Below are 55,594 nucleotides of genomic sequence, written 5' to 3' on the forward strand. Positions count from 1 at the left end.
GACCTCCTCGGCGCCCCGATACCACTGACCCTGACCTGAGGACACCGTCGACAGAACAAAACCACAACCACCCACTAAACCACCTGGTCAAACCACATAAACTGCTGCCAAACCGCCGCAACTTCGGCCTAGGCGGTCAGCCGAGGGACAGGTCGGAACCGATCCGCTCCGCGGTCGCGACGAGTTTCGGCACCACCGACGCCGCGACGTCGTCCCGCGTGTACTGCGTGCCCTGCAGCGAGGAGTTGAGGGCGGCGACCACGGCGCCTGTTCGATCCCGGATGGGAACGGCCGCGCCGCGGATGCCGATCTCGAGCTCGTTCTCCGACATCGACCAGCCGTCGGCGGCGACCTTCCGGACGTCTGCGCGCAGGTGTTCGACGTCGGAGATCGTGTGGGGTGTGAAGGCCTGGAATTCGGTGGTCTTCAGGTAGTCGTCGAGCGCGCCGGCCGAAAGTCCGGCCAGCAGAACCCGTCCCGTGGACGTCGCGTACGCGGGGAACCGCATGCCCACCGTGATGGAGATGCGAATGATCCGGGGCGAGCGGACCCGCGCTACGTATACCACGTCGGGACCGTCGAGAATCGTGACGGAGATGGTCTCGCCCAGTTCCTTCGCGAGAGCCTCGATGTGCGGGTCGGCGACCTGCGGCAGTCGCAGCGCGGCGAGGTACGAGAAGCCGAACCGCAGCACCCGGGGTGTGAGCGAGAAGTTGCGTCCGTCGAGACGCAGGAAACCCTTGTCCACCAGGGTGAGCAGAATACGGCGCGCCGTGGACCGGGTGATCCCGACAGCCTGCGCCACCTCGCTCAGTGTGCGTTCCCGGTGCTGTTCGTCGAAGCATTCGAGAACGGTCAGGCCACGGTCCAGGGACTCGAGAAAATACCGTTCCCCCGACGCCGGTTGCTCGGCCACCTCAGCAGCCACCTGTTTCGCACACGCCGTCATGCTACCGGGCGACTAGGTGCGCCGGAGCCGGCTGAACGCCGTGTCCAGTGTGGCCAATCCGCTCGTGTCGATGAGGAAATCGGTTTCGAGAACGTCGCGCAGTTCGTCGACGGTCGCCAGTTCGCGCCGCTCGGACGTCCCGCCGAGGTGGTGCACCGTCAGCCGCGTACCGGCCAGGGCGTAGCGGCGGTCTTCCGTGGCCCGCGCCGCCATGAGTCCGGTCACGAAATGCGATCCGGGCCAGGTCGACAGGTACCAGTTGGGGGCCTCGTAGTCGACGGGGAACTGCCCGGTGAGGTCGAACCGGTAGATGGTCCGCCACTCGTCACCGACGAGTGCCTGCATCGCGTAGTCGCCCGCGACGTCGACCAGCCGGAACGGTTCCAGCGGAGTGTCCTGCACGGTGTCCAGTTCGAAGCGCAACGTGGTGGTGAGGGTCATGCCGCCGAACCCGACGTCGATGAGCCTTCGCTCGCCGGCGACGTCGACGAGCAACAGCATGTGCGAGCGCGGAGTGACCGCATCGATCGGAGATCCCCACAGAACACGGGCGGCGAGTGGCGTCACGTCGAACCCGAGCTCGAGCAGGACGGCCCGCAGTAGGAGATTCTGCTCGAAGCAGTAACCGCCCCTTCGGGATTCGACCAATTTCTGTTGCAGTGACGGCAGGTCGAGCCGGTTCGGTGTGCCGAGGAACGGGTCGAGGTTCTCGAACGGGATCGACCGGGCGTGATGTGCGGCAAGCTGGTTCAGCGTCGCCGTCGTCGCGGATCGGTCGCCGTCGTACCCGATCCGGTCGAAGTACCGCTCGAGGTTCAGATCGCCCGCAGTGGCCATGGAGCACAGTGTAAGCGCGGCGAATGACCGATCAGGGGCCGTCACTGGGGGAGGATGGACAGGGTGCGGGGTCGCGTGACGGGAGGACACCCATGGGACGGCGACGTTTCTCGGTTGCAGCGTTGCTGGTGGTCGTCACGTGCGCGGCATGCCAGTCCGAGGGGAGTCCGGCGCAGCCGTCGACGACCACCGCGGTCGCCGCGCCGGCCGAAGCCGAGCCCACGGTGATCGCCGCCGACCTCGACGTGCCGTGGGGGATCGCGCTCCTGCCGGACGGGACGGCACTGATCGCGGAACGGGACAGCGGCGCGATCCAGCACCTGCAGGCGAACGGCGACACGACCGTGATCGGCGAAGTGCCCGGTGTGGCGGCGCGGGGCGAATCGGGACTGCTGGGCCTGGCCGTCTCACCGGCCTACGCAACGGATCAGATGATTTACGCGTACCTGACCACCGACGACGACAATCGGGTGGTCGCCCTGCGGTTCGACGGCCGCAGCCTCGGGGAGCCGGCCCCGATCCTGACGGGCATCCCCGCCGGATCGATCCACGACGGCGGCCGGATCGCATTCGGGCCGGACGGCAAACTGTACGTCGCCACCGGTGAAGCCGGTGACCGGCCACGCGCCCAGGACCCGTCCTCACTCGGCGGCAAGATTCTGCGGATCAACCCCGACGGGTCGATCCCGGCCGACAACCCCACCCCCGGTTCACCGGTCTGGTCGTTCGGGCACCGCAACGTGCAGGGCCTCGCGTGGGACGACGCCGACCGGTTGTGGGCCACCGAATTCGGGGCGAACACCTGGGACGAGGTGAACCTCATCGAACCCGGCGGCAACTACGGATGGCCGGAGGTCGAGGGGCGGTCGGGCGAGGCGGGCTTCGTCGATCCGGTGGTCCAATGGTCCACCGGCGAGGCGTCCCCGTCCGGGCTCGCGTTCCAGGACGGCGCGCTGTGGGTCGCGGCGCTGCGCGGCGAACGACTGTGGCGGATTCCCGTGGGCGGTGACGGCTCGCTCGGCGAACCGCAGTCGCTGTTCGAAGGTGAGTACGGCCGACTGCGCACCGTCGTCGCGACACCGGACGGAGCAGTCTGGTTCAGCACCAGCAACCGTGACGGGCGCGGCGATCCGGCGGAGGGCGACGACCGCATCCTCATGCTCCGCCCGTGAGTACTTATCAACCGCGGGCGGTTAATAAGTACTCACGGGTCAGTCGGTCCAGGGGACGATCGGCGGCTTCACCCACATGATCTTCTCGTCCCGGTGCGCCGGGGTGGCGGCGGGATGGTCGGGGTGGCGCTCCGCCCACGCCGACTTCTGGTCGAGCAACTCGACCACGGTCAGCCACGTCTCCATGGTGCTCGGCGGGTTCGACCCGGCCGCCCGGGCGAGTTTCCGCAGCGTGCCGTCGGTGAGGTCGAGGAGTTCCTGACCGCTGATTCCGCGATCCCACACATACCGCGCGAGTCCCATCGCCTTCTCGCGACGTCGCTTCGCAGCGCCTTCGGTGTGCGCGAAGTCGACTTCCTGAGGTTCCATCGTCTTCCCTTCTCGTGCGCGTCACCACGGTAGGTCACCCGTGTCTCGTCCCGGTATCGTGGGAGGACGATTCTCGCAGCAGACGCGAGCGGACGGCGCGAGCAGTAGGGAAGACGGACGATGGGCAGGCAGCGCGGCGGTCGGGCTGCCCGGACAACCGACGGGGGTCCCGTCGCAGGCGTGTACCCGATCGACACGGGCACGTGCGAACTCACCGAAGACCACCTCAACCCGCACGGCTGGGTGCTGAAGGTGAACGGGGTCGAGAGTTCCCACATCGACCTGTCGGATCCCACGCACCTCGATTTCGAGTACATGCGGTGGATCGCCGAACTGGTCGCTTCGCACTGGGGAACGGACCAGCGGGTGCGGTCCCTGCACCTCGGTGGCGGTGCCTGCTCACTCGCGCGGCATCTCGCCGCCCGGTATCCGGACGCCCGGCAGGTGGTGGTCGAACTCGACGGCAGGCTCGCCGAGTTGGTGCGCGAATGGTTCGACCTGCCGCGGGCACCACTGCTGCGACTGCGGGTGGGTGAGGCGCGGGCGGTCACCGAGACGCTGACGGAGTCCAGCCGCGACCTGATCGTGCGCGACGTGTTCGCCGGCAACACGACTCCGACGCCGCTGACGACGACGGAGTTCACCGGGCACGTGCGCCGGGTGCTGGCGCCCGGCGGGATCTACGCGGTCAATTGCGGCGACACCCGCGACCTCGTCCTGGCGCGCCGGGAGGCGGCGACCATCGGCAGCGTGTTTCCGCACACCACGGTCATCGCCGATCCCGCCATGCTCAAGGGCCGCCGCTACGGCAACATCGTGATCGCGGGCAGCGACGTGCCGATCGGCGACGACCCCGCACTCGTCCGCACACTGCTGGGTGGTGGTGTGCCTGCCCATGTCTGGGACGACCGGCAGGTGCGGACGTTCGCCGGTGCGGCGCGGGTGCTGCGCGACGCGGACTCCGGGAGCTAGACCAGCACCCAGATCAGCGAGGCCATCGCGAAGCCCACCACGGACAGGATGGTTTCGAGCACCGTCCACGTCTTCAGAGTGTCTTTCACGGACATGTTGAAATATCGTGACACGATCCAGAATCCGCCGTCGTTGACGTGGCTGGCGATGATGGATCCGGCCGACACGGCGATCACGATCAGGGCGATCTGCGGGGACGAATAATTTCCGGCTGCGATCGACGGTTCGATGACGCCTGCGGTGGTGACGATGGCGACGGTCGCAGAACCCTGGGCGATGCGGAGTGCGCAGCTGATCAGGTATGCGGACAGGATGACCGGGAGGCCGAGTGCGTCCATCGAGTCGGCCAGGGCCTGCCCGACTCCGGTGGCCCGCAGCACCGCGCCGAAGAACGCACCGGCGCCGACGACCAGCAGGATCATGCCGACCGGTTTCAACGCCGCCGCGGACATCGCACCGATCTCCTGCGCCGTGATTCCGCGCCGGGTCCCGAGCAGGTACAGCGCCAGCAGGACGGCGATGGTCAATGCGATCGTGGGTGTGCCGAGGAAGATGAGGACGGACAGTAGTGTCGAGCCTTCTTCGAGGACCACGTTGCCGACCGTCGCACCGAGGATCAGCACCATCGGCACGAGGATGATGAACGAGATCAGCCATAGTGGCGGCGGGTTCTTGTCGGCTTCCTTCTCCTCCGGGATGAACTCGTCCGGGACCTCGATGATCACGCGCTTGCCGATCCAGCTACCCCAGACGACGCCACTGACGAACCAGGCGGGGATACCGCAAGCGAGGCCCATGATGATGATCCAGCCCATGTCGACGTGCAGCAGACCGGCCGCGGCGACGGGTCCCGGGTGCGGGGGCAGGAACGCGTGGGTCATGGACAGGCCGGCGAGCATCGGCATCGCGTACATCACCAGCGACTTGCCGCCGCGCTTCGCCGCCACGTACACGAGCGGGGCGAGGATGAAGATGCCGATGTCGAAGAAGACCGGGATACCGAGGACGAGGCCGGTGACACCCATCGCGAGCGGAGCGCCCTTGGGCCCGAACAACTTCAGTAGCCGTTCGGTCAGGACGTCGGCACCGCCGGAGCGTTCCATCATCGCGCCGAGGACGGTGCCCAGGCCGATGATCGGCGTGATGTGCCCCAGGATACCGCCGAACCCCTTCTCCAGAATCGAGTCGGCCGCCGACGTCGGTGTGCCGACCAGTTCGACCACCGACACTCCCGCGATGAGCGCGACGCCGACGCCGACGACGATCAGCGCGATGAACGGCTCGAGCTTCAGCTTGATGATGAGGATCAACAGCACGGCGATGGAAATCGCCGCGAGAGTGAGTAGTCCGGCTGTGTCGTGCTGCAGCCAGTCGACGAACGACGTCATTGCGTCTCCAGGGGAGGTGGTGGGGTCGGGCGAGAGTGGGACTAGTTCGAGAGCGCGGCGACGAACGATCGTGCGCGGTCGGTGATGTCGGACCAGTTGCCTGCCGCGACGCTGGACGGTGGGACGACGCTGGTGCCCGCGCACACGGCCAGCGCGCCGGCGTCGAGGAACTGGCGGGCGTTGGAATCGTTGATCCCACCCGACGGCAGGAGTTCCACGCCGGGATACGGGCCGTGCAGGTCCGACAGGTAGTCGGGGCCGAGTCGCTTGGCGGGGAAGATCTTGACCGCGGCCGAGCCGAGATCGACGGCCATGGCCACCTCGGTGGGGGTGAACGCACCGAGGAAGACGGGAATCGACCGCCCCGTCGCGACTTTCGCGACGTCGGGTCGGATGCCGGGGGTGACGAGGAAACGGGCGCCGGCGTCGATCGCGGCGGCGGCCTGATCGCCGGTCATCACGGTTCCGACGCCGAGGATGCTGCCTGCCGCGGCTGCGGCGTCGGCGGCGCGACCGAGATGATGGAGCACGTCGGGCGTGGTGAACGTCAGCTCGACCGTCCGGATTCCGCCCTCGGCGAGTGCGTGGCACAGGTCTGCGGCGTCGGGGATGGTTTCCGCTCGCACCACCGTCAGTACCCGGTCGGCACGCAAAATGTCGATCTCGGTCATCGAACTGCTCCTCCTTCTTCGCGGCGCAACGATCTTCCGGCGGTCGCGCCGGTGAGGCGGCCGTCCTCGAGGGCGAGGTGGCCGCGGACGAACACGTGGGAAATACCGGCCGCCGCCTGGCGCGGCTGCGCGTAGGTCGCGGTGTCGCTGACCGTGTCCGGATTGAAGAGTACGAGGTCAGCGGCGTATCCGCGGCGGACGAATCCGCGATCCACGAGCCGCAACCGCATCGCGGCTCGGCCGCTGAGGTGACCGACACACTCCTCGAGGGACATCAGGCCGAGGTCGCGGCTGTAGTGCCCGAGGTAGCGTGCGAACGTTCCCCACCCGCGCGGGTGCGGTTTCGCGCCGACCAGCAGTCCGTCGCTGCCGCCGGTGTGCCGGGGGTGCTGCATGATTGCGCGCACGTTCTCCTCGTGGCCGACGTGTTGCAGGATTCCGCTGCCGAGTTGGTCGCGGATCAGGATGTCGATGCACATGTCGAAGGGGTCGCGGTTCTCGGCGACGGCGATGTCCGCGACGGTCTTCCCGACGTAGTCGTCGAGTTCCGCGTTCTGCACGCCGCTGATCTCGAGCGTGTGCCACTCGGCGATCACCCCGTGGCAGCCGTCGGAGCCGGTGACCTCGAGATGCTCCCGGATGCGTTCGAGGGCAACCGGATCCCGGAGCCGATCGAGCGTCTGTTCCATGCTGCCCGCCGACGCCCAGCTGGGCAGGATCGCCGACAGCGTGGTGGCGCCGGGAAGGTAGGGGTAGGTGTCGAGGCTGATGTCCGCGCCGGCGGATTCGGCCGTGTCGAGCAGGGCCAGCAGTTCCGGGGCGCGGCCCTTGTTGGGTCCGAAGTTCAGCGTGGCGTGAGCCAGATGCAGTGCGCACCCCGCCCGCGACGTCAGGTCGACCATCTCGGCGTAGGCCTCCATGGCGCCGGCGCCGTAGGACCGGTGGTGCGGGGAGAAGTAGCCGCCGTACTCGGCGACGGTCCGGCACAGTGCCAGCAACTCCGCGTTGTCCGCGTACATCCCCGGCGTGTAGGTCAGCCCCGCGGACAATCCGACGGCACCCTCCGCCATGGACTGCGCGACGATCCGCTGCATCTCCTCGATCTCCGACGGTGTCGCCGGCCGGTCTTCCCAGCCGACCACCAGGGCCCGGACCACTCCGTGCGGGACGAGATACGCGACGTTGGTGGCGATACCGCGGTCGAGTCGGTCGAGGTATTCGCCGACGCTCCGCCAGGAGAAGTCGAAATCCGAGGGATCGGTGTTCCACCCCGCGATCTTGCGCCGGACCACCGCGAGCACGTCGTCGGTGACGGGTGCGTAGGACAGCCCGTCCTGCCCGAGTACCTCGGTGGTGACGCCCTGGGTGATCCGCGACGGGTGCTCGGGGTTCAGCAGGATCTGCAGATCCGAGTGGGCGTGCATGTCGATGAAACCGGGCGCGAGCACCAGGCCGTCGGCGTCGATCACTCGATCCGCGCGAGGGCGTCCGGTCTCGGAGTGAACTGCCTCGGGCCAGATTTCGGCGATCCGGTCTCCGTCGACGAGCACGTCGGCGCGGTACCTCGGCGCCTCCGAACCGTCGACGACGGTGGCGGAGCGGATCAGTGTGGTCATGATGTGAGTCCTCGGCCGGGGATCAGAAGAAGGTGCGGATCAGGTCGACGACGACCGGATCGTCGGAGTCGTCGCCGACGACGGGAATCCAGCGCCACTTGTCGAACGCGGTGCACGGGTGCGAGAGACCGAGCCGGACGACGTCCCCGACACGCAGATCGTGTTCGGGCCGTGCGGGATCGAGCCGGAGGAACGCGTGCTGGTCGTTGACGGCGGTCACTTCGGTGCCGACGAGGGGCCGCGGCGTCGCCCCGAGTTGGCCGGCGACGGTCTGCGCGGTGGGGAGTCCTTCGTCGAACGGGACGTCGCGCTTGCCGGCGTCGAGCAGGGCGAGGCCCGGCTCGGGGCGGGACACCACCCGGGCCCACGTGTGCATCGCCGACGTGAGTCGACGTGCCTGCCTGTCTTCGCTGCGGCCGAACGGTGAGATCCCGGTGTAGAAGCCGTCGTCGTGGATGATGTATGCGCCGGCGCGGACCACCACTTTGGTTCTGCCACCGGCAAGTTCGGCGAGCACCTCGGCGACCACGTCGAAGTAGGCGCTGCCGCCCGCGGTCACGTACACGTCCTGACCCTCGGGGTAGCGGCCCTCGGCCTCCAGTCGGCGATGCAGTTCGGCCATCGACCGGAGATACGTGCGGACCCGGGTGAGGGACTCCTCGGACGCGTCGTGTGCGAGGGCGCCCTCGTAACCGGAGACACCGGCCAACCGCAGTGCGGGGCTTTCACCGATACGTTCGGCCACCTCCACTGCCTCGGCCACGGTTCGCGCGCCGGTGCGTCCTCCCTCTCCGCCGAGTTCGACGAGTACGGGCATCGGACGGACCACCGTGACGTGCGCGAGCGCCGCGGTCATCGCGTCGACCGTCTGCGGGGAGTCGGCCCACATCAGGACTTCGAGTTCCGGGTTCGCGTCCATCTGCTCGGCCAGCCACCGCAGCGCGGTCGGGTCGACGAGCGAGTTCGCGATCTGCACCCGGCGCGCGCCGAAGCGTACCGCCACCCGGAGCTGACCGAAGTTCGCGAGCGTGATGCCCCACGCGCCGCTGCGGATCTGCCGGTCCCACAGCACCGGAGACATCGTCGTCTTCCCGTGCGGCGCGAGGTCGACCCCGTGCGCCTCGCACCAGGCCGCCATCGTGTCGAGATTGCCGGCGATGGCCGTCTCGTCGAGGACCATGACGGGCGTGCTGAAGGCGGACAGCCTCGGCTGCGTTCCGAGGAACTCGGTCTTGGTGAGGCCGTTCGCCGCGGAGGGGAGGGCCTTGTCCACGTCGGACAAGCGCAGCTCGTCGAGCTCCGCCAAGGCGCCGGAATCGAGTGTGTCCGGTCCGCTGATCGTCATCGTCGATCCTGTCGTTCGGGTTCTGGGGGGCAGGCCTGCAATCGGAGGGAGGGCCGTGAAGTGCTACGTTGCGCTCTATGCAACGGTGATTGCGTTTTTGAGTCACCTATGTCTAGCATTGGCCTGGGTCATCGTCAACGGTCCGGTGTGGCATGCATCGCCGGGGCGAGGGCTCTCGAAACGCAACCCCAGTGCCGGTCCGAGCAGTCGTAGAGGTAACAAGTGCAGGAATCGACCCCCACCCCCGAGTCCGGTGTCGCGTGCCTCGGTGAGGCGATGGTCCTGGTGGCCCCGGACTCGACACTCCACCTGGCCGGCGCCGAGGCGAACGTCGCCGCCGGACTCGCCGCGCTGGGCGTTCCCGCCGCCTGGGTCGGACGGCTCGGCGACGACGAGTTCGGCACCCTCATCCGCACCGAACTGCAGGCGCGGGGTGTCGACGTCCGCGCGATCGACGTCGATCCCGACAGGCCCACCGGGCACTACTCGAAATCCACCGCCCTCGACGAGCACGGCGAGCCGCGAACCGACAGCCTGTATTCCCGGGCCGGTTCGGCGGCGTCGGCCATGGATCCCGGATTCCTCGACACGCCGGCCGTCGCGGACCTGTTCGGCCGCGCCGCCGTGGTCCACTGCAGCGGAATCACACCGGCCCTGTCCGATTCGTGCCTCGCGCTGATGCGGCGACTGCTCCGCGACCGGCCGGGAATCTCCGGTGTGGTCAGCTTCGACGTCAACTGGCGTGAACAACTGTGGCCGGACGGCGACCCGCGGATGGTCGTGGAACTGGCGAATCTCGCCGATCTGGTTCTCGTCGGCGCGGACGAGGCCTTGCGCGTTCTCGGCACCGCGGATCCGCACGAGTTGCGGCTCATCCTGCCCGCCCCGGCCACCGTCGTCGTCAAGGACGGAGCGCACCGGGCGCTGGCCGTCGACCGACGTGGCCGCAGTGTGGCGGTTCCCGCGCTGCGCGTCGACGTCGTCGAACCCGTCGGAGCGGGCGATGCCTTCGCCGCCGGATATCTCAGCGGGGTGGTGCGCGGCGAGGATCAGGCGCGGTGCCTGCGCCGCGGGCACATCGGTGCCGCCGCCACTCTGACGGTGGCAGCGGACTCGGCACCCCCGCCGCCCGCCGAACTGCTGGACGAGCTGCTCCGGTGCTCCGAATCGGACTGGGCGGCAACGAGCGTCACCGCCGACGGCTTCTCCCCCCGAGGAAGTGGAGTGAACGGATGAGTCAGAGTGTCTCCCGCGCCCTGCACCTGCTGGTGCAACTCGGCAACGGTCCCGCCAATCTCGACCAGCTGGCCGAATCCACCGGGGTCCACAAGACCACCGTGCTCCGGTTGCTGCGAACGCTGTCCGACGAGCGGTTCACGTTCCGCGACAACAGCAACCAGTATCACCTCGGTTCCCGCATCTTCGAGCTCGCCGCGCAGGCCACCGATCAACGGGAAGTGCGGCGCATCGCGTCGCCGCACCTCGTCGCGTTCAACCGCGAATACGGGCGCACCACGCACCTCGCGGCGATGGAAGGAGGTGACGTGGTGTACATCGACAAACTCGAATCGCACGATCAGATCAGGATGTACTCGCGAATCGGACTGCGCGCCAACCTCAATTCCACCGCCGTCGCGAAGGTGATTCTCGCCGACCTGCCGGATTCGGAACTGCGGCCGATCGTCGACTCGATGGACTTCTCCGCCCGCACCGCCAACACGATCACGACGCCCGAACGCTACCTCGACGAGATCCGTCTGGTCCGGGAGCAGGGCTGGGCGCACGATCAGGAGGAGAACGAGCCGTCCGTCAATTGCATCGGGGTGCCCATCCGCGGCGCGTCCGGCCGCGTCGTCGCCGCCGTCTCCGTCTCGGTGCCCGACGTCGTGCTCAGCTACGAACGCGTCCTCGACCTGCTCGAACCCCTTCAGGCAGTGGGGGCGCGGATCTCCCGCGACTGCGGATACCGCGCCCAGCCCTGACCGTCCCCCGTCCACCCGAAAAGTAACGACACACAGGAGAATCGATATGTCCGACACCACCGTCATCCGCACTGAAGGCGCCCCCGCCCCCGCGCACACGTTCAGCCAGGGCATCAAGAAGGGCAATATGCTCCAGGTGTCGGGGCAGGGTCCGATGGACCCCGTCACCAACAAGTACATCGCGGAGGGCGACGTGCGCGAGCAGACCCGTCGCACGCTCGAGAACGTCAAGGCGATCCTCGAAGCCGGCGGCGCGAGCGTGGAGGACGTGCTGATGTTCCGCGTCTACCTCACCACCCGCGACGACTTCGCCGCGATGAACGACGTGTACGGAGAATTCATCGCGGAGAACGTGCCGAGCGGACAGCTGCCGTGCCGGACCACGGTTTTCGTCGACCTCCCGCACGAGGTCATGCTCGTCGAGATCGACGCGCTGGCAGTGACCGGCTAGGTCGCTACGCGGTGACGAGGTGCCGGCAGCTCATCCGCGGCGACATGGGCAGCTCGGTGAAGACGGGCTCGGACGTGTCCGCCGTCGGCACCTCCAGGTAGAGGTGGCTGCCGTCCGCGACGACCCCCTGCGGTTGCAGGCCGATCAGCTTGGCCACCACGTACGTGGCGCTCAGGCTGGTGACGTCGCGGATGATCCCGAGCCGCAGCAACGACCGCGTCTCCGCGATCGCCTCCTGCTCACCGGCCCGCAGGACCAGCCGCAGTCCGGGTGACACGGCCTGCGCCGCCACGGACACCGCGATGTTGTCCAGGTCGTCGGAGCCGACGGCGGCCAGCGCGAGAGCTCGGCTCACACCCAGTCGCTCGAGGAGTTCACGGTCACCACCGTGCCCCACGACGGTCGGGATGTTCATCGACCGCACGAGCCGCAGGTTCTTGGCGTGGGGGTCGCGTTCGACGCCCACCACCGCGACACCGAGAGCCTGTAGTTCCCGGCAGAGCCGGAGCCCGACCTGGCCGAGGCCGACGACGATGACGTGGCCGGAGCGGGGCAGGACGCGGCTGCCCACCAGGCCGACCAGCCGGGGGCCGAGCAGGCGCTCGATGATTCCGGCGGTGAACATGGCCGTGAAGACGACGGTGAACAGCATCGCCACCGAGGCGAACACCGCGTAGGCGGGGCTGCCGTGGGTGTCGGTTCCCGGACCCACGGTGGTCACCACGCGCACCGCCTCGTTGAACGCGTCGAGCGGTGCCACGTGCTGGCCGAGCATCAGCCACAGCCAGTCGGCGAACAGCACTGCGAGGAGCCCGGCGAGCCCACCGAGCAGGATGCGCGTGCCGATGTCGTGCGAGCGCAACAGTCCGGTCGCGCCGGTCGCCGCGGTGCGCCACCAGCTCCGCCGGGGCAGGTCGACGTGGGCGCCCTCGGGGTGGCCGTCGATCATGCGGACCGTCAACATGTGCTCGCCCGCGTGCCGGGCCGCGACGAGTTCGGGTTCCAGGCACGGACCGGCGAGCGTGGGGGCGGCCAGGTCTGCAGGTGACGTCACCTCGCACTGCGGAAGGAGCTGCGACAGCTGGTCCGCGACCGTGCGGTCGAAGATCGTCACCACCAACGGGATCGACGCCGAGATGTGCGCCGCGGCCAGCGCGTAGCGCAGTGCGACGACGTCGTCGCGCACCAGTACGGCCATCCCGCAAGGTTCGTCCGCCATCGCCAGGCGGAGCTCGTCGTCGTCGGGGGCGACGAGATGGCGTACGTGAAAGTCCCTTTCGCGGAGGGACGCACAGACCCGTCGGGCCACGGTGGTTTCGCCGATGACGAGATATGAGTCGTTCACGTGTGGTCCTTCCGGCTCGGGATCACGAGAGCGTACCCGAGTAGAACCGTAGATCCCACACGAGAATGCCTACCGGTGAGTAGCCGGCAATGTCCTGGAACACGTTATCGGCCAATGATTTTGCGAAACGTCAGCCTACTCGTCGGTAGGAGCGGCGCCCTGTATCGCCAGGACGAGTCCGATCGCGGCGATCCAGACCAGGCCGCTCGGAGCGGCGGTCAACGTGGTAGCGCTCTCCCGTCCGCCACGCGACGATGGAGGTCGACGATCATCGCCGCAGTGCCGGGAACACCTCCGCGGTGACCGTGGTTGGGTGAGTCATGATCCTCGATGCGAATGACGACCGGCGCCCACTTCTCGACCTCGTTGCCGCACACAACCGTGCGGTCCTCGCGACGATCAAACGCGACGGGCGCCCGCAATTGTCCAACGTGATCTATGCCTGGGACCCCGGCACGCAGACCGCGAGAGTGTCGGTGACGGCAGATCGGGCCAAGACCCGGAACGCCGCCCGCGACCCGCGGGTCTCGCTGCACGTCAGCGCGACCGACTTCTGGAGCTACGCGGTCGTGGAGGGAGACGCGGAACTGAGCGCGGTCGCGGCGGATCCGCACGACGCGGCGGCGGACGAGCTCGTCGACGTGTTCCGGCTCGCGTCCGGAAAAGAGCACGACGACTGGGAGGAGTTCCGCCGCGCGATGGTGTCCGAGCACCGGCAGGTACTCCGGGTCCGCGCGACGAAGGTGTACGGCATGGCCCAGTTGCCCTGAGTGTGCAGAACGTAGCTGTGGCAGCCGGTCGGAGCCGGTGGGACGATTGAGTCATGCGCAGGAGACGGTGGCCGGCGGCACCGCCGCCTGCCACGGAGGGAATCGTGGTGCACGGGCCGGTGGAGCTCGTGACGAGCCGCGACCTGAGCTTGCGCCTGGCGGAGGTCGTCGCGCACCCGACGGGCATGCTGCTGCGCATCGAGCTGACGGCGAGAGGCAGATCCGCTGATCTGGCGCGCCACGAGACGCGTCCACTGGACGATCCCGACGACCCGTCGGCTCGGTGGTCGTATCTCGCGGTGAACGTGCATGTCGACGATATGGAGGGTGTCGCTGATCCACGCCACCCGCATTCGACGTCGAAGTCCGATGCCGCTGACGCGTCCGAGTATCATTCCGCGCCGCATTACTGGATCAGCGACTACCCGGAGTCGGGAACGATCACGCTGACCGCGGGGTGGAAGGAAATAGGACTCCTGCCGAGAACGCGGACGATCACTCTCGGCCCGAATCCGAGTATGCGACCCACCCGGTAGACATACGAACGTGCCCTTCGGCGCCGTGGGAGCGTCGAAGGGCACGTTCGTCCTGCGAGGGGAACGCAGATCAGGGCAGGGGGACCCAGGTGCCGAAGAACCAGAATCCGTGTGGGCTCGGCGCGGGTGCCTGCTGCTGCGGAGCGTGCTGCTGCTGCGGCTGAGGCTGCGGTGCCTGCTGCTGCTGGGCGGGGACGGGGTTGTGGCCCACCGGGTCGGCGCTGGCGACGCCGGCTCCGATGCCGAGGGCTGCGAGTGCGATACCACCGGTTGCGACGGCCTTGGTCACGACGGACTTCATGCGGTTCCTCCTGGAACGTATCGGATGCGGTGTCAGAACTTCCTGACACAGACCAGATTGCTGCCCGTCCCTGCTGAAACTCTTCGCTCAGTCTGTCAATCTCCTCGGTGTCAGCGCGGCTGCTCCGCCAGCTTGGCGGCGATCACGCCGTTGAGCCGTTGCAGACCGCTCGGGGTGAGGCCGTGGATCTGGCCCTCGATGCTGCGCACGACATGCGTGTCGCTGAGGACCTTCTCGCTCGACTGGATCAGAACCGTTCCGGCGCCGGTGAAGTCGAACTGCCGTTCCTCCCCGGAGTTGATTCCCATCATGTGGGCGCCCGCCGCGAGGAAGTTGCTGATCCACCCCTGGTCGTAATGGTGGCTCGGGGACGGGCAGTCGGCCCACCCGACGAGCGCCTCGGGGTCGATCCGCAGCGGCGGCTCGGCGAACATCACCGGGCCGTTGGACGACGCAAGGAACTTGCCGGTCCCGATGAGCGTCAGGAAGCCCGGCACGATGGACTGGTTCAGGGCCAGACCCGGCTCGAACGCAAGGAGATTCGACGCCCGGATCGTGAGGTTGCCGTCGTCGAGGTCGTACGAGTTGATGTCGTAGCCGCGGTCGCCGATGATCAGCTTCCCGAATCCTTCGGCCACCGCGTAGTCGCCCATGTACAGCGGCGCGGAGAACTGGTTGGCGACCATGTGCAGTGCGGCGCCGTGCAATCCGTGGGTCAGTGCCTGGAACTGCATCTGCCCGTAGTAGGCGATCATCGCACCCTTGCGGATGAACCAGGGCGCGGTGAGGTCGATGCAGAACGCGTAACTGTTGTCGGGAATGTTGTCGCTGGCGCCGAGAGTGGACGGATTGTGGATGGCGGTCACAGTTTCTCCTCCGAAGCCTGAACGTAGACGATGCCCTGACCGGTGCACTGCAATTGCATCGCTTCCCCGACGCCGCGGCCCATGGCCTCGCGCCAGCCGACGGCGGATTTCAGTTCCACCTGGACGCTCCCGTACGTGCCGACGAATGCGTCGGGGTCGACGAACACCGGATTCGGTCCACCCACAGGGAGTTCGATGAAGCCGCCGTGCGCGAGGAGGACCGCCGACCCGTACCCGGACAGCTGCGTCGTGAACATCCCGGTACCGGCGAGGGCGCCTGCCGCAGCGCCACGCAGGGCGCCGAGCATGCCGCGTCCGCCGCCGCCGCCCTGACTCGTCACGGAGATCACCGAACTCTGCAGTCCCGCATTGTGAGCGAGCAGCCGGGACGCCTCGACACACAGCGCACCGCCCTGCGACATGTCGACGACGTGCACCTCGAGCCCGGCGTGGCCGTAGTGCACCTCGCCCTGCCCCTGCGCGAGCATCGTGCGTTCGTGCTCGCCCTGCATCATGCGTCCGGCCATCCGGGTGAATCCACCCATGCCCGCCATCGACTGGGAACCCGGCACCTGATGCGGCGAGAACTGGACCTGACCCGTGTAGAACAGCATCGCGCCCGTGCGGGCCACCACACCGCCGGCGGCGCCGACGTCGACCTTGACGACCTTCGAGTTCACTTTCGAGAAGACCATGGGGCTCACCGCTCTGCCGGTTGAATGGAGACGACGCCGTGACCGTCCCACCTGAGGGAGAAGGCCTCACCGTTGCCCTGGCCGACGGCGTTGCGCCACGACACGTCGGTCACGAACGACTGCGTCACCTGTCCGCGCGCCGAGACGAACGCGTCGGGATCGACCACCAGCGGGTACTGCGGCGACACCTCGAGATGGATGAGCGGCCCGCCGGCCGACAGCAGCGCCACCTGTCCCTGGCCGGAGACGGTCGTGGTGAACAGGCCCTGACCGCCGACCCCGCCGCGCAGTCCGGTGAACGTGACGTTGGTGTTCAGGTTGCCGCTCAACGCGAGAAGCTGCTGCGACTCGACCTGCAGGGTCTCGTTCGCCAAGTCGACGACGGAGACGTACTGACCGCCCACCGCGAGGTACACGACACCGTGGCCGGAGCATTCCATCAGCGACAGCGCCTCGCCCGTGGCACGCCGCTTCATCCCGGCGAGCACCCCGTCACCGCCACCGAAACCTGCCGACTTGAAACTGACATTGCCCTCGTAGGCGATCATCGAACCCTGTATCGCCCGGATGGTGGTTCCGGCGAGCTGCGCCTCCACCACCTTCTTCGACTTGTCGAGCAGCCGCCCCATGGGTGCCCTTTCCAGTGTCGAGCGGCAGTGCCCGTGACCGAGTCACGAGCACTGCCGCTGGATGTGAGTACAGGCAGAACCTAGCCGACGGACACCGGGTCCTGCTCGTCCACGTCGTCTTCCACTGCGCCGGCCGCTGCAACGGCTTTGCGGTTGCGGACGATGCTGGAGATGAAGGCGGCACCGATGAGGGCGACGCCCACGAGTCCGGTGACGTTCTCGTTGACGTGGTAGCCGATGGACACCAGCAGGATCACGGCCAGTGCGCCGATGGCCCAGTGGGCGCCGTGCTCGAGGTACACGTAGTCCGACAGGGTGCCCTTGCGGACCAGGAACACCGTGATGGAACGGACGAACATCGCGCCGACGAAGCCGAGGCCGAGGGCGATGATGATCGGGTCGGACGTGATCGCGAACGCGCCGATAACACCGTCGAAGGAGAACGACGCGTCGAGGACCTCGAGGTAGAGGAACAGGAAGAACCCGGCCTTACCGGTGGCCTTGGCCAGCTCGGTCGGTCCGCCCTTGGACCCTTCGACCAGTTCTCCGTCTTCGTCTTCCCCCGGAGTGTTGAACAACTCACCGAGACCGTTGACGGCGATGTAGGTGACCATGCCGAGGACGCCCGCGATCATCACCGTGGAGACCGTGTCCGCGGGGGCGATGTACGCGGCGGTGATCAGCAGCAGGGCGCCGGCGATGATGACGGCCAGCTGGTCGAGCTTGCCCGCGCGGGCAAGGGGCTTCTCCAGCCAGGACAGCCAGGTGATCTCCCGCTCTTCCAGGATGAAGCCGAGGAACAGCATCAGCAGGAACATGCCGCCGAACGCCGCGATCTGCGGGTGCGCGTCGGTGAGCAGCGTTTCGTAGCTGGCGCTGCCGTCGGGGAAGTACGCGGCACCGTCGGCAGGCGGGTTGAGAGCCAGGTCGAGGGCGGCGACGGGGCCGAGGCCGGACGCGAGCCACACGATGACGAGGGGGAAGACCAGACGCATACCGAACACCGCGATGACGATGCCGACGGTGAGGAAGATCTTCTGCCAGAACTCGCTCATCCGGCGGAGCACGGTGGCGTTGATGACGGCGTTGTCGAAGGACAGTGAGATCTCGAGGATCGACAGGATCACCACGAGGAGGACGGCCTGGGGGCCTCCGTAGAGCGCCGCAACGATGATGGAAATCACCGTCACGGCGAAGGAGAGACCGAATATTCGCAGAACCACGAAGCGTGGCCTTTCTCTAGTGGGCATGCAGGGTGGCTACTGCAGGTGGACGAGCACCGGGGGAGGGTTTCACGTCAGGGCCGTGAAACCCTCCCCCGGCTGGAGAACGTGACGACTGTCAGACGTTGACGCCGTAGTCGCGGGCGATACCGGCCAGCCCGGACGCGTAGCCCTGTCCGATGGCGCGGAACTTCCACTCCGCACCGTTGCGGTACAGCTCGCCGAAAACCATAGCGGTCTCGGTCGACGCGTCCTCGGACAGGTCGTAGCGGGCGAGCTCGGTGCCGTTGGCCTGGTCGACGACGCGGATGTAGGCGTTGCGGACCTGACCGAACGACTGCGAACGGGTCTCCGCATCGTAGATCGAGACGGGGAACAGGATGCTCTCGATGTTCGCAGGGACCGCCGCCAGGTTGACGTTGATCACCTCGTCGTCACCCTCGCCCGCACCGGTGGTGTTGTCACCGATGTGCTCGATCGAGCCGTCGGGGGAACGCAGGTTGTTGAAGAACACGAAGTGCTGGTCCGACACGACCTTCTTGTCGGCACCCGCACCGATGGCACTGGCGTCGAGGTCGAAGTCGGTGCCGGTGGTCGAGCGGGCATCCCATCCGAGTCCGACAGCCACCGCGGTCAGGTTCGGCGCCTCCTTCGTGAGAGAAACATTGCCGCCCTTGGTCAAGCTGACGCCCATTCAGGGGTCCTTTCGAGAGGAGGTGGGTGGACCCTCGACAACTGTCGAAGTTCCGGGTTCGTCGTGCAACACCACGATAATGAATTTGTCCGACTTGTCCCATCCCGCGAACTGTCCACAGGTTTGTGCACAGGCAATTCCGGACCACTCGGGGTTGTCGGCCCGACCAGTACGATTCAGGACGTGACGAGCGGATGGGCGGGACGCTTCCGAGGAAGAGCCCGGGGCGACGACTCGGCTCGTCGCGCCCACGACACGATGGTCGCAGCGTTTCTCGATATGGACAACCGGCAGAGCATCGCCGCCGCGGCCGTGGACGCCTCGGAACAGCTGACTCCGGAACGCGGAATCCGGCGGGCCTGGGAACCGGTTCGCGACGGGTGCTACCAGGCCGCGACGGCGTATATGGCGGCCGAAGACCAGTTCGAGAACGTGCAGTCACCCGCCGCCACCGCCGCGTACGAGCAGGTGACGCGGCAGTTGGTCGCGGCAACCCAGACCCTCGACGAGTTCTATCGCACACATCGCGGCCATCTCGAGGAGTCGACCGCAATGCTGGCGGCCGTTCCCCAGGTTGCCCAGCAGGCGCTTCAGGTCTCCTCCGCCGCGCAGCAGCGGGTGCAGACCGAGGGCGCCGCGTACGCCGGCTACCCGTCGGTACGCGACCGGGGAGCGGCACTCGACGCCGCGGTCGTGGCGCTGCAGGGCGCCCGTGGCGCCAATCCGATCCGCGAAGCGGCGGCGCGCGTGCGGGAGGAGTCGGCGGCGCTGGAGAAGGCACTGGCCGCGGCCCCGTCCAGAGAGCAGGACGCCGCTCACGCGGTGTCGTCGGTGACGACGAGGATCGCCGCCGTGCAGACTCGGGCGGAACGCCTCGCGCCCGCCTACTCCGCGCTGCTGCGCGAGTTCAACGCGGCCAGTTCGGCGGATCTCGTCCACAACGACCGCGAGAGCCGCAGGCACATCGAGCAGGCGCAGACCGATCTGCAGCAGGCGCAGAAGGCTCTGACCGCGGGTAATCCCGAGGGGGCGCTCGAACTGACCGCCGCGGCGCGGACCCATCTGGTCGACGCCGAGGCGAACGTCGACGGCGTCACCGATCGCCTGCGGTTGCTGCGCGCGGTCCGCGAAAACCCGCGGGCCAAGGAAAACGAGATCAGATTTCGTCTCCGCGACGCCCAGATGTTGGCTGTCAATCGTGGGCTCGTGCGGGAATGGGGGTCGGTCCTCGACGCTCAGCTCGAGCGGATAGACCGAATTGCAGGGACACTGACCGGGAGGCATCCCGACTACTGGGCATACGTCGCCCAGCTCGATGCCGTGTCGGCGTTCATAGCCGAGGTGGTTCAGAAGATGAGAGGACACACAGGACAGCGATGACACGGGGGGACGATGAGCATTAGCGAAGAGATGATGCCGGCTGCGGTAAAGCATGTTCGGCACTTCCACCACCTCGATCCCGAGACGCACGGCCGGCTGTTCCTGCACGCTCCGCAGGCGCTCGGGCCGGACGAGGATCGTACGGTGCTGGCCGTCGCGCTGGGCGCGACGCTGTACGTGCCTGCGACGAGGTCCGACCTCGCGGACACCATCCTTCGACGGTCCGGTGACGGTGTCTGCTCGATGGTCCTGGACCTCGAGGACGCGGTGGCCGACGACCAGGTGGAGGCGGCGCTGCTCAACGCCGTCGACGCGCTCGACCGGCTCGCAGTCCACGGTGGTGCGCGGATGCAGTTGTTCGTCCGGGTGCGGGCCGCCGAGGACCTTCGGCGGATCGCCGATCTGCTGACCACCGGCGTCGAGGTGTTGTCCGGATTCGTGATTCCGAAGTTCGGTAGTGCGACGGGACGTGTATTCCTCGACGAGCTGGCCGCGGCATCGGAGCGGCTCGGCAAGCACCTGTATGCGATGCCGGTGCTCGAATCGCCCGCACTGGTGCACCGCGAGACCCGCGACGACGAACTGGCGAAGATCGGCGCACTGCTCGTCGAACACCGCGAGCGGATCCTCGCCGTGCGCATCGGCGCCACCGACATGTGTGCCACGTTCGGCATCCGCCGCGACCGCGACCTGACGATCTACGACGTGCGGGTGGTCGCGGACGCGATTGCCGGCATCGTCAACTTCCTGGGCCGCGCCGACGACACCGGACACGTCATCACCGGTCCCGTGTGGGAGTACTTCGCCGACCACGAGCGGATGTTCCGGCCGACCCTGCGCGCCACGCCGTTCGAGGAGCACAACGAGGTGCGGTTCCGCCAGCAGCTGGTCAGCCGGGATCTGGACGGCCTGCTGCGGGAGATCGCCCTCGACCGCGCCAACGGTATCCAGGGCAAAACCGTCATCCATCCGACGCACGTCGCGGCCGTGCACGCGCTGTCCGCGGTGACGCACGAGGAGTACCACGACGCGCTCGACATTCTCGGCGCCGAGAATGTCGGCGGCGTCCAGGCGTCGGGGTATCGCAACAAGATGAACGAAATGCGCCCGCACCGCAGCTGGGCCGAGAAGACACTCGTCCGGGCGAAGGTGTTCGGCGTGACAAACGAGGGAATCACGTTCGTGGATCTACTGACCGCATTGGCCGTCCGATGAGCTCACCCACCGCCGTGCGCGCGGTGCCCTGGGCCACGGAACATCTGGGGCTGACGCTCGCCCACGTGGGTTCGGACACGGGGCTGACCATCCCCGAACTCGTCGAGCCCGGCCTGCGGCGCAACCCGCGGCGTGCCCATCTGCTCGTCTCGACGGTCCTCGGCAAGCACGTGCCCACCGACCCGGCTGCCGTGATCGGCGCAGGCGACCGCCTCGGTGATCTCGTCGCCGACCTCCTCGGCCCGGACGCAGATCCCGTCGTGCTCGGATTCGCCGAGACCGCAACAGGTCTGGGGCATTGCGTCGCGGCCCGGCTGCGCGCCCGGTGTTACCTGCACTCCACGCGCCGGGACGTCCCCGAGATCGGGACGTCCGCCGGGTTCGAGGAGGGGCACTCGCACGCGACCAGTCACCAGCTACAGCCGACGTCCGTCGAGTTGTTCACGGGCGATCGTTCACTCGTCCTCGTGGACGACGAGATCTCCACCGGCGCCACCGCGGTCGACGCGATCCGAGCGCTACACCGGCAGAACCCGCGCAGCCGTTACGTCGTGGCGTCGCTCGTCGACATGCGCGAGCAGGACCACCGGGACGCTGTCGACGCCGCCGCCGCCGAATTGGGGGTGCAGATCGACAGTGTGAGTCTGGCGGTGGGACGCACCGAGCTTCCCGACGGACTGATCGACTCGGTCGGTGCCCTCCCTGATCCGGTGCTCAACCCCGTCGGTGAGCGAACCGGGACCGTCGAGCGCGCCGACATACCTTGGCCCGCAACAGTTCCGGAGGGCGGGCGTCACGGGTTCCTGCAGGAAGACACCGAGGAGTTCGATGCGGCCGTCGCGTCGGCGGCTGCGGTGCTCCGTGACCGGCTCGACCCGCAGCGCCCGGTGATCGTCGTCGGACACGAGGAGCTGATGTACCTCCCTCTGCGAATCGCGGACGCGCTCGCCACGTCCGGTGTCCGGGTTCGTTTCCAGACGACCACGCGGTCACCCGCCTACGTGCTCGACCAGCCGGGGTACCCGCTGCGCCGCGGATTCCGTTTCACGGCCCCCGAGAACGGGGAAGAGCAGCCGCGTTTCGTCTACAACGCCGAGTGGCCGGACGAGGACGCCGTCGTGGTCGCGGTGATCGACGCCGCGGCCGACACCGACCGGCTCACGGCGGCCGGCGGATTCCTCGACGTCCTCACCGCGTCGGGGACGGATGTGCTCCTGGCCGTCGTGTCCGGCGCCGACCCGCGGTCGCTGCGCGCCGCGCGTGCGGGAGCGTCGACGTGACGGCGCCGCTGACCGGCCCGGCGTTCGGTTCGTACGCCGCCGACGAGGTGGGCTGGCTGCTCAAAGACCTGTCGCACGTCGACCTCGAAGCCGATGTCGCCGAGCGGGAGCGCCGCATCCAGTCGGGTGAAGCCCACTACGCGGAAACGCTGCCCATCGAATACCAGCCCGATGCGGAGTACCGCGAGCTGTTCGAGAAGGTGCTGCAGGACAGCTCCATCCGGCTGGCGCGTGCCGTGGGGACGGTCACCGACCTCGTGCTGGCCGAGCGCGGCCGCGACGTCACTCTCGTGTCCCTGGCGCGGGCGGGAACCCCGGTGGGTGTGCTCATGCGCCGCTGGGCGCGCGACGTCCACGGGTTGACGCTGCCGCACTACGCCGTCTCCATCGTCCGGGACCGGGGGATCGACGCCGTCGCGCTCGACTACCTTGCACAGCATCACGACCCGGCGAACGTGGTGTTCGTCGACGGATGGACGGGCAAGGGTGCCATCGCCCGCGAGTTGTCGCAGGCACTCGCCGAGTACCGCGAAGCCGGGGGCGCCGAGTTCGACGACGACCTCGCCGTCCTCGCCGATCCCGGGCACTGCGTTCGCACGTTCGGCACCCGCGACGACTTCCTGATCGCCTCGGCGTGTCTGAACTCGACTGTGTCGGGCCTGGTGTCGCGGACCGTCCTCAACGACACGCTGATCGGCCCCGGTGACTTCCACGGCGCCAAGTTCTACGCGCACCTGGCGGGCGAGGACGTGTCCAATCACCTCCTCGATTCCGTCAGCGCCTCCTTCGGGGATGTGCGTGAACACGTTCCCAGCGACGTCGAGGACTTGCTGCGGTCGGACCGCACCCCCACCTGGGACGGCTGGAAGTCCGTCGAGGCGGTTCGGGAGCAGTACGGAATCTCGAGTGTGAACTTCGTGAAGCCGGGCGTCGGCGAAACCACCCGCGTGCTGCTGCGCCGGGTGCCGTGGCGGGTGCTCGTCCGCGACCTCGACGCCCCGGAGCACGCGCACATCCGGCTCCTCGCCGCCGCGCGTGCGGTCCCCGTCGAAGAGGTTCCCGGCCTGGCCTATTCGTGCATGGGCCTGATCAAGGATGTGACATGACCGCGCTGATCGCGACCGACCTCGACCGGACCATGATCTACTCGCGCGGGGCCATGGAACTCGCCGTCACCGAGAGCGACGTGGCCGAGCGGCCCGGCGACGAGGACCTGCTGTGCGTCGAGGTGTACGACGGCAAACCGCTGTCCTACGTCACGTCGGCCGCCGAGGCCATGCTGCGGAAGCTCACCGCGACCGCCGTGGTCGTGCCCACCACCACGCGCACCGTTGCCCAGTTCCAGCGCATCGACCTGCCGGGGGCGCCGTGGCGGTACGCGATCACGACCAACGGCGGCAATATCCTCGTCGACGGGGTGCCCGATGCGCGGTGGCGGTCGGGTGTCGACATCGCGATGGCCGACGGTGGAGCCTCGCTGGTGGAGGTCGGCGCCGAGTTGAGCCGACGGATCGACGACGGCTGGGTGCGTTCGTCCCGGGTGGCCGACGAGTTGTTCTCCTACCTGGTCGTGGACCTCGACGCGATGCCGGCCGGCTTCGTCGAGGAGTGGAACGACTGGTGCGCGGATCGGGGATGGGGAGTGTCCCGGCAAGGCCGCAAGATCTACACGATGCCCGACGCGGTGTGCAAGAGTCGTGCGGTCGCCGAGGTCCGTGCAAGGCTCGTCGACGACGGAGTGCTCGAGGCGGAAGCGCCCGTGCTGGCGGCCGGGGACGGGGCTCTCGACGCCAACATGCTCAGTGCGGCCGACGCCGCCATCCGCCCCCGGCACGGCGAACTCGAAACCATCGACTGGCAGCATCCGACCCTGTCGGTCACCGGAAGCAGCGGTATCGCCGCTGGTGAGGAGATCCTGCGCTGGTTCGCGGACCGTGTCGCGCGGGGTGCGGGGACGACGGCCGTCGGCTCTCTTTTGTAGGTTGTAGGCAAACAGACCAAACGGGACAAACCCGACGCTCCCACAGTGAAGGAACTACCGCAGTGTCCACTCCGCTAGCCAAGGGTCAGAACGGCCCGCTGAGCGTCGACGACGTCATCGTCTCCCTCGAACTGACGGCCGCCGCCGACCTGTCCGCGCTGCTCGTCACGGACTCGGGGAAGGTCCGCTCGGACGCCGACTTCGTCTTCTTCAACCAGCCGGCCGGTCCCGGCGTGCAACTCGTCCCCGGAGCCACCGGACAGGCGGCCTCGCTGAAGGTGTCTCTCGGCGCGGTGCCTGCCGACATCGCCCAGGTGCGCGCGGTCATCACCCTCGACGACGCCACCAGTAACTTCGGCCGCTCGGCGCCGCCGACCGCCCGGGTCTCGGACGGCACCGGAAACTCGCTGTACGAGTACAAGATCGAGGGACTGAACTCCGAGTCGATCGTCATCGCGCTCGAGCTGTACCGACGCCAGGGCGCCTGGAAGGTGCGGGCCGTCGGGCAGGGCTACGCCGGCGGGTTCGCCGCACTCGTCACCGATCACGGCGTGTCCGTCGACGACGCTCCCGCACCCGCCGCCGCTCCTGTCCAGCAGCCGCCCGCTCCCGCACCGGCACCGCAAGCCGCCTACCCGCCGCCGGCCGCACCGGTTGCGCCCCCGGCTCCCGCTGCACCCCCCGCGCCCGCTGCTCCGGCCGAGGTCAGTCTCACCAAGTCGCGACCGGTCAGCCTCTCGAAGGGCCAGAAGGTGACGCTCCGCAAGGACGGTGGCGTCGCACTGACGTACATCCAGATGGGGCTCGGCTGGGATCCGATCGAGAAGCGCGGCATGTTCGGGAACCGTTCCGCCAACGTCGACCTCGACGCGTCGGCGGTCCTGTTCGCGGACAACAACATGGTCGATGTCGCCTACTACGGGCAGCTGACGTCGAAGGACGGGTCGATCCGGCATCAGGGCGACAACCTCACCGGTGAGGGCGCAGGCGACGACGAGGTGATCCTCGTGGATCTCACCCGCATTCCGCCGCACATCTCGACCATCGTGTTCATCGTGACGTCGTACCGCGGGCACACGTTCGAGCAGGTGAAGAACGCCTTCTGCCGCCTGGTGGACACCACGTCGTCGGCCGAACTCGCCCGGTTCACGCTGCAGGGCGGGATGCCGTTCACGGGAATGGTGATGGCCAAGGTGTACCGGGTGGGCGGCGAGTGGAAGCTGCAGGCCATCGGTGAGGGCATTCAGGCCAAGCACGCCGGGGAGGCCGCGCCTCAACTCGCCCGCTTCCTCGGCGTCTAGGGGCGGCGGTGACGGTCCACCTCGTTCCGGGGCAGAACGCTCCGCTGCCGTCGCGCGAACTGCGTTTCCGCGCCGTCGATGCGACGCCGATCGACGTCTCCGCGCTGATCGTGGGCGGCGATCTCCGCGTGCTGTCCTCGGACCATTTCGTGTTCTACAACCAGCGCCGCGCCGCCGGGGTGGAACTCGACGCGGACGGAACGGTCCGGCTGCAGCTGGACGAGGTGGACGCCGCTGCGGTGGCCGTGCTCTGCGTGGTCAGTGTCGATCCGGCGTCCCCGAACGGTCCGGCGACGCTGGCCCGCGAGGGGCTGTCGGCCACGCTCGCCGACGAAAATGGTCTTCCCCTGGTCGTTTTCGACGTCCCGCTGGTCGGTTCCGAGGCGGCCGCGATCTGCCTCGAGATCTACCGGCGCGGCACCGAGTGGAAGGTGCGGGCCGTCGGGCAGGGATACGACGGCGGCCTCGCCGAACTCGTCACCCGGCACGGCGTCGAGGTGGACGAACCCGCGCACGCTGTGGCCGAGGAGGTTCCGGCGATGCCCGGTCCTGCGGGCATCCCGCTCGACCCGGCCCACTCGTTCGAGAGGGCGTGGATGATCTTCGAGGACGCCGCCCGGTCCGCGGCCTCGTTCCGATCCTCCCGCGACTACGCGCAGGCCCGGCTGGACGACGAACTGTCCGAGTCGGTGGCCGACCCGTCCACACGCAACAGTCCGGCGGTCGTGCAATCGCAGGCCAGGGCGCAGGAGCGGTGTGATGCCCTCGTCGCCGAGGCGCAGCGCAAATTCGACGGCGAGACTTCGCAATTGGCCGACGAACTCCGCGCCATCGATCCTCTGCTGCCGCGGTCGCTGGCCACCTTCGAGTCCGCCGCGTGGACCAGCCCGGTCACCGGCAGCGCCGTGACGGACGGGCTGAGGCTCGGTGAGTTGACCGCACCCGACCTCGGTGAGCTGCGGGTGCCGTTCTGCGTTCATTACCCGTTGGGGCGTCCGCTCTGGATCGTCGGCGATCCGGCCGAGGCCGCACCGGTGGTCGCGGCGCTGGCGGCGCGCATGCTGGTCGCATCACCTGCGGTGGCACAGCGGTTGGAGGTGGTCGACCTCAGCGGCTCGCTGCGCACGTTCACCGAACCCCTCGGTGCTCTGCTGGCTTCGCCCGTCGTGTCGTCGGCTTCCGACATCACCGCCCGCCTCACCGCGCTGTCCGAGAGCGTCGACCTCGCAGAAATGGCGGCCCGCAGCGGAATCCGCGACAGCCTGCCGGAGCCGCGGCTGGTGATCCTGGGCGACTTCCCGCACGGGTACGGCGCCGAGGACGCCGCCCGGATCGTGCACCTCGCCGATCACGGTCCCGCACTCGGGACGTCGCTGATCATCGTCGGCGACAGCGCCTCCGCCGATTCGGATCCGGGCGTCGCGGTGCTCGAACGCATCGCGCAGCAGGTTCCGACGTCCGGGGTCCTCACCGTCTCCGACCCGTGGACGGGCAACGACTGGATCCTGACACCAGACCGGCTCCCGGACCACCCCCTCCACCGGGCCTCGGTGCTGGATTCACTGACCGGGCAATAAAACCCTCGCCGCGAGCTAGCGTCACTCGTCGGGCAGTTCGACCCCGAGTTCGAGGGCCTTCGTGGCGACGGCGTCCGGAAAGACGTTGCGGAACAGGAACAGGTCCTGCCCGATCACCCAGCCGGGGGCGAGTTCCGTGGCGTAGCGCTCGAAGTAGCCGAGTTGCTTTCCGAACAGGACAAGTTCCTCGGGGCTGGCGACGCCCCATTTCTTGCCGATGCCGATGAGCGCCATGATGAGTTCGCTGAGCCGCAGCTCGCCGAGGTCCCGGCCCAGCAGGGGTGCGAGCGCGGCGGCCACCTGGAGTCCGATCTCGTCGTCGGTGGCGTCGTTGTCGGTCGCGTAGCCGAGGCTCCGGATTCCGCGGGCCATCCGGGAGAAGTCGCCGTCGATCAGCGTCGCGTAGAACATGTCGCGCAGGATCTGCCGCCACGACTCGGGGAGCTCACCGACGATGCCGAAGTCGAGCATCGCGATGCGTCCGTCGTCGAGGACCCACAGGTTCCCGGCGTGCACGTCGCCGTGGAACGGGCCGTGCAGGATGACGGACTCGATCCACACCTTGACGCCGCGGCGGATCAGCATCCGGGTGTCCATGTGGACGAGGTCGGGGAACCGGTCGAGCGGCAGGCCGTACATGCGTTCCATACAGATGACGTGCGGACCGCAGTAGTCCCAGTACACCTCGGGGGTGGTGACGCCCTTGTTGTCGCCGAACGCCCCGATGTTCGTCCGGAACCGGGCCTGGCGGTCGGCCTCGACGGCACTGTTGAGTTCGGTCATCGTGGCGGCGTGGAGGTCGCGGATGATGGCGGTGGCGTTGGCGATGCGGAAGAACTCGAACAGTTTCTCGAGGATCCGCGCGCCCCAGTAGGCGGTGCGCAGGTCCACCACCATGCGGCGGAAGATGTCGGGGCGTTGGACCTTGATGACGGCTTCCCTGCCGTCGGGGAGAACGCAGCCGTGTACCTGCGCGACGGAGGCGGCGGCGAGGGGGACGTCGTCGAACGACGCGAACAGTGCGTCGACGGGATGCCCCAGGTCGGCTTCGATCACCCGGCGGGCCTCCTGGGCGGGCACCGGCGGCACGTCGTCGAGACATCGCAGACAGGCGTTGGCCAACGGGGCGGGGAACACGCCGGAAGACGACGCCATCAGCTGCCCGACCTTGACGAACGTCGGGCCCAGCACCTCGAAACCGTTGACCAGGCCCTCCGACGCCGCGTCCGCAAGGGTGCGGCCGCGGCGTCGGACAGGCCAGGTGACCAGCTCGAACAGGGTGTAGGCGACGACGACCACGCCGATGACCAGCGCCCGCCACAGCTCCGCGGCGCGGAAACGGTCGAGGCTCGCGGAGTGCACGGTCAGGGCTGCAGGTGGCGGCCCCGAAGCGTACGGGCCGACCGGACGTGCCGTTGGCTCTTGCACAGTTCCTACCTTGCGTTCAGTGCTGCCTGCCGTTCAGAAGGGGACCATACCCCGACCGTTTCGGCGAACCCCTTTCAGTATGCGGTACCCGCCATCACACCATTTCGTTAGCAGAACTCAGAGTCCCAGCGCGCCTGCGAGTTCCCGCAGGGCAGGCACCGGATCGTCGCCGGCGGGGAGTACCTGGACGGCCACGTGATCGGCGCCCGCGTCCAGGTGTTCCCGGAGGCGGCCGGCGACGTACTGCGTGTCGCCGTGGGCGACGAGCGCGTCGATCAGGTCGTCGCTGCCGCCGTTCTCGATCTGCTCGTCGGTGTACCCGAGCCGTTTCAGGTTGTTGACGTAATTGCGCAGGTGCAGGTACGGATTCTCGACGGCCGAACGTCCGATGGGGCGGGCGCGTTCCGGATCGGTGTCCAGCACGACCTTCTGCTCCGGCGCGATCACCGGACCCGGGCCCAGCAGCTCACGCGCTTCACGGGTGTGCTGCGGAGTGGTCAGGTACGGATGGGCGCCGGCGGCGCGGGCTGCGGACAATTCCAGAACCTTCGGACCGAGTGCGGCGAGGACGCGTCGTCCCGCTGGGACACCGGCAGCATCGAGGGCGTCGAGATACTCCACGAGCGCGGCGTACGGCTTGCTGTAGTTCAGCCCGGGCTGTTCAGGATGGCCGACACCGATGCCGAGGAGGAAGCGCCCCGGATGACGAGCTTCGAGCCGGTGGAACGAGGTCGCGATCTCGTCGACGGGCGCGGTCCAGATGTTCACGATTCCGGTCGCGACGGTGATCATGGACGTCGCGTCGAGCAGGCGTTCGGCGATCTCGAGGTCGGCAGGCGGGGAGCCGCCGATCCAGATCGCGCCGTAGCCTGCCGATTCGATCGCCGCACCCACCTCGGGCGCCAATCCGCCGGCGTGACGCCAGACGCCTAACTGTCCGAGCTGCGGGGTTTGTGCTGTGGTCTCCGTCATGTGGCGTGCAACCTTCCGTCGTCGTCATTCATTCCGGTGTTCTCGAGTACGGGGTCTCAGGCCTGGTGCAGCCAGGAGCGGAACAGTAGCGCGCCCGCGGCGGCGAGCACGAGCGCGACGGGAACGGCCCACGCCGGACCACCGTCGCCGAGTAGACGCCGAGTGAGTCCGGCCAGCAGAGAGGCGATGGCCTTCAGGATCCACACGGCGACCGGCACGAGCAGGAGTCCGAGGACGAGATGCACCAGCCAGGCGCCGGCGAGCGTCGGACCACCCCAGCTGTACTCGTAGGAACCGTCGGTGATCAGCCCGTAGAACAGGCCCCGGAACGCGGCGATCCCGCTGAGGAACGCGAAAAACCAGGCCACCATCCCGATCAGCAGCGACAGCACCGAGTGGGCGAAAACGCTCGGCCACGACGGCGAACGCACGTCGATCCGCTCCGACGCGCTCGAGTCGGTGGCAGCGAGTTGCCACCGCCCGGCCCAGCGGTGCCGTCCGGTCATCGCGGCGCCGAGCGAGACGAGGCCGGCGGGAAACGCCCTCAGCGCGAACAGGGCACGGCGAGCGGACTCGGTGGTGAACGGGTTCACCGATGTCGAGTTGGCCTGGTCAGTTGACATGGCTGGACGCTATCGACCGACTCCGCCGCCGCACATCATCCTGCAGAACGATATTCGCTACCGCAGGGGTAGTCGATCAGCTGCCGGGCGCCCGGTACTCGGCGTCCCGGCGGACCGCGTCGTCCACCTGCTCCGGCGTCAGCAGCGCCACCGATTCGGACCGCGCCGCACCGGAGGCGGTGGTGCGGATGCCGAGCGCGGCGGCCGCGACGTCGTCCGGCACGTCACCGATCACGAACAGATCCCGGCCACCTAGTGCGAAGTAGCAGGATTCGACTGTGCCCCCGACGCTTTCGACCATCTGGGTGATCGCGTCGCGTCGTGCGGTGCCGCCTTCGGCGAGTAGTCCCTTCGCGCCTTCGGGTGAGTACGTGACCTGCCAGAGATATCTCGGCATCAGTGCCTCCTCGATTGTGGGGTCCTCTCATGGTTCTCCCGGGACGGGCCACATGCAATAGGTTCCGGCGCTAGGGTCGTGAGATGGCTGAGGCCCGCGTAGGTATCTCCGGCTGGACGTATCCCGGTTGGCGCGGTGACTTCTACCCGGACGGTCTGGCCCATCGCAAGGAGTTGGCCTACGCCGCGGGGCGATTGACGTCGATCGAGATCAACGGGTCCTTCTATTCGTTGCAGCGACCGACGAGTTACGCGAAGTGGCGTGACGAAACACCGGAAGGTTTCGTGTTCGCCGTCAAGGGCGGTCGCTACATCACGCACATGAAGAGGCTGGTCGGCGCGGAGACGGCGCTGGCGAACTTCTTCGCATCCGGGGTGCTCGCGTTGGGCCCCAAGCTCGGACCGCTGCTGTGGCAACTGCCCCCGACACTCGCGTTCGATTCGACGAGTCTCGCAGCATTCTTCGACCAGCTGCCGAGGACGACCACCGATGCCGCGGCGCTCGCGTCTCGACACGACGACAAGCTCACCGACGACAGGGCGTGGACGGAGACGGACGCCGATCGGCCCGTCCGCCACGCCCTCGAGGTCCGGCACCCCAGTTTCGATACGGAGGAGGCGAGGAAGTTGCTCCGCGCGCACGACGTCGCGTTCGTCGTCGCCGACACGGCAGGCCGGTACCCGTACGTCGAGGCGGCGACGAGCGATTTCGTCTACGCCCGGTTGCACGGCGACAAGGAGCTCTATGCCAGCGGCTACACGGACGAGGCGCTGGACGAGTGGGCCCGCAAGCTGGACCGGTGGCTCGGGGAGGGCCTCGACTGCTTCGCGTACTTCGACAACGACATGAAGGGGTACGCGCCGTTCGACGCGCTGCGGCTGATCGAGCGGCTGCGTTGACTGTCGGTGTCCCATGGCACAGTGCGCCGTTTGTCGGTGTCCCATGGCACAGTGCGCCGTTTTGTCGGTGTCCCATGGCACAGTGAGCGTCGGTTCGATGAAGACGAGAAGAGGATCTACCGGATGTGGCCCACTCATTGGCCTGCTGTCGCGCGTGACATCGCCGAAACGCTCGACGCCGCCATCGTCGCGGGGCGCGCGTCGGACGCGTCGGCGCTGACCGAGGCGACGGAGGAACTGGCGGCCCTGCCCGCGGAGCAGGTCGGTGCGGTGCTGGCGGGGGTGGTCCGGGAATTGCTCGAGACGCTGCATCCGGACGGTCTGACGGGCGAGGACGTGCAGGACGTTCTCTCCCGCTGCGCGCGGGCGGCGGCACTCTGGTTTCCGGTCGTCGATGTCGATTCGCTGGTGACCGTGCTGACCGGTGCACTCGGCGTGGCCGATGTCGAGGAGAACCCGCGCAAACCGGAGCGTGCCGTGGAGGCCGCGATCCTGGTCATCGCCGATCTGCTGAGTGCGGCGGAGGTTCCCGCCGACGGTTACGTCCGCCGGGCTCTCGACGAGATCGCGCGCGCCGAAACCGTCGAGATGCCCTGATTCGTTCAGAGTTCGGTGCGGATGTGATCGGCCAGCCGGGCGATCCGGTCCTCGTTGCGGCGGTAGTGGGTCCACTGGCCGATCCGATGGCTGGTGACCAGTCCGGCGCTCTGTAGGGCGGCCATGTACTGCGAGGCCGTCGACTGGGAGACCTCGGCCCTCGCCTGAATGTGCTTCAGGCACACGCCCACCTCGTCGGCGGGTTCGAGCTGCGGGGGAAAGCTGTCGGGGTCCTTCAGCCACTGCAGGATGCGCACGCGGGTCGGGTTCGACAGCGCTTTGAAGACCAGGGCCAGGTCGGTCGCGTCCGGAAGCTCACTCACAGACTTATCGTACCGCTATATCGCGATTTTACGATATGTGTGCTTGACTCGGTATATCGCAACTTCGCGATATGTCGATAGGGGTGAGTGATGGCGAAACGCAGAGTGGCAGTGGTCGTCGGTGCGCGCGGGGTGATCGGCGGCAATCTGATCGACCACCTCGAGGCGACCGGGGAGTGGGAGATCATCGGGCTGTCGCGACGGGGCGGACCCGACACCGGCAGGGTGCGGCACATCGCGGTCGATCTGCTCGACGAGCGCGACGCCGCCGACAAGCTGGGTGAACTGCGCGACGTGACCCACATCTTCTACGCCGCCTACCAGGACCGTCCGTCGTGGGCGGAGCTCGTCGCGCCCAACGTCGCGATGCTCGTCAACACGGTGAACGCGCTCGAACCCGTGGCTGCCGGGCTCGAGCACATCAGCCTGATGCAGGGCTACAAGGTCTACGGCGCCCACCTCGGACCGTTCAAGACGCCGGCGCGCGAGAGCGACCCGCCGCACATGCCGCCCGAGTTCAACGTGGACCAGCAACAGTTCCTCGAAGACCGTCAGCGCGGCAAGCGCTGGACGTGGTCCGCGATCCGCCCCTCGGTCGTGTGCGGATTCGCTCTCGGCAATCCGATGAATCTCGCACTGGTGATTGCCGTCTACGCCACGATGTCGAAGGAACTCGGAGTGCCGCTGCGGTTTCCGGGTAAGCCGGGCGCGTACACGAGTCTGATCGAGATGACCGACGCCGGACTGCTGGCGGAGGCGACCGTCTGGGCCGCGACCACCCCCGAGTGCGCGAATCAGGCGTTCAACATCAACAACGGGGATCTGTTCCGCTGGGACGAGATGCTGCCGAAGATCGCGAATTTCTTCGAGCTGGATGTCGCACCACCGCTGCCGATGTCGATGGAGGTCGTCATGGCCGACAAGGAGCCGGTGTGGAACGATCTCGTCGCGAAACACGGACTGGAGCCCACGCCGTACTCGGACGTCTCGTCGTGGGCATTCGGCGATTTCGTCTTCGGCTGGGACTACGACGTCATCGCCGACGGTTCCAAGGCGCGCCGGCTGGGTTTCCACCGTCACGTCGAGACCGAGCGGATGTTCCTCGACATCTTCCGCGACCTTCGAGCCCGGAAGATCATCCCCTGAGGGGGAGGGGACTACCGGCGAATCCCGGATTCGACGTTGGCGGCGATCCGCCGGAGCAGTCCGGCCAGGACGGCGCATTCGTCCTCGTCGAGTCCGGCGAGGAATTGCCGGTCCCGTTCGACACGCTGCGGGAACTCGGTGTCGACGAGTTTCCGCCCGGACTCGGTCAGATGGAGCAATACGACGCGCCCGTCGCGTTCGAAGGGTAGCCGTTCCACGAGTCCCAGCCGGGCCAGGCGGTCGACGTGTTTGGTGGTGGATGCGCCGCTGAGCATCGTCACGGCGGTGACCTCGCTGGCTCGCAGTGGCCGATCGCTGCGGGCGAGTACACACAGGACGTCGAACTCGGCGCGCGAGACCCCGCTCGCGTCCAGGGCGCGGTCGAGTTGCTGCAGGGCCTGGGATCCGATCCGGGTGATGCGACCCATTACTTCGATCGGTGACGTGTCCACTTCGGGATGGGTCTCGGCCCATTCGCGTCGAACGCGATCGGTGAAGTCCTCATCCGGACGTGGGGCAGTGCTCATGAAATCCATCGTAGCGACCAACTTCACATTAATTCAGAACTATTTTACTAGTGAAGTATACGGTACGCTGAGGTCATGCAGGCTTCCCCTCGATACGCACCCGACCTCAGCCGGCTCCATCACTCCCGTGGGGCCTTGGCCTATTCGGTGGCGCCGTCGACGTGGCGTCGTGCGTTCGAGGTCCGGAACGCCGATGCCACCATCGCTCCTGCACTGCGGGTGGGTGCGGCGACGGCCCTGGTACTGGTCATCGGTGGCCTGCTCGGGCACGGCAACCTCGCGGGTTTCGCGGCACTCGGTGCGCTGACCGCCGCGTTCGGCCGATACGAGCCGTACCCGCGGCTCGCCCGCAAGGCGGGTCTCGTCGGTGTCGCGCTCATCGCCTTCGTCGCCGGGGGAGCGCTCCTCGGTGCAGCGGGGCTGTCACTCTGGCTGCAGATAGCGGTCATGTCCGTGGCGTCGGGGGTCGCCGCGTGGCTGCTGGCGGCGTTCCGCATCGCCGGTCCCGGGCCGGTCATCCTGGTCTTCGCGGCCACCGCGGCGGTCGGGCACGCGACCCGGCTCTCCGATCTCGGACCGGCCGTCGTGGCCGTGGCGATCGGTGTCGTCGTGGGCTGGCTCGCCGCCATGACGCCCTGCCTGTTCGTTCCCCTCGGTCCCGCCCGGCTGGCGGTGGCGCGGGCACTCGCCGCGACCGCGGAACTGGAGCATGCACACGACGTCTCCGCGATCGCGGCCGCACGCAAGGCCATCGACAACGCGCGTGACGTGATCGCACACAGCGGGCGGGGCCGGGACGGGCACTCCCACCAATTGTTCGCGCTTCTCGCCGAAGCGGACACGGTCGTCGATCGGTGGGCGCACGAACGTGACCGCGACACCCTGCGCGCGCTCGTCGATCACGAGTCCGAACTGCGTAAGGTGAAGCGCCGCAGCGACCTTTCGGCGTTCGGAGCCGAGATCGCGGTACTCCCGAAGCCAGGCGGCTTCTTCGCGGACGGTCTCCAGGCGTTGCGGTCGCGAGAAGGGATCGTCAACGCGGCCCGTATCGCCGCTGCGGCCGCGCTGGCCGGATGGATCTGTGTGGCACTGGGATTGGAGCACCCGCTGTGGGCGTCGATGGGTGCGATGGCCGCGATGCAGGGTTTCAATTTCAGTCAGACCGTGCAGCGGGGAATTCAACGCCTCGTCGGAAACGTGGCAGGCGCCGTCCTCGCCGCCGGGCTGATCGCCGCAGCGATGGGGTACTGGCAATCCGTCGTGGTCATCGTGGTGCTGCAGACCGTGACCGAACTGGTGGTCATCAAGAACTACGCGTTCGCGTCCGTCGCCATCACACCCATGGCTCTGCTGCTCACGGGCCTCGGCTCGGCGGTCGCCCCGGACATCGCGGTGAGCCGCATCGTCGACACGCTCATCGGTGTGGTGGTCGGGGTGATCGTCTCGGCTGTCGCGATCAGCCGGACCGACCACCAACACGTGAACTGAGTCGGCTCAGATCCCCGTCGCGGAGACGTAACCGGCGAATCCGATGGCGCACGCGCCCGCGCAGAGGATCAGGGTTCCGCACGCCACCGGCCACGCGATCGTGCGCCGCGCGATGCGTGCGATCGTGACCAGGCCGCCGATCACGGTCGCGAGTGCGGCGACCGCGAGCGCCACGCACACCGCGATCCACGCGTTCTCGGCGCTGCACGTCTCGGGCGGGCAGTAGTCCAGGAACAGCAGCCAGAACAGCCCCGCGACCGCGGAGATGCTGGCGACGGCGACCGCGACGACGAGTGCGGCCGCCGACACGGCCACGTCCCAGCCGTTCAGCGGCGGCTGATCGTCACCCGCACGCGGGTGATTCCATGGATGTTCTCGAGGCCCCCCTGGCTGCATATGCGTCACAGTTTACTTCGGGAGGATCGGCGGCGGCAGCGGAGCCCCGTCCGGGCGCAACCCGGCGAGGAACACCGTGATCAGCCGCGGAACGAGATTTGCTGTCGTGCCGTCGAACATCAGCACGTGGGGCCGGGTGAGCATGGCGATCCCCATGATGATCTCGAGCGGCACGACGTCCTCGCGGACCAGCCCGACGTCCTGGAGCCGGCGAATGAAGTCGGTGACCGTCGACTTCGTGCGCTCCCTCGACTCGCGGACGTCGGATGGTAGCTCGTCGAGGCTGTTGACCAGCGCGGGAACCAGTGCTCCCATGCGCAGTTCGACCACTGCGTCGACGAACCGTCGCCACGCCCCCTCCGGGTCGTCCGTGCATTCGGCCAGTCCTCGGACGGCGAGTTCGCGGACTTCGGCGAGCGTCGTCCGGGCAACGGCGTGGGCGAGTTCGTCCCGGCTCGGGAAGTTCCGGTAGAGAGTGGCGATTCCGACGCCGGCCTTCGCGGCGATGGCGTCGAGGGGTGCGTCGTGCCCGCGATCGGCGAACACCGCGCGGGCAGCCTTGATCAGCGTGTTGCGTCGTTCCAGCGCGTCTGCCCGCACGATTCCACCTCTTCCGTTGACAACCCAGCATAACCGGAGGAATATTCTCCACAAGTAACGGAGAAATTTCCTCCACTTAGTTTGAAGGGGAGTCCGATGAGCACTTCGGATACCGGGACACTCGCGCCGCGCACGGAGCCGACCGGGCGGTCGGCGCACGGCCCGTCCGATCCTGCGAAACTGGCCGCTGTCGTGCTGGGACTCACCGCGGTGATCGCGCTGATGCTGCTGGCGTTCGCGTTGCCCGCCGTCAACAGCGGCCCGCACGACCTCCGGCTGGGCGTCGCCGGACCCGACGCGGCCGTCACCCGGATCGACTCCGCGCTCGCCGCGGGGCACCCCGGCGCGTTCGTCACCGAGCGCTTTCCCGACGCCGGTGCGGTCCGGACGGCGATCGAACACCGGGAGGTGGTCGGCGGAATCGTCGCGACACCGGACGGCATGAAGGTCCTGTCCGCGGGCGCCGGCGGGGCACCCATCGCGCAGACGATGAACGGTATCGCGGCGGGCATGAGCAAGACTGCGGGACACACCGTTCCGGTCGAGGACGTCGTTCCGCTGACGGCCGACGACCCCGCCGGCGTCGGTCTCGGCGCCTTGGCGCTTCCCCTGGTCTTCGGCGGCATGATCCCCGCGCTCGCGCTCGTGCGGCTGTTTCCGCGCAGTGTCGGTCGGCGGGTGGCCGGGGCGGTGCTGTTCGCCGTGAGCGCCGGGGTGGTGCTGACGGCAATCCTGCAGTTCGGTCTCGGAAGCGTCGACGGCAACTACTGGACGACCACCGGCGCCGTCGTGCTCGGCATCGCCGCCATCTCGCTGACCGTTCTCGGGCTCGAATCGGTGTTGGGCACAGCGGGGTTCGCGCTCGGCGCGGTGACGATGATCTTCTTCGCCAATCCGCTGTCCGGCCTGGCGACGTCCGCGGCGTGGCTGCCGTCGGGGTGGGGCGCATTCGGTCAGCTGCTGCCACCCGGAGCGGCGGGAACCATGGTGCGGTCGACGGCGTTCTTTGACGGACACGGAGCCGGTGCGGCAGTGCTCGTGCTGACCTGCTGGATTCTGTTCGGGCTCGGCCTGTGCCTGGTATCCGGACTGCGTGAGCGGCGCGCCGGGGAAGAACCGGCCGTCGCCTGACGCTGTGGTTTGATGGCGGCATGGGGGAACGACGGATCGTCCGCCGACTGGTCGGCATCGGAGCGGGCCTCGGCGCGCTCGCGGTCCTCGTCGTCGCGGCGTCGACGGTGTGGATATCGCGCGAGGCCTCCGGCCACGTCTACGACATCGACGACGCACCCGAAGCACCGGTGGTCATCGTCCTCGGTGCGCAGGTGCGCGACGGCAAACCCCGGGAGTACCTGGCCGGGCGCCTCGACGTCGCCGTCCGTCTCGTGCAGGACGGCCGTGCGCGGGCAGTCCTCGTCTCCGGCGACGGCGCAGGCAGATCCGGCGACGAGATCGCGGCGATGACGGAATACCTGGTGGAGAAGGGCATCGACCGCAGCAAGATCGTCGGCGATCGGTACGGGCTCGACACCTACGACACGTGCGCTCGCGCCGTCCAGACGTACGGCGTGACCAAGGCGCTGATCGTCACTCAGGGTTTCCACGTCCCCCGTGCGGTCGCGCTGTGCCGCGGTGCCGGGATCGACGTCGCCGGTGTCAACGCCGGATGCGAATGCCGCCCGATCACGATGGCCAGGAACACCGTGCGCGAATCACTGGCCCGGCCGAAGGCCGTCCTCGACCTGCTGTCCGGGCGCGATCCCGTGGTGGTCTCCGAGCCGGAGGACTCACTCGGGAAGGCGCTCGCCGCCGAGGACTGATCCCGAACCGCCGCGGAGGGGAGGGTGCGTCGGTAGGCTTCTCCCGTCGACGATCGGGAGGCGGACGATGGTTGGTGCACGACCGGATCCCGGTCCGCGTGAAATCCGGAAATGGCGTCGCTACCTCGCCGACGAACGCGCCGAGGCGGCCGTCTACCGCGACCTCGCGAAACGTCGGACCGGCGAGGAACGCGAGATTCTGCTGGCGCTCGCCGACGCCGAGGGACGGCACGAGGCGCACTGGCGCGAGCTGCTCGGCGAACACGTCGGCAAGCCCGTACGCGGTGACGTCCGCACACGCATCCTCGGTGTGCTGGCCCGGCGGTTCGGATCGGTGTTCGTGCTGGCCCTCGCGCAGCGCGCGGAGACCCGGTCGCCGTACCCGACGGACGTCGACGCCACCGACGCCATGGGCGCGGACGAGCGCATCCACGAAGAGGTGGTGCGGGCGCTCGCGGCGCGCGGGCGAAATCGTCTGTCCGGCACGTTTCGTGCCGCCGTGTTCGGTGCCAACGACGGCCTGGTCAGCAATCTCGCCCTCGTCCTCGGCATCAGCGGTAGCGGCGTCGACAATCACATCGTCCTGCTGACCGGGCTCGCAGGTCTGCTCGCGGGCGCGTTGTCGATGGGCGCGGGCGAGTACGTGTCCGTGCGGTCGCAGCGTGAACTGCTCGAGGCGTCGGCGCCGGGGCAGGGCGCCCGTGAGGCGGTGCCGCTCCTCGACGTCGACGCGAACGAACTCGCACTCGTGTACCGCGCGCGGGGCATGCCCGCGCAGGACGCCGAGAAACGCGCGGCCGACGTGCTGCGGAGAGCCGTTCAGCCCGAGCCCGTCTCGGGTACGGAAACCGCCGACGAGCACGAGGCCATCGGCACCGGGCTCGGTGCGGCTGCCGCGAGTTTCTGCTTCTTCGCGTCCGGTGCGGTGATCCCCGTGCTGCCGTACCTCTTCGGCATGGAAGGCACCGCCGCGCTCGTGGTCGCTGCTGCGCTGGTCGGCGTCGCGTTGCTCGGGACCGGTCTGGTGGTGGGGTTGCTGTCGGGTGGACCCCCGGTCAAGCGCGCGTTACGCCAGCTGGCAATCGGGTACGGCGCAGCCGCCGCCACCTACCTGCTGGGCATGCTGTTCGGGACAGGCGCCTGAGAGCGTCATCATCACCACGGGTGTGGAACCGTAGCCGGGGACGGCAAACGTGCGCACCGTGTGCCGGGACCAGGACCCGTCCGACAGGGCGACGCGGGCGACTCCGGGAAGACGCGCCGGGATCCGTTGCCGCACCGCCGCGAGGTCGTCGCCGTGCAGCAGCCCGATCTGCCCGCCCTCCGCCGCCGCAGACAGACCCGCCAGCGGTGCCGTGATCCATTTGATGGCGTACCCGTGCTGTGAATCGACCAGTGCCGCATGAACCCCGGCGACCGCGTGCACGGTCGACGCGACGTCCGAATCCATCACCCGGATCGCCAGTTCGCCGACGTCGGTCTTGTGCGTGACGTCGTGATCGACGCCCCGCAACACCACCCCCTCGGGTGTCTCGACGGCGCGGCGCACGAACCGGACGAGGCGCAGCGTTCCGTCGTCGTGGCGGGCGATGAGTTCGCCGGACAGGAATTCGCCGTCCCGCGCGTTGTCGACGCGTTCCATCAGCACCGCGATGTCGGAGATCCGCGGCACCCTCCGATACAGGTCGGCGAGACCGAAATAGCCGTGTTCCGGCCGGGTGTCCGCGACTCCGTACAGATTCCGGAACTCACGGGTCCATCGAGTGCGTCGCGGACCCGCCGACACGGACAGGTTCCATTCCCATCCCGCTGCCCGGTGCGGCGGTGGCACCGGACAGTCCGCACGACCGGTGAAGATCTGCACCGCGAGGACGTCCCCACCCGGACCGAGTACCGGTTTCGCCATGACGAAATCGATATCGCCGACCGGCTCGCCGAGTGTCACCTGCACCAGCTGTCCCGACGACTTCACCGTGTCGATGGCGCCCGCCACCAGCGCCAGCATTCTGCCGCGGTAGACGTTGCCGAGTGGCCGGCACTGCCGTTGCTTGATGCCCTCGGCGATCACCGTCGGTGCGTCCCCCAGGATTTCGACCAGAATCCAGCCGTCGCCGCGTCCCCGTTGTTCCACTGGTACTGCCCCCTCATGGCGCCCGATCATCCCACGGCGGTGATCCGGATGCTCGGCGAGACGGTCGCCGCGACGGCGTTCAGGCCGGTGCGGTCGCGACGGCGTCCAGGAGTCCGGGGAAGCGGGAGTCGATGTCGGATCTGCGCAGCTGAGCCATCCGCGAATTGCCGCGGTCGACCTGTGTGATCAGCCCGGCCTCGCGCAGGACCTGCGTCGTCATCGGACGATCCGATCGAGGGCGGCAGTCGAGGCGCTCACTCGTTGCAGGGTGACCCGGCCGTGTGCGATCTGCCGGCCCTCCTGCGCGAGAGTGACGGACAGGAACGACCTGGCGGGCGCAGATTTCCGCCTCCGCGACGGCCGCGCAATCTGTCGGCAACTCCAGCTCACCGAAGCTCTCGAAGACGGCGTCGCATCCCACGAGCACGAGCATTCGTGGCGACAACAGGCCGAACAATTCGTGCGCGGCGACGAGGGCGGTCTGACGCATCGCCTCGAAGATCAGTGCGCCCGGTACGTGGTCGAGCGGGTGATCGAACAGGCCCGGGTGGGCCTGATCGACCAGCACCTGGCTGCGCACGGTGTCGCCGTCGACCCCGATCCGGCTCAGCACCACGTTGTCGAACGAATGTCGAGCCACCTCCCGAGGCTCGACCCGCTCGTGCAACGGATGCGGACGGGCGGGATCGAGCTGCAGCGGTGCTCGACCCCTCTGCCGGAGGCGGTCCCACGCGTCGCCGGGCATCCACTGGATGGTCATGCTCATGGTGGCCGCGGCAGATCCGTCCAGCGCGAGTGTCATCGCGAGGGTGATTCCGACGATGTCGGCGCCCCGCCTCTTCTCGGCGGTGATCGTGGCATCCAGAACCCCCGCGGCGGGTGCGGGGCCCACTCTCACGGCGTCGAGGTCGACGACCTCGAGCGCTCCGGCGTTGAACACGAACTTGGCGTCGAGCGGAGCGTCGACGTGCCGATGCGAGATCAGGATGGACGCCTGCCGGAACGTTTCGAGCAGAAGCAGCGGATCATACTGTCGTACAACGACATTGTGATCGCTGTAGTAGCTGTGGACCCTGGGGAGCTGCACGCCGAGACGGAATCGTGGGTAGCTCTCGCAGATGATGTCGGTGAGGAAGACCTCGCAGATCGCGGCGTGGTGCACGTGCGCGCGGGGGATGGACGACGAATAGGACAGGGCCGGTTCCAGGACGGCGGTCATGTCGATTCCTTTCGTTGGCAGCGGAATTCGCACGGGTCGATGCCGCCGGACGACGACGGCGGTGATCAGTGGAATGCGGGACCCGGGCAGAACGGTGGTTCGCGCTGGATCGGAAGAACGCGGGCGAGCCCGCAGCGCAGAGGGCGAGGAGCTCGGGGTCTCGTCGCGGGCCGGGGATCCCGGTGGATGCGCACGATCAGTGAATACCGGGCGATCCGGAGCGTCAACAGATGTAATCCTGTGTTCACCGATCCCGTGACGGTGTTCGGCAGGCGAACGCGACAGTCGAAAATCGTTGACCTGCGGTATCGGTGACTCCGCGTACGAGTAACTTCCGCTGTCGCGTGGCAGGAGTCACAGCCCCGGTTCCGGATCGGGACAGAAATGTTACTGCCAGGTATGGCGTGTGGTAACCGGCGAGCGTAGAAGGCCGATGCTATGTTCCCCTCGCCGGGAGTGGCCGGAGTTGACGGAGGGGTCGGGGATGTCGAAGAGGTGGGTCGCGTCGGTCGCGGCAGTGGCGATCGGCTCGGGCATGATCGCCTATTCGAACCAGAACGCTGCCGTCGCGGAACCCGAACCGGTATCCAACGGCATACCCGGCAGCGGTCCCTGCGCAAGCGAGGTGTCGAACGAGACGCACTCACTGATACCGGAGAAGCTCGAGATCCCGATCCCGTACCCGAAGATCACGACGGTGCCGTATCCCGCTCCCGTCACGGAGCCCGTCCGCGTCTCGCAGGCGTTGCCCGCCGACACGTGCACCGATCCGTGCCCCGACCTCACGGACGAGACCGACCAGGCCCCGGGAAACCTGTCGAGCGTGCTGAACATCCCGGACGTCAGCGTGAAGTTCACACCCTTCCACTTCGGTATTCCCGTCCCGGGCGCCGACATCCAGTTGCCCCCGCCGCCGCCCCTCGTGCACCCCGCGACCGAGGAGGCGCCGCGCAGCGCGGCCCCGGCAACCCCGAAGATCGGCGACGTGACCCGCGTGGCCAAGGTGACCGGGTCCGGTTCGGTCAGCCGCACCGACAAGCGTTACCAGGTCAACGGCACCGACCTCGGCATCATGTGGGAGAGCGCCCCCGACCAGATCGCCGTCGCGTTCGGCGACACGGTCGGCAAGGGATTCCAGCCGCCCGGTGGCCAGGGCGGCGACTGGCGCAGCAACGTCCTCGGGTTCAGCTCCGACCGCAACCTGTCCGACGGCATGAGCCTCGACAGCATGGTCCAGGACAGCCGGTGCCACGCGGCGGAACTGCTCGACAGCCGCAAACTCGACAACATCGAGATCACCACCATCCCGACCTCGGGTTTCGCCGTCGGGAACCGGCAGTACATGAGCTACATGTCGATCCGCACCTGGAACAGCATCCCCGCCACGTGGTGGACGAACTACGGCGGCATCGCCTACTCGGACGACGGTGGATCGACGTGGACCAAGGACCCGTACGCGAAGTGGGACAACATCTTCGGGGTCACCAAGTTCCAGGTCGCGTCGATGGTCCCGGCCGGCGACTTCGTGTACATGTTCGGCACCCCCAACACGAGGCTCGGCGCCATCGGCCTGGCCCGCGTCCCGGCCGCCGATCTGCTGAACACGTCCGCGTACCAGTACTGGCAGAACGGCAACTGGACGCCCGTCGGTGGTTACACGGAGGCGACGCCGATCGTGGACGCCCCCGCCGCCGAACTGTCCGTGCGCTACGAGGAGGCCACCGGCAAGTGGCAGATGGCGTACCTCGACACGTCCAAGGCGGCCATCGTTCTCCGTGAGTCCGACTCGCCGCAGGGCGTCTGGTCCGACGGGGCGCCGATGGTCAGCGCCGTCGAGTACCCGGAACTGTACGGCGGCTTCATCCACCCGTGGTCGAGCGGCGACGATCTGTACTTCACCATGTCGACCTGGTCCGACTACAACGTCTTCCTCATGAAGGCGGATTTAGGCGGCTAGCGCCCGTGCGCGGTTGACGAGTCCAGGGACTCGCTAACCGCTCACGGGTGGCGGAGCCGCCTACAGCAGGCCGTGACGGGGCGGGACGGTGCCCGACAGTGTCCACCGGCCGATGTGCTGGATCTTCCACCGAGTGGGGTCGTGCAGGGTGTGGGTGCGGGCGTCGCGCCAGTACCGGGACAGATTGGACGTTTCCGACGCACTGCGGGTGCCGCCCAGTTCGAACAGCACGCTCGACGCCTCGAGTGACGCACGGGCGGCGGCGACCTTGGCTGCGGCGGCGTCGATCGAGGCGACCGCGGCAGCCTGCTCGTTCAGGTCGCGCCGGGCTGCGTCGATGCTGCGCGCACCCTCCCGGAGGAGTGCCGTCGCGGACCGGACGCTGACCGACGCCTCACCGGCCAGTTGGATCAGCAGGGGATCGTCGACGGCGTCGGTGACGCCCGCCTCGAAATAGGGCCTTGCCTGACGTGCAGTTCGCACGCCCTCGTTCAGGGCTGCTGCGGCGATCCCGGCGTCGATCGCGGCGTGCAGGATCTGGGCCTGCGACCCGTACGTGGTGGGTGCGTCGAAGATGGGAGAGAACGGCACGACGTGGAACGCGGGCACCCGGACTGCGTCCAGCGTGACGGTTCCGCTCGCCGTGGTCTTCTGCCCCATGCCGTCCCAGTCGTCGACGATCGACAGCCCGGCAGCGGTGCTCGGCAGGTAGGCGATGGCCTTGGTGGGTTTCCCTGCCGGCGTCGTCGTCCCCGGAAGGGTGGCCCGGACCGCGATCCAGTCGGCGAACAGTGCGCCCGTGCTGTAGAACTTGCGACCGTCGACGACGAAGTCACCACCCTGCTCGGTGAGCGTCGTGGCGTCGATGTCGATCGTCTTCGTTCCGCGCTCGCTCTGGGCGTTGGCGAACCGGCGCCCCGCGAGCACCTCGGAATAGAAGAATTCCTGCTGCGCCGGCGTGCCCTGGTGACGCAGCACCTCGAGGAACGTGTAGTGGCTGTGCGGGATCTGCGCGATGCTCGGATCGCCCTCGGCCAGGAGACGGAAGACTTCGGCGAGGGTTTCGGTCCGCGCGTCGACGCCACCGTGCTCGCGGGGAACACCGAGTGCGAGCAGTCCGGACGCGGCGAGAGCGCCCACCTGTTCGTAGGGAAGTTGCCGACCGGCATCGCGAGCTGCCGCCTCCTCGGCGAATTGTGCCGCGAGATCGGCGGCGACGGCGAGGGCTTCGGCCTCGTCACTGATGCGGTGGGCGTTCTGAACGGCGGTCATGCCTGATCTCCCGGTACGGCGGTCATGGCGTCGAACCTCACACGGACTCGCGAGCCGGGTGAAGGGTTGTGCGCGCAGTGATTGGAAGGGTGGGCGTGGGCTGCACGGGCGGGTTGCATGCTGGGTATGTCAACCGAACACATCGCTGAGCAGATCAAGTTCGCCTACTGGGTGCCCAACGTCAGTGGCGGGCTCGTCACGTCCGACATCGAACAGCGGACCAGCTGGGATTACGAGTACAACAAGAAGCTCGCCCAGACCGCCGAGAACAACGGTTTCGAGTACGCGCTCAGCCAGGTCCGGTACGAGGCCAGCTACGGGGCCGAGTTCCAGCACGAGTCGACCAGCTTCAGCCTCGCACTGCTGCTGGCCACCGAACGGTTGAAGGTCATCGCTGCCGTCCACCCGGGTCTGTGGCAGCCCGCGGTCCTGGCGAAGCTGGGGGCCACCGCCGACCACCTGTCGAACGGCCGGTTCGCCGTCAACGTCGTGAGCGGCTGGTTCAAGGACGAGTTCACCCACCTCGGGGAGCCGTGGCTCGAGCACGACGAGCGGTACCGGCGCAGCGCCGAGTTCCTGCAGGTGCTCCGCAAGATCTGGACCGAGGACGACGTCGACTTCCGTGGCGACTTCTACCGCATCCACGACTTCACCCTCGAGCCGAAGCCGCTGAACACGCCCGACCGTCCGAACCCCGAACTGTTCCAGGGTGGCAACTCCGCCGCCGCACGGCAGAACGCGGGCCGGTACTCCGACTGGTACTTCAGCAACGGCAAGGACTACGACGGCGTCACCGAGCAGATCGTCGACGTGCGACAGGTGGCCCGCGAGCACAACCGGGAAGTGAAGTTCGGGCTCAACGGATTCATCATCGCCCGCGACACCGAGAAGGAAGCACGCGACACCCTCCGCGAAATCATCGAGAAGGCGAACAAGCCCGCGGTCGAGGGATTCAGGTCCGCCGTCCAGCAGGCCGGCGCGTCCACCGCCGACAAGTCGGGGATGTGGGCCGACTCCACGTTCGAGGATCTCGTCCAGTACAACGACGGATTCCGCTCCCAGCTGATCGGGACGCCGGAGCAGATCGCCGAGCGCATCGTCGAATACCGCCGCCGCGGAGTCGACCTCATCCTGGGCGGCTTCCTGCACTTCCAGGAGGAGATCGAGTACTTCGGCGCCAACGTCCTGCCGCTGGTCCGCGAACTCGAGGCTTCCGAGAGGCTCGCGCCCGTGAGCGGTTAGCGAGTCCAGGGACTCGTCAACCACGCACGGGCGGCGGAGCCGCCTACAGGTGCCGGGCCAGCGCGCGACCCGCGGCCCGGCCGGAGAAGATGCAGCCGCCGAGGAAGGTGCCCTCGAGCGCGCTGTAACCGTGGACGCCGCCACCACCGAATCCGGCGACCTCACCGGCGGCGTAGAGACCCTCGAACGGTGTGCCGTCGGGCCTGATCACCTGCGAGTCGAGGTTGGTCTCGAGCCCGCCGAGGGTCTTGCGGGTGAGCAGGTGCAACCGGACCGCGATCAGCGGACCGTTCTTGGGATCGAGCAACTCGTGGGGGCTCACGACGCGGGTGATCTTGTCGGCCAGCAGGTTCCGTGCGTTGCGGATCGCCATGACCTGGAAATCCTTGGTGTAGCTGTTCTTCACCTCCCGGTCGCGGGCCACGATTTCGCGTTCGAGGTCCTCGTACTTCAGCGGTGCCTCCGGGGTGAGGGCATTCATGCCGTCGACGAGGTCACGGAGATTGTCGCGGACGACGAAGTCCGCACCGTGCTGTTTGAACGCCTCGACAGGACCGGGTGCGCCCTTCTTCAGGCGTTCGGCGAGCAGTTTGAAATCGCGGCCGGTGATGTCGGGGTTCTGCTCGGAGCCCGACAGCGCGAACTCCTTCTCGATGATCTTCTGGTCGAGGACGAACCACGTGTGGTGGTGGCCGCTGTTCATGATGTGGTCGAGGGTTCCCATGGTGTCGAAACCGGGGAAGTTCGGGCTGGGCAGGCGTTTGCCGTTGCCGTCGAACCACATCGACGACGGTCCGGGGATGATGCGGATGCCGTGGTTCGGCCAGATCGGGTCCCAGTTCTGGATGCCCTCGGTGTAGTGCCACATCCGGTCGCGGTTCACGATGTTGCCGCCAGCGTTCTCGGTGATCTCGAGCATGCGGCCGTCGACGTGCGCGGGGACGCCGGCGAGCATGTTCTCGGGAGCCTTGCCGAGGCGCGCGGGCCAGTTCTTCTTGACCAGTTCGGGATTGCCGCCGATGCCGCCGGACGTGACGACGACGGCCTGCGCGGAGAATTCGAACTCCCCGACCGCGGTCCGCGAACTTTTCACACCGCGTGCTTCGGTGGACGGTTCCAGGATTGTGCCGCGCACGCCGGTGGCGGCGCCGTCGGTGACGACGATCTCGTCGACCTGGTGACGATGCTTGAACGTGACGAGGCCCCGCTTCGACGCGGCCATCACGCGCGTGAGGAAGACTTCGACGACCCCCGGTCCGGTGCCCCAGGTGATGTGGAAGCGCGGGACGGAATTGCCCTGTCCGAGTGCGGATCCGCGTCCGCGTTCGGCCCACCCGACGTTCGGCATCAACCGCAGCCCGAGGTCGTGGAGGTAGTGCCGCTTCTCGCCTGCCGCGAACTCGACGTACGCCTGGGCCCACAGCCGCGGCCACTGATCTTCGCGGGCGCGATCGAATGCCGCAGTGCCCATCCAGTCCTGGATCGCCAGTTCGTACGAGTCCTTGATGCCGAGGCGCCGCTGTTCGGGGCTGTCGACGAGGAACAGGCCGCCGAGCGACCAGAAGGCCTGCCCGCCGAGATTCGCCGAACTCTCCTGGTCGACGACGAGCACCTTCCGGCCGGCCTTGACCATCTCGTAGGTGGCGACGAGTCCGGCCAATCCGGCGCCGACGACGATCACATCAGCCTGTTCGGTCACGAGGACCCCTCTTTCCGGTGTGTGTGGGTGTGGGTGGTGTCGGGTTCGGTGTACGCGGCCACGACGTGGGTGAACAGTTCGAGACGCAGTTCCCGGGCGGACGCGTCGTCGTCTTCGATGAGGCACTGGACGCTCGTGCCGTCGTGCAGGGCGACGAGCGCGCGGCCGAGCACCCGGGGATCGCCGACGACGCGGCGCCCGAGCCGGTGCAGCGCCTTCTCGAGGATCGGCACGATGGTCTCCAGAATCGTGTCCTCACGTGCTGCGAGGGCCTTCTTCAGCGACGGGTTGCGCAGGGCGTGGGCGGTGAATTCCGCGTTGATCCGGTACCACTGGTCGTCGACGGGGACGACTCCGAGCACCAGTTCGGTACCGGCGCGCAGTTTTTCGGCAGGCGTGAGCCCCGAGAGGTCGATGCTGGACGAGTCGGCGGCCAGCCGGATCTGTGCGAGCATCGCGCTGGAGCGCTGTTCCCACATGGCGAAGAACATCTCGTCCAGCGATGCGAAGTTGGAGTAGAAGGCGCCGCGGGTGTAACCACCGCGTTCGCAGATCTGCTCGACCGTCGACCGTCCGAAGCCGTTCTCCGCGAACACCTCGACCGCGGCGTCGAGCAGACGCCGACGCGTCTGGCCTCGCCGTTTCGTGACCCGGCGGGGTGTGTCGGTGGCAGGCTCGGAGGAGCGCGCCGGTGACGTCGGCATGGGCACTCCTCCGATCGGGTCGACAGCAGCCGTCGATACACTAGCGTATCGGATACACCAGTGTATCGAACTCGGCTGTCAGAGCCCGTTCGGAGAGTTCTGCGGTCTCAGAGGTAGAGGTCCTGCTTTCGGATGAGGGCCGTGGCCACGACGCTGACGACCGAGGTGGCGACGAGGTATCCGCAGGCCAGCCAGGGAGTTCCGCCGCCGGCCGCGATCAGGGCCGTGAGAATCATCGGCGTGACGCCGGAGGCGTAGATCCCGGAGAACTGGTACACCACGGACAGGCCGGTGTAGCGGATCTCGGTGGGATACAGGCTTGCGTACAGCGTCCCCTGCGCCCCGTAGAACAGCGCATGGACGACGCCGAACACGAGCACCATCGCCACACCGAACAGGATGAGATTCTCCGTGCCGAACAACCCGAATGCGGGGAAGACCGCGAGCCCGTAGGCCCCGATCCCGACGAGGTAGATCCTCTTGGCACCGTATCGGTCGACCAGCAGCCCGGAGAACGGCAGGAGCACGGCCATGACCGTCGCGGTGATCGTGACGACCAGGAGCACGGGAATCTTCGCCAACTCCAGATTCTTGGTGGCGTACGTGATCGCGAAGACGCCCCAGGTGTTGAACGCGGCGCGCTCACCCCAGCGAGAGAGCAGGCCGAGGACGGTGCCCCGGCGCACCCGGCCGCGAAACACGTCCTTCAGTGGAGCGGAGGAGCGCTTCGAGAGGTCGTGTACCTCCTGGAACGCCGGAGTCTCCTCGACCTTCAGCCGCACCATGAATCCGACGAACACGAGAATCAGGCTCAGCAGGAAGGCGATCCGCCACCCGTAGGAGAGGAACTGGGCGTCGTCGAAGATCACCTGCAACGCGGCGAAGACGCCGGTGCCCAGGGCCAGGCCCAGCGCCAGACCGATCTGGGGGATGCTGCCGAAGATGCCGCGCTTCTTCGCGGGACTGTGTTCGACGGCGAGCAGCACGGCGCCCGCCCATTCACCGCCCAGTGCGAACCCCTGCAGTATGCGCAGGAGGAGCAGCAGGATCGGCGCGACCACCCCGACCTGCGCAGCCGTGGGCAGCACACCCATCAGAGCGGTGGCGATGCCCATGATGAACATGGTGAGCGCGAGCGTCTTCTTGCGTCCGATGCGGTCGCCGATGTGGCCGAAGACGACTCCGCCGATCGGCCGGACCACGAAACCGACCGCGAACGTGGCGAACGCCAGCATGGTGCCGACGAACGAACTCTGATCGGGGAAGAACAGCTGGTTGAACACCAGGCTGGCAGCCGTCGCGTAGAGGAAGAAGTCGTACCACTCGACTGTCGTCCCCAGGAGGCTGGCGGCGACGACGGTGCGGAGCCGCTCGCGCCGCTCGAGGTCGGTTTCGGTCGAGGATGTGTACGGGGCGTCGGACAGCGTAGTCATAGCGCGGCGACCGTAACCCTGCTCGCTGCGGTCGGGCACGATTCCGAATCACGGTGATCGAAACCCTCGCGCTACGGCTTCGTCGTTGATGAACTGTCCAGCGCTGCCCATCTGTCGTCGACAAGAGGATCGCGCGTGTCTCTGCATTTCCACTGGTTCCTTCCCACCTACGGTGATTCCCGCAACCTGATGGCGGGTGGTCACGGGAGTTCCATGGCAGGAGACCGTCCGGCCACGCTGCGGTACCTCAATCAGATCGGCGCGGCGGCGGAGTCGAACGGCTTCGAATCGGTGCTGACGCCCACCGGCGCGTGGTGCGAAGACGCCTGGCTCACCACGGCCATGATGCTGGAGACCACGGAGACGTTGAAGTTCCTGGTCGCGCTGCGGCCGGGTCTGCTCAGTCCAACGCTGGCCGCGCAGATGGCGGCGACGTTCCAGTGGCAGTCGCAGGGGCGGCTGTTGCTCAACGTCGTCACCGGCGGTGAGGACCACGAGCAGCGCACCTACGGCGACTACCTCGACAAGAACCAGCGCTACGCCCGCTGCGGCGAGTTCCTCGACGTCATCCGGAAGCTGTGGGCGGGAACCGGACCGGTCGACTACGCAGGCGAATACATCCGGGTCGAGAACGCCCAGTTGCAGCGCATCCCCGACCCGGTGCCACCGATCTTCTTCGGCGGGTCGTCGCCGGCCGCGGGCACTGTGGCCTCCCAGTTCGCCGACACCTACCTCACCTGGGGTGAACCGCCGAGCGCCGTCGCCGGGAAGATCGCCTGGATCCGCGACCTCGCCGACGTCCAGGGCCGCACGCTCGATTACGGCATCCGGCTGCACGTGATCAGCCGCGACACGTCCGAGGAGGCGTGGGCCGAGGCCGACCGCCTGCTCTCCGCCCTCGACCCGGCGAGGGTCGAGCAGGCGCAGCAGAGCCTCGCCCGGTCGGGTTCCGAAGGTCAGCGTCGTATGCGGGAACTGCACGGCGGGGGAAGTGCCTACTCGAAGGACGCCGGAGCACGCGCCCTCGAGGTGGCCCCCAATCTGTGGTCCGGTGTCGGGTTGGTCCGCGGCGGCGCAGGCACCGCGCTGGTCGGCTCCCACGAGGAGGTCGCCGATCGCATCGCCGAGTACGCGGCGCTCGGGCTCGATCACTTCGTCCTCTCCGGCTACCCGCACCTCGAAGAGGCCTTCAACTTCGGCGAAGGGGTCCGGCCGATTCTCGAGCGCCGGGGGCTCGTGCAATCGCGCAGTCAGCGCCCCGGCGACCTGTCCGGGTCGACGGCGTTCCTGTCCTCGAGTCGGTAGCCACTGCCAGACTGGGGGCATGGCAGCAACTGCGCGAGTGCCGGGGGAACTGCTCCCGCACCTGCGCCGTGCCCGCGACCTCGCCGACCGTGACTACGCGCAACCGCTCGACCTCGGAGAACTCGCGGCGACGGCGGGGGTGTCGAAGTACCACTTCCTCCGTTGCTTCGCGGCGGTCTACGGCAGGACTCCGGGCGTGTATCTCGCGGAGCGTCGCGTCGAGCGCGCCCAGGACCTGCTGCGGGCGACGAACCTGACGGTCACCGAGATCTGCCACCTCGTCGGGTACACCAGCGTCGGGTCGTTCAGTGCCAAGTTCCGTCAGCTGGTCGGCACGTCACCGTCGGTGTACCAGGCGAAGTTCGCCGAGCACGGGGCGCCGCGTATCCCCGGCTGCTACGTGTTCATGCACGGGCTGAGCGATCGAAATGCCGCAATTTCCGAGAAGCGCGGGCCGTCGCGCCGGACATAGGTTGGTCGCATGATCACCAACGTTTCTCTCGTCACCCTGTGGGTCACCGACCAGGACGACGCGAAGAAGTTCTACATCGACACGCTCGGTTTCGCCGAGGGCACCGACGTCACGATGGGCGACGGGTTCCGGTGGGTGACGATCCTGCACCCCGACCACCCGGAACTCGAGGTCACGCTCATGAAGCCCGGGCCGCCGCTCGACGCCGACATGGCGGAGGCGATCCGCCGGTCGCTGGCCGCGGGAACGATGGGCGGATTCGGGCTGACCACCACCGACTGCCATCAGACGTACGAGGATCTGGTCGCCAAGGGTGTCGAATTCACCCAGCCACCGGCCGAACGTCCTTACGGCATCGAGGCGGTGATGCGGGACAACTCCGGCAACTGGCTGGTGCTGGTGGAAAAGCGTGAGTACACCGGAGAAGGCTTCCCGCACTGAGCGATAGGGGTCAGCGCGCCCGGTGACGTCGCACGGCGTCCCGGTTCGCGCACTTCGGTGAGCAGTACCGCTGACGGCCGTTGCGGGACGTGTCGGCGTAGATGGCGGTGCATTCCTCGAGTGCGCAGCGGCCGAGTCGGTGCATGCCGCGGCCGACGAGATGCAGTGCGGTGCCGACCGAGAAGAGCGCCTCGAGTACGCCCGCCAGCGACTGCTGGTCGTCGCGGTAGTGGAGGTGCCAGCCGTCGCCGGCGTGGTTGGTCAGTCGCGGGTAGGCGGATGCCTTCGTGAGCATGAGGTTCACCTGTTCGGCCCGGGCTTCGTTGCTGGTGGTGTCCGCGATCGACGACCACCGGTCGAGCATCGCGAGCACGTCGGCGAGGTCGTCGTCGGTGACGGGGAAGTCGACGACGATGCCGGCATCGACGCACCGGTCGACGAGTTCGCCGGTCGAGTCGGGCGGGTGATTGGCAAGGTCGGCGGCGAGGGTGACCGCGTATTCGCCGTAAGGGTTGAGATGCACAATGCCATTACATCACGCTGGGTGCATGAGTGAACATCACGAACACGACTGGCAGGAAGTATCTCGGCATCGGACGAGCACGGGAGTCGTCACGTACCTCGGCTGTTCGTGCGGGCGGTGGCAGTTATCGCTGGTCGAGGCCTCGCTAGAGGAATCTAGCCATATCTACGTCTGATCGCAGATGTGAATAGATTTGTCTACGAACCTCCGCGTGCCGGGTCGAGGGTCTGGCGTTTTCGGCACGAGGCGCACATAATCACCACGTGAGCCAAGTTACTGTTACTCCGAGTTCACCCATCCTTGCCCAATCGGGCGGAGAGGGTGGCGGTGCGGCGTTCGATCAGATCATCGGAATCTCGGTGGCGACGGCGATCATCACCGTGGGTCTGCTGTGGATCGCGTACCTGCACCGCACACGCAAGATCACGTGGCTGCAGACGACCGCCGACACGGCGGCGCGCGCGCTCGACCGGCCCCCGTGGGTGGCACTGCCCCTGGTGACGTTCGTCGGGACCATCCTGACGGCGTTCTTCGGTTTCATCTGGGACGTCAGCCTGCACATCGGGCGAGGCCGCGACGACGGGCCGCTCGCGAACCCCGCGCACTACTTCATCCTCGTCGGACTCTTCCTGCTGTTCATCACGGGAATGCTGGCGATGATCCTGCCGCGCGACGAGAAACCCGGTCCGGCGGCGATCAAGATCACCCGCACCTGGTACGTCCCGGTCGGCGGGGTCCTGGTGGCCGGGGCGGGGCTGTACGCCCTCATCGGGTTCCCGCTCGACGACGTCTGGCATCGCATCTTCGGTCAGGACGTCACGCTGTGGGGGCCGACGCACCTGATGCTGATCGGCGGTGCGGGACTGTCGCTGATCGGCGTCCTGCTCCTGGACTACGAGGGCCGGATGGCCACCCCCGGTGACACGAAGCAGGACAGCAGGCTGATCTGGTTCCTGCGGTGCGGCACGTTCGGTGGCCTGCTCATCGGCCTGTCCGTCTTCCAGATCGAATACGACTTCGGCGTCGAACAGTTTCGCCTCGTCCTGCAACCGATGATGATCGCCGGCGCGGCCGCGTTCACCCTGGTGGCGGCGCGCATCGTTCTCGGACCCTTCGCGGCGATCGTGGCCGTGGCGGTGGCCGGCGTCGTGCGTGCGATCACGGCACTGATGGTGGGACCGGTTCTCGGCGCCCCCACGAACGTGTTCGAACTGTGCCTCGGCGCCGCGGTACTGATCGAACTGCTCGCCCTGACACCGCTGATCAAGAATCGGGTGGCCTTCGGTGCCGTCGGCGGACTCCTCGTCGCGACGGTCGGGCTGTGGCTCGAGTCGCTGTGGATCGACGCCGTGTACATCTACCCCTGGCCCATCAGTATGTGGCCGGAGGCGCTGGCCATGGCCGTGCCCGTGGGCATCGCGGCCGGGGCGTGCGGCGCCCTGCTCGGGCGGGTGCTCCGATCCGAGGGGCTTCCGCGTCCCGCGATCAGCCGCACCATCGTCGTCGCCACGGTCGTGGTGATCGCCGGTGCCACCGCCAACGGACTCGTCGCGACCGTCCCGGAGAACGCCACGGCGACAATCGCTCTCACGGAGGCCGCGCCGGACGGCGGCCGGATGGTCGACGCGGAGGTGCGCATCGACCCACCCGATCTCGCCGGCGACGATCCCGCCTGGGTGTCCATTCTGTCGTGGCAGGGTGGCCCCGGACTGGGCAACGGATTCACGGTCGACCGACTCGAACGCACCGGGCCCGGCACCTACCGAACTCACGAACCGGTGCCGGTCCACGGAACGTGGAAGACGTTGCTGCGCGTGCAGGACGGGCGCACGATGACGGCCGTCCCGATCTACCTGCCCAGCGACCCGGGCATCGGCGCCGAGGAACTCCCCGCCGTCGCGTCCTCGACCCGCGACTTCGTCCCGGAAATCACGATCCTGCAGCGGGAGCGGAACTTCGATCACCCGTCCTGGCTGTTCGGTGCCGCGTCGCTGGTCGTGCTTGTGTGCACTCTCGCGCTGATCACCGCGCTGGCCTGGGGAGCGGGCCGGATCAGCAAGTACACGCAGGGTCAGGCGGCCACCGGCACCCGTGAGGACGTGACGGTGACATGAATCCGGTGAACGACCCGGACATCGTCTTCCTCGCCGATCATTCGGTGCTGCTGGCGATTCCCGCGTTCGTCCCTGCGTTCCTGGTGGCCGGCCTGGTCATCTACCTGGCGGTCCGGGACCGCAAGGCGGAAGCCGCCGAGAATGCCGAGAGTGCGAAACACGGCCCGAGTGAGAAAGACGAGGAGAATTAAAGATGTTTCGGTAATTGAGTGAGTGCCGATCATAGGGGAAGCCCGGTGTGGTCGAGGAAGCTGTGGCACAGGTCGTAGTTCGAGCCGATCCGGGTCAGGCCGGTCTCGGTCGCGATGCGGACCTCGTCGA

57 protein-coding genes are annotated in these 55,594 nt (G+C 67.8%); 28 read left to right on the forward strand and 29 right to left on the reverse strand.

All coding sequences use genetic code 11. The features are described from left to right. Nucleotides 1-136: 136 nt before the first annotated feature. Together G9373_RS26580 and G9373_RS26585 are read right to left on the reverse strand one after the other, a co-directional pair. A complete protein-coding gene (locus G9373_RS26580) occupies nt 137-916 on the reverse strand; it encodes an IclR family transcriptional regulator C-terminal domain-containing protein (RefSeq protein WP_005568382.1) in 780 nt (259 codons plus the stop codon). Between the two features lie 45 nt (nt 917-961). Next, complete coding sequence (locus G9373_RS26585; RefSeq protein WP_005568383.1) at nt 962-1,786, reverse strand: arylamine N-acetyltransferase; 825 nt, start codon at nt 1,784-1,786, stop codon at nt 962-964. Nucleotides 1,787-1,878: 92 nt separating this feature from the next. On the opposite strand from G9373_RS26585, the gene G9373_RS26590 reads away from it, so the two are divergent. Beyond that, on the forward strand, nt 1,879-2,958 hold the full coding sequence (locus G9373_RS26590) for a PQQ-dependent sugar dehydrogenase (protein ID WP_054247308.1): 1,080 nt from the start codon (nt 1,879-1,881) through the stop codon (nt 2,956-2,958). Nucleotides 2,959-2,997: 39 nt separating this feature from the next. Here G9373_RS26590 and G9373_RS26595 read toward each other — a convergent pair whose 3' ends face one another. Next, nucleotides 2,998-3,327 carry a hypothetical protein gene (locus tag G9373_RS26595; protein ID WP_005251221.1) on the reverse strand — a complete coding sequence of 110 codons (330 nt, stop codon included), beginning with the start codon at nt 3,325-3,327 and terminating at the stop codon, nt 2,998-3,000. Between the two features lie 120 nt (nt 3,328-3,447). On the opposite strand from G9373_RS26595, the gene G9373_RS26600 reads away from it, so the two are divergent. Next, the gene (locus tag G9373_RS26600) at nt 3,448-4,299 is read left to right on the forward strand and encodes a fused MFS/spermidine synthase (RefSeq protein ID WP_005258922.1); all 852 of its coding nucleotides are present in this window, start codon (nt 3,448-3,450) and stop codon (nt 4,297-4,299) included. On the opposite strand, the gene G9373_RS26605 is transcribed toward G9373_RS26600, so the two are convergent. Genes G9373_RS26605 through G9373_RS26620 form a run of 4 tightly spaced genes read right to left on the reverse strand, consistent with a single transcriptional unit; the run spans nt 4,296 to nt 9,319 of the window. Next, nucleotides 4,296-5,687 carry a gluconate:H+ symporter gene (locus G9373_RS26605; protein WP_005258920.1) on the reverse strand — a complete coding sequence of 464 codons (1,392 nt, stop codon included), beginning with the start codon at nt 5,685-5,687 and terminating at the stop codon, nt 4,296-4,298. The two genes, G9373_RS26600 and G9373_RS26605, sit on opposite strands and share 4 nt — an antisense overlap. Before the next feature lie 41 nt (nt 5,688-5,728). Continuing rightward, nucleotides 5,729-6,358, reverse strand: a complete 630-nt coding sequence (locus tag G9373_RS26610) for a bifunctional 4-hydroxy-2-oxoglutarate aldolase/2-dehydro-3-deoxy-phosphogluconate aldolase (protein WP_005258919.1) — start codon at nt 6,356-6,358, stop codon at nt 5,729-5,731. Beyond that, a complete protein-coding gene (locus tag G9373_RS26615) occupies nt 6,355-7,974 on the reverse strand; it encodes a D-aminoacylase (protein WP_167117560.1) in 1,620 nt (539 codons plus the stop codon). The genes G9373_RS26610 and G9373_RS26615 overlap by 4 nt, the downstream gene beginning before the upstream one ends. A gap of 22 nt (nt 7,975-7,996) precedes the next feature. Then, complete coding sequence (locus G9373_RS26620) at nt 7,997-9,319, reverse strand: amino acid deaminase (RefSeq protein WP_054247310.1); 1,323 nt, start codon at nt 9,317-9,319, stop codon at nt 7,997-7,999. A gap of 222 nt (nt 9,320-9,541) precedes the next feature. Between G9373_RS26620 and G9373_RS26625 the strand changes: the two genes are divergently transcribed. Genes G9373_RS26625 through G9373_RS26635 form a run of 3 tightly spaced genes read left to right on the forward strand, consistent with a single transcriptional unit; the run spans nt 9,542 to nt 11,752 of the window. Then, nucleotides 9,542-10,555, forward strand: a complete 1,014-nt coding sequence (locus G9373_RS26625) for a sugar kinase (protein ID WP_167117563.1) — start codon at nt 9,542-9,544, stop codon at nt 10,553-10,555. Further along, a complete protein-coding gene (locus G9373_RS26630) occupies nt 10,552-11,301 on the forward strand; it encodes an IclR family transcriptional regulator (RefSeq protein WP_005258913.1) in 750 nt (249 codons plus the stop codon). Before G9373_RS26625 ends, G9373_RS26630 begins: the two co-directional genes overlap by 4 nt. 46 nt (nt 11,302-11,347) lie before the next feature. Then, nucleotides 11,348-11,752, forward strand: a complete 405-nt coding sequence (locus G9373_RS26635; protein ID WP_005251231.1) for a Rid family detoxifying hydrolase — start codon at nt 11,348-11,350, stop codon at nt 11,750-11,752. Between the two features lie 4 nt (nt 11,753-11,756). On the opposite strand, the gene G9373_RS48260 is transcribed toward G9373_RS26635, so the two are convergent. After that, complete coding sequence (locus G9373_RS48260) at nt 11,757-13,097, reverse strand: NAD(P)-binding protein (protein ID WP_005258909.1); 1,341 nt, start codon at nt 13,095-13,097, stop codon at nt 11,757-11,759. Between the two features lie 320 nt (nt 13,098-13,417). Here G9373_RS48260 and G9373_RS26645 point away from each other — a divergent pair, with 320 nt between their 5' ends. After that, on the forward strand, nt 13,418-13,867 hold the full coding sequence (locus tag G9373_RS26645; RefSeq protein ID WP_054247314.1) for a PPOX class F420-dependent oxidoreductase: 450 nt from the start codon (nt 13,418-13,420) through the stop codon (nt 13,865-13,867). A gap of 53 nt (nt 13,868-13,920) precedes the next feature. Then, a complete protein-coding gene (locus G9373_RS26650; RefSeq protein WP_039951312.1) occupies nt 13,921-14,403 on the forward strand; it encodes a hypothetical protein in 483 nt (160 codons plus the stop codon). A gap of 70 nt (nt 14,404-14,473) precedes the next feature. On the opposite strand, the gene G9373_RS26655 is transcribed toward G9373_RS26650, so the two are convergent. From G9373_RS26655 to G9373_RS26680, 6 genes are all read right to left on the reverse strand, one after another. Further along, nucleotides 14,474-14,704 carry a hypothetical protein gene (locus tag G9373_RS26655; RefSeq protein WP_054247316.1) on the reverse strand — a complete coding sequence of 77 codons (231 nt, stop codon included), beginning with the start codon at nt 14,702-14,704 and terminating at the stop codon, nt 14,474-14,476. Between the two features lie 110 nt (nt 14,705-14,814). Beyond that, the gene (locus G9373_RS26660) at nt 14,815-15,570 is read right to left on the reverse strand and encodes an AIM24 family protein (RefSeq protein WP_005251237.1); all 756 of its coding nucleotides are present in this window, start codon (nt 15,568-15,570) and stop codon (nt 14,815-14,817) included. Then, entirely contained in the window at nt 15,567-16,265 is a 699-nt protein-coding gene (locus G9373_RS26665) for an AIM24 family protein (RefSeq protein WP_005258896.1), read from the reverse strand. Before G9373_RS26665 ends, G9373_RS26660 begins: the two co-directional genes overlap by 4 nt. A 5-nt stretch (nt 16,266-16,270) precedes the next feature. Further along, nucleotides 16,271-16,894: an AIM24 family protein gene (locus tag G9373_RS26670; RefSeq protein WP_005258894.1), complete on the reverse strand. Its 624-nt coding sequence runs from the start codon at nt 16,892-16,894 to the stop codon at nt 16,271-16,273. An 80-nt stretch (nt 16,895-16,974) separates the two neighbouring features. Beyond that, on the reverse strand, nt 16,975-18,117 hold the full coding sequence (locus G9373_RS26675; protein ID WP_005570611.1) for a DUF475 domain-containing protein: 1,143 nt from the start codon (nt 18,115-18,117) through the stop codon (nt 16,975-16,977). 118 nt (nt 18,118-18,235) lie between these two features. Further along, the gene (locus tag G9373_RS26680; protein ID WP_005251244.1) at nt 18,236-18,811 is read right to left on the reverse strand and encodes a TerD family protein; all 576 of its coding nucleotides are present in this window, start codon (nt 18,809-18,811) and stop codon (nt 18,236-18,238) included. A gap of 258 nt (nt 18,812-19,069) precedes the next feature. Between G9373_RS26680 and G9373_RS26685 the strand changes: the two genes are divergently transcribed. The 7 genes from G9373_RS26685 (at nt 19,070) to G9373_RS26715 (ending at nt 27,545) form a co-directional block, all read left to right on the forward strand. Further along, nucleotides 19,070-20,191, forward strand: a complete 1,122-nt coding sequence (locus G9373_RS26685) for a hypothetical protein (protein ID WP_167117600.1) — start codon at nt 19,070-19,072, stop codon at nt 20,189-20,191. A 12-nt stretch (nt 20,192-20,203) separates the two neighbouring features. Next, complete coding sequence (locus G9373_RS26690; RefSeq protein ID WP_085999984.1) at nt 20,204-21,406, forward strand: HpcH/HpaI aldolase/citrate lyase family protein; 1,203 nt, start codon at nt 20,204-20,206, stop codon at nt 21,404-21,406. Continuing rightward, nucleotides 21,403-22,686, forward strand: a complete 1,284-nt coding sequence (locus tag G9373_RS26695) for a phosphoribosyltransferase family protein (protein WP_167117566.1) — start codon at nt 21,403-21,405, stop codon at nt 22,684-22,686. The genes G9373_RS26690 and G9373_RS26695 overlap by 4 nt, the downstream gene beginning before the upstream one ends. Next, nucleotides 22,683-23,792, forward strand: coding sequence for a cysteine protease StiP family protein (locus G9373_RS26700; protein WP_054247320.1), 1,110 nt, complete (start codon nt 22,683-22,685; stop codon nt 23,790-23,792). Before G9373_RS26695 ends, G9373_RS26700 begins: the two co-directional genes overlap by 4 nt. Next, nucleotides 23,789-24,667, forward strand: a complete 879-nt coding sequence (locus G9373_RS26705; protein ID WP_054247321.1) for a hypothetical protein — start codon at nt 23,789-23,791, stop codon at nt 24,665-24,667. Before G9373_RS26700 ends, G9373_RS26705 begins: the two co-directional genes overlap by 4 nt. Nucleotides 24,668-24,729: 62 nt before the next feature. Continuing rightward, nucleotides 24,730-25,968, forward strand: a complete 1,239-nt coding sequence (locus G9373_RS26710) for a TerD family protein (protein ID WP_064080049.1) — start codon at nt 24,730-24,732, stop codon at nt 25,966-25,968. A gap of 8 nt (nt 25,969-25,976) precedes the next feature. Continuing rightward, nucleotides 25,977-27,545, forward strand: a complete 1,569-nt coding sequence (locus tag G9373_RS26715) for a TerD family protein (RefSeq protein WP_167117569.1) — start codon at nt 25,977-25,979, stop codon at nt 27,543-27,545. A gap of 21 nt (nt 27,546-27,566) precedes the next feature. Here G9373_RS26715 and G9373_RS26720 read toward each other — a convergent pair whose 3' ends face one another. The 4 genes from G9373_RS26720 to G9373_RS26735 all read right to left on the reverse strand — a co-directional run bounded on the left by G9373_RS26720 (nt 27,567) and on the right by G9373_RS26735 (nt 30,965). Further along, a complete protein-coding gene (locus G9373_RS26720) occupies nt 27,567-28,973 on the reverse strand; it encodes an AarF/UbiB family protein (protein ID WP_167117572.1) in 1,407 nt (468 codons plus the stop codon). A gap of 117 nt (nt 28,974-29,090) precedes the next feature. Next, on the reverse strand, nt 29,091-29,945 hold the full coding sequence (locus tag G9373_RS26725; protein WP_167117575.1) for an LLM class F420-dependent oxidoreductase: 855 nt from the start codon (nt 29,943-29,945) through the stop codon (nt 29,091-29,093). A 56-nt stretch (nt 29,946-30,001) separates the two neighbouring features. After that, nucleotides 30,002-30,568 carry a hypothetical protein gene (locus tag G9373_RS26730; protein ID WP_005569992.1) on the reverse strand — a complete coding sequence of 189 codons (567 nt, stop codon included), beginning with the start codon at nt 30,566-30,568 and terminating at the stop codon, nt 30,002-30,004. Nucleotides 30,569-30,644: 76 nt separating this feature from the next. Then, complete coding sequence (locus G9373_RS26735) at nt 30,645-30,965, reverse strand: GYD domain-containing protein (RefSeq protein WP_005251258.1); 321 nt, start codon at nt 30,963-30,965, stop codon at nt 30,645-30,647. Nucleotides 30,966-31,048: 83 nt separating this feature from the next. On the opposite strand from G9373_RS26735, the gene G9373_RS26740 reads away from it, so the two are divergent. After that, nucleotides 31,049-31,864, forward strand: a complete 816-nt coding sequence (locus G9373_RS26740; protein ID WP_144288175.1) for a DUF72 domain-containing protein — start codon at nt 31,049-31,051, stop codon at nt 31,862-31,864. Nucleotides 31,865-31,987: 123 nt separating this feature from the next. Further along, entirely contained in the window at nt 31,988-32,461 is a 474-nt protein-coding gene (locus G9373_RS26745; protein WP_167117578.1) for a hypothetical protein, read from the forward strand. Nucleotides 32,462-32,466: 5 nt separating this feature from the next. On the opposite strand, the gene G9373_RS26750 is transcribed toward G9373_RS26745, so the two are convergent. Then, nucleotides 32,467-32,784, reverse strand: coding sequence for a metalloregulator ArsR/SmtB family transcription factor (locus G9373_RS26750; RefSeq protein WP_005251263.1), 318 nt, complete (start codon nt 32,782-32,784; stop codon nt 32,467-32,469). Nucleotides 32,785-32,871: 87 nt separating this feature from the next. Between G9373_RS26750 and G9373_RS26755 the strand changes: the two genes are divergently transcribed. Next, nucleotides 32,872-33,930 (forward strand): SDR family oxidoreductase, encoded by a 1,059-nt coding sequence (locus tag G9373_RS26755; protein ID WP_037204440.1) that lies wholly within the window; start codon nt 32,872-32,874, stop codon nt 33,928-33,930. A gap of 11 nt (nt 33,931-33,941) precedes the next feature. Here the strand turns inward: G9373_RS26755 and G9373_RS26760 are convergent, their stop codons facing one another. Next, complete coding sequence (locus tag G9373_RS26760; RefSeq protein WP_005258862.1) at nt 33,942-34,466, reverse strand: MarR family transcriptional regulator; 525 nt, start codon at nt 34,464-34,466, stop codon at nt 33,942-33,944. Nucleotides 34,467-34,532: 66 nt separating this feature from the next. Here G9373_RS26760 and G9373_RS26765 point away from each other — a divergent pair, with 66 nt between their 5' ends. Further along, on the forward strand, nt 34,533-35,945 hold the full coding sequence (locus G9373_RS26765; protein ID WP_120660426.1) for an FUSC family protein: 1,413 nt from the start codon (nt 34,533-34,535) through the stop codon (nt 35,943-35,945). Between the two features lie 6 nt (nt 35,946-35,951). Here G9373_RS26765 and G9373_RS26770 read toward each other — a convergent pair whose 3' ends face one another. Both G9373_RS26770 and G9373_RS26775 read right to left on the reverse strand, forming a co-directional pair. Continuing rightward, the gene (locus G9373_RS26770) at nt 35,952-36,260 is read right to left on the reverse strand and encodes a hypothetical protein (RefSeq protein ID WP_005258859.1); all 309 of its coding nucleotides are present in this window, start codon (nt 36,258-36,260) and stop codon (nt 35,952-35,954) included. A 93-nt stretch (nt 36,261-36,353) separates the two neighbouring features. Continuing rightward, complete coding sequence (locus tag G9373_RS26775; RefSeq protein WP_005258858.1) at nt 36,354-36,941, reverse strand: TetR/AcrR family transcriptional regulator; 588 nt, start codon at nt 36,939-36,941, stop codon at nt 36,354-36,356. A 96-nt stretch (nt 36,942-37,037) separates the two neighbouring features. Here G9373_RS26775 and G9373_RS26780 point away from each other — a divergent pair, with 96 nt between their 5' ends. The 3 genes from G9373_RS26780 (at nt 37,038) to G9373_RS26790 (ending at nt 39,905) form a co-directional block, all read left to right on the forward strand. Further along, complete coding sequence (locus tag G9373_RS26780; protein WP_005569980.1) at nt 37,038-38,072, forward strand: ABC transporter permease; 1,035 nt, start codon at nt 37,038-37,040, stop codon at nt 38,070-38,072. Between the two features lie 20 nt (nt 38,073-38,092). Next, nucleotides 38,093-38,761, forward strand: a complete 669-nt coding sequence (locus G9373_RS26785; protein WP_005569978.1) for an ElyC/SanA/YdcF family protein — start codon at nt 38,093-38,095, stop codon at nt 38,759-38,761. Nucleotides 38,762-38,828: 67 nt separating this feature from the next. Continuing rightward, complete coding sequence (locus G9373_RS26790; protein ID WP_054246674.1) at nt 38,829-39,905, forward strand: VIT1/CCC1 family protein; 1,077 nt, start codon at nt 38,829-38,831, stop codon at nt 39,903-39,905. Here the strand turns inward: G9373_RS26790 and G9373_RS26795 are convergent. Together G9373_RS26795 and G9373_RS26805 are read right to left on the reverse strand one after the other, a co-directional pair. After that, complete coding sequence (locus G9373_RS26795) at nt 39,828-40,892, reverse strand: GAF domain-containing protein (protein ID WP_167117581.1); 1,065 nt, start codon at nt 40,890-40,892, stop codon at nt 39,828-39,830. The two genes, G9373_RS26790 and G9373_RS26795, sit on opposite strands and share 78 nt — an antisense overlap. A 79-nt stretch (nt 40,893-40,971) precedes the next feature. Then, nucleotides 40,972-42,111, reverse strand: a complete 1,140-nt coding sequence (locus tag G9373_RS26805) for a ScbA/BarX family gamma-butyrolactone biosynthesis protein (RefSeq protein ID WP_240960740.1) — start codon at nt 42,109-42,111, stop codon at nt 40,972-40,974. A gap of 484 nt (nt 42,112-42,595) precedes the next feature. Between G9373_RS26805 and G9373_RS26810 the strand changes: the two genes are divergently transcribed. Then, nucleotides 42,596-44,068, forward strand: a complete 1,473-nt coding sequence (locus G9373_RS26810; protein ID WP_054246675.1) for a DUF4185 domain-containing protein — start codon at nt 42,596-42,598, stop codon at nt 44,066-44,068. A gap of 60 nt (nt 44,069-44,128) precedes the next feature. On the opposite strand, the gene G9373_RS26815 is transcribed toward G9373_RS26810, so the two are convergent. Then, nucleotides 44,129-45,340, reverse strand: coding sequence for an SfnB family sulfur acquisition oxidoreductase (locus G9373_RS26815; protein ID WP_054246676.1), 1,212 nt, complete (start codon nt 45,338-45,340; stop codon nt 44,129-44,131). A gap of 126 nt (nt 45,341-45,466) precedes the next feature. On the opposite strand from G9373_RS26815, the gene sfnG reads away from it, so the two are divergent. Next, complete coding sequence (gene sfnG, locus G9373_RS26820) at nt 45,467-46,582, forward strand: dimethylsulfone monooxygenase SfnG (protein WP_061698559.1); 1,116 nt, start codon at nt 45,467-45,469, stop codon at nt 46,580-46,582. Between the two features lie 43 nt (nt 46,583-46,625). Here the strand turns inward: sfnG and G9373_RS26825 are convergent, their stop codons facing one another. From G9373_RS26825 to G9373_RS26835, 3 genes are all read right to left on the reverse strand, one after another. Then, nucleotides 46,626-48,281, reverse strand: a complete 1,656-nt coding sequence (locus G9373_RS26825) for an FAD-binding dehydrogenase (protein WP_005569963.1) — start codon at nt 48,279-48,281, stop codon at nt 46,626-46,628. Then, nucleotides 48,278-48,985, reverse strand: coding sequence for a TetR/AcrR family transcriptional regulator (locus G9373_RS26830; protein ID WP_025433230.1), 708 nt, complete (start codon nt 48,983-48,985; stop codon nt 48,278-48,280). The genes G9373_RS26825 and G9373_RS26830 overlap by 4 nt, the downstream gene beginning before the upstream one ends. 107 nt (nt 48,986-49,092) lie before the next feature. Continuing rightward, nucleotides 49,093-50,418: an MFS transporter gene (locus G9373_RS26835; protein WP_167117584.1), complete on the reverse strand. Its 1,326-nt coding sequence runs from the start codon at nt 50,416-50,418 to the stop codon at nt 49,093-49,095. A 135-nt stretch (nt 50,419-50,553) separates the two neighbouring features. Between G9373_RS26835 and G9373_RS26840 the strand changes: the two genes are divergently transcribed. The 3 genes from G9373_RS26840 to G9373_RS26850 are packed head-to-tail and all read left to right on the forward strand — an operon-like array spanning nt 50,554 to nt 52,636. Next, complete coding sequence (locus tag G9373_RS26840; RefSeq protein ID WP_167117587.1) at nt 50,554-51,723, forward strand: LLM class flavin-dependent oxidoreductase; 1,170 nt, start codon at nt 50,554-50,556, stop codon at nt 51,721-51,723. A gap of 19 nt (nt 51,724-51,742) precedes the next feature. Next, nucleotides 51,743-52,195: an AraC family transcriptional regulator gene (locus tag G9373_RS26845; RefSeq protein ID WP_167117591.1), complete on the forward strand. Its 453-nt coding sequence runs from the start codon at nt 51,743-51,745 to the stop codon at nt 52,193-52,195. 9 nt (nt 52,196-52,204) lie between these two features. Next, nucleotides 52,205-52,636 (forward strand): VOC family protein, encoded by a 432-nt coding sequence (locus G9373_RS26850; RefSeq protein WP_120660430.1) that lies wholly within the window; start codon nt 52,205-52,207, stop codon nt 52,634-52,636. 10 nt (nt 52,637-52,646) lie between these two features. Here G9373_RS26850 and G9373_RS26855 read toward each other — a convergent pair whose 3' ends face one another. Further along, nucleotides 52,647-53,159 (reverse strand): CGNR zinc finger domain-containing protein, encoded by a 513-nt coding sequence (locus G9373_RS26855; RefSeq protein ID WP_167117594.1) that lies wholly within the window; start codon nt 53,157-53,159, stop codon nt 52,647-52,649. A 263-nt stretch (nt 53,160-53,422) separates the two neighbouring features. Here G9373_RS26855 and G9373_RS26860 point away from each other — a divergent pair, with 263 nt between their 5' ends. Beyond that, nucleotides 53,423-55,273, forward strand: a complete 1,851-nt coding sequence (locus G9373_RS26860) for a hypothetical protein (RefSeq protein WP_167117597.1) — start codon at nt 53,423-53,425, stop codon at nt 55,271-55,273. After that, complete coding sequence (locus G9373_RS26865) at nt 55,270-55,464, forward strand: hypothetical protein (RefSeq protein WP_005258831.1); 195 nt, start codon at nt 55,270-55,272, stop codon at nt 55,462-55,464. The genes G9373_RS26860 and G9373_RS26865 overlap by 4 nt, the downstream gene beginning before the upstream one ends. Nucleotides 55,465-55,594 lie beyond the last annotated feature (130 nt).

Source organism: Rhodococcus sp. A14 (assembly GCF_011603105.1).
Lineage (GTDB): Bacteria > Actinomycetota > Actinomycetes > Mycobacteriales > Mycobacteriaceae > Rhodococcus_F > Rhodococcus_F opacus.

Coding starts and splice junctions, on each gene's coding strand:
- G9373_RS26585 (WP_005568383.1), bottom strand. CDS start 1,786: ATGGCCACTGCGGGCGATCTGAACCTCGAGCGGTACTTCGACCGGATC.
- G9373_RS26590 (WP_054247308.1), top strand. CDS start 1,879: ATGGGACGGCGACGTTTCTCGGTTGCAGCGTTGCTGGTGGTCGTCACG.
- G9373_RS26595 (WP_005251221.1), bottom strand. CDS start 3,327: ATGGAACCTCAGGAAGTCGACTTCGCGCACACCGAAGGCGCTGCGAAG.
- G9373_RS26600 (WP_005258922.1), top strand. CDS start 3,448: ATGGGCAGGCAGCGCGGCGGTCGGGCTGCCCGGACAACCGACGGGGGT.
- G9373_RS26605 (WP_005258920.1), bottom strand. CDS start 5,687: ATGACGTCGTTCGTCGACTGGCTGCAGCACGACACAGCCGGACTACTC.
- G9373_RS26610 (WP_005258919.1), bottom strand. CDS start 6,358: ATGACCGAGATCGACATTTTGCGTGCCGACCGGGTACTGACGGTGGTG.
- G9373_RS26615 (WP_167117560.1), bottom strand. CDS start 7,974: ATGACCACACTGATCCGCTCCGCCACCGTCGTCGACGGTTCGGAGGCG.
- G9373_RS26620 (WP_054247310.1), bottom strand. CDS start 9,319: ATGACGATCAGCGGACCGGACACACTCGATTCCGGCGCCTTGGCGGAG.
- G9373_RS26630 (WP_005258913.1), top strand. CDS start 10,552: ATGAGTCAGAGTGTCTCCCGCGCCCTGCACCTGCTGGTGCAACTCGGC.
- G9373_RS26635 (WP_005251231.1), top strand. CDS start 11,348: ATGTCCGACACCACCGTCATCCGCACTGAAGGCGCCCCCGCCCCCGCG.
- G9373_RS26645 (WP_054247314.1), top strand. CDS start 13,418: ATGATCCTCGATGCGAATGACGACCGGCGCCCACTTCTCGACCTCGTT.
- G9373_RS26650 (WP_039951312.1), top strand. CDS start 13,921: ATGCGCAGGAGACGGTGGCCGGCGGCACCGCCGCCTGCCACGGAGGGA.
- G9373_RS26655 (WP_054247316.1), bottom strand. CDS start 14,704: ATGAAGTCCGTCGTGACCAAGGCCGTCGCAACCGGTGGTATCGCACTC.
- G9373_RS26665 (WP_005258896.1), bottom strand. CDS start 16,265: ATGGTCTTCTCGAAAGTGAACTCGAAGGTCGTCAAGGTCGACGTCGGC.
- G9373_RS26670 (WP_005258894.1), bottom strand. CDS start 16,894: ATGGGGCGGCTGCTCGACAAGTCGAAGAAGGTGGTGGAGGCGCAGCTC.
- G9373_RS26680 (WP_005251244.1), bottom strand. CDS start 18,811: ATGGGCGTCAGCTTGACCAAGGGCGGCAATGTTTCTCTCACGAAGGAG.
- G9373_RS26685 (WP_167117600.1), top strand. CDS start 19,070: ATGGTCGCAGCGTTTCTCGATATGGACAACCGGCAGAGCATCGCCGCC.
- G9373_RS26690 (WP_085999984.1), top strand. CDS start 20,204: ATGAGCATTAGCGAAGAGATGATGCCGGCTGCGGTAAAGCATGTTCGG.
- G9373_RS26695 (WP_167117566.1), top strand. CDS start 21,403: ATGAGCTCACCCACCGCCGTGCGCGCGGTGCCCTGGGCCACGGAACAT.
- G9373_RS26705 (WP_054247321.1), top strand. CDS start 23,789: ATGACCGCGCTGATCGCGACCGACCTCGACCGGACCATGATCTACTCG.
- G9373_RS26725 (WP_167117575.1), bottom strand. CDS start 29,945: ATGACGGAGACCACAGCACAAACCCCGCAGCTCGGACAGTTAGGCGTC.
- G9373_RS26730 (WP_005569992.1), bottom strand. CDS start 30,568: ATGTCAACTGACCAGGCCAACTCGACATCGGTGAACCCGTTCACCACC.
- G9373_RS26735 (WP_005251258.1), bottom strand. CDS start 30,965: ATGCCGAGATATCTCTGGCAGGTCACGTACTCACCCGAAGGCGCGAAG.
- G9373_RS26740 (WP_144288175.1), top strand. CDS start 31,049: ATGGCTGAGGCCCGCGTAGGTATCTCCGGCTGGACGTATCCCGGTTGG.
- G9373_RS26745 (WP_167117578.1), top strand. CDS start 31,988: ATGTGGCCCACTCATTGGCCTGCTGTCGCGCGTGACATCGCCGAAACG.
- G9373_RS26760 (WP_005258862.1), bottom strand. CDS start 34,466: ATGGATTTCATGAGCACTGCCCCACGTCCGGATGAGGACTTCACCGAT.
- G9373_RS26765 (WP_120660426.1), top strand. CDS start 34,533: ATGCAGGCTTCCCCTCGATACGCACCCGACCTCAGCCGGCTCCATCAC.
- G9373_RS26780 (WP_005569980.1), top strand. CDS start 37,038: ATGAGCACTTCGGATACCGGGACACTCGCGCCGCGCACGGAGCCGACC.
- G9373_RS26785 (WP_005569978.1), top strand. CDS start 38,093: ATGGGGGAACGACGGATCGTCCGCCGACTGGTCGGCATCGGAGCGGGC.
- G9373_RS26790 (WP_054246674.1), top strand. CDS start 38,829: ATGGTTGGTGCACGACCGGATCCCGGTCCGCGTGAAATCCGGAAATGG.
- G9373_RS26805 (WP_240960740.1), bottom strand. CDS start 42,111: ATGACCGCCGTCCTGGAACCGGCCCTGTCCTATTCGTCGTCCATCCCC.
- G9373_RS26810 (WP_054246675.1), top strand. CDS start 42,596: ATGTCGAAGAGGTGGGTCGCGTCGGTCGCGGCAGTGGCGATCGGCTCG.
- G9373_RS26815 (WP_054246676.1), bottom strand. CDS start 45,340: ATGACCGCCGTTCAGAACGCCCACCGCATCAGTGACGAGGCCGAAGCC.
- sfnG (WP_061698559.1), top strand. CDS start 45,467: ATGTCAACCGAACACATCGCTGAGCAGATCAAGTTCGCCTACTGGGTG.
- G9373_RS26830 (WP_025433230.1), bottom strand. CDS start 48,985: ATGCCGACGTCACCGGCGCGCTCCTCCGAGCCTGCCACCGACACACCC.
- G9373_RS26835 (WP_167117584.1), bottom strand. CDS start 50,418: ATGACTACGCTGTCCGACGCCCCGTACACATCCTCGACCGAAACCGAC.
- G9373_RS26845 (WP_167117591.1), top strand. CDS start 51,743: ATGGCAGCAACTGCGCGAGTGCCGGGGGAACTGCTCCCGCACCTGCGC.
- G9373_RS26850 (WP_120660430.1), top strand. CDS start 52,205: ATGATCACCAACGTTTCTCTCGTCACCCTGTGGGTCACCGACCAGGAC.
- G9373_RS26865 (WP_005258831.1), top strand. CDS start 55,270: ATGAATCCGGTGAACGACCCGGACATCGTCTTCCTCGCCGATCATTCG.